56 protein-coding genes and 1 tRNA gene (1 of these 57 running past the window's edge) are annotated in these 53,058 nt (G+C 67.2%); 18 read left to right on the top strand and 39 right to left on the bottom strand.

Translation table 11 applies throughout. The features are described from left to right. The 3 genes from sucD to RBT54_RS09530 form a co-directional block, all read right to left on the bottom strand. A partial coding sequence (gene sucD / locus RBT54_RS09540; protein WP_320366532.1) for a succinate--CoA ligase subunit alpha occupies positions 1 to 838 on the bottom strand: 838 nt, incomplete at its 3' end. A 12-nt stretch (positions 839 to 850) separates the two neighbouring features. Beyond that, positions 851 to 2,011, bottom strand: a complete 1,161-nt coding sequence (sucC, locus tag RBT54_RS09535) for an ADP-forming succinate--CoA ligase subunit beta (protein ID WP_320366530.1) — start codon at positions 2,009 to 2,011, stop codon at positions 851 to 853. 252 nt (positions 2,012 to 2,263) lie between these two features. Beyond that, positions 2,264 to 2,818 carry a DUF2889 domain-containing protein gene (locus RBT54_RS09530; protein WP_320366528.1) on the bottom strand — a complete coding sequence of 185 codons (555 nt, stop codon included), beginning with the start codon at positions 2,816 to 2,818 and terminating at the stop codon, positions 2,264 to 2,266. 217 nt (positions 2,819 to 3,035) lie between these two features. Between RBT54_RS09530 and RBT54_RS09525 the strand changes: the two genes are divergently transcribed. Then, on the top strand, positions 3,036 to 4,940 hold the full coding sequence (locus tag RBT54_RS09525) for a hypothetical protein (RefSeq protein WP_320366526.1): 1,905 nt from the start codon (positions 3,036 to 3,038) through the stop codon (positions 4,938 to 4,940). Here RBT54_RS09525 and RBT54_RS09520 read toward each other — a convergent pair. After that, positions 4,937 to 5,686, bottom strand: coding sequence for a Nif3-like dinuclear metal center hexameric protein (locus RBT54_RS09520; RefSeq protein WP_320366524.1), 750 nt, complete (start codon positions 5,684 to 5,686; stop codon positions 4,937 to 4,939). The genes RBT54_RS09525 and RBT54_RS09520 overlap by 4 nt on opposite strands. Positions 5,687 to 5,776: 90 nt before the next feature. Between RBT54_RS09520 and RBT54_RS09515 the strand changes: the two genes are divergently transcribed. After that, positions 5,777 to 6,934 (top strand): Do family serine endopeptidase, encoded by a 1,158-nt coding sequence (locus RBT54_RS09515; RefSeq protein WP_320366543.1) that lies wholly within the window; start codon positions 5,777 to 5,779, stop codon positions 6,932 to 6,934. Positions 6,935 to 7,014: 80 nt separating this feature from the next. On the opposite strand, the gene tatC is transcribed toward RBT54_RS09515, so the two are convergent. From tatC to hisB, 10 genes are all read right to left on the bottom strand, one after another. Then, positions 7,015 to 7,836 (bottom strand): twin-arginine translocase subunit TatC, encoded by an 822-nt coding sequence (gene tatC, locus RBT54_RS09510; RefSeq protein WP_320366522.1) that lies wholly within the window; start codon positions 7,834 to 7,836, stop codon positions 7,015 to 7,017. Beyond that, a complete protein-coding gene (gene tatB, locus RBT54_RS09505; protein WP_320366520.1) occupies positions 7,833 to 8,330 on the bottom strand; it encodes a Sec-independent protein translocase protein TatB in 498 nt (165 codons plus the stop codon). Before tatB ends, tatC begins: the two co-directional genes overlap by 4 nt. Before the next feature lie 93 nt (positions 8,331 to 8,423). Then, a complete protein-coding gene (tatA, locus tag RBT54_RS09500) occupies positions 8,424 to 8,657 on the bottom strand; it encodes a Sec-independent protein translocase subunit TatA (protein ID WP_320366518.1) in 234 nt (77 codons plus the stop codon). A 10-nt stretch (positions 8,658 to 8,667) separates the two neighbouring features. After that, the gene (locus RBT54_RS09495) at positions 8,668 to 9,015 is read right to left on the bottom strand and encodes a histidine triad nucleotide-binding protein (RefSeq protein WP_320366516.1); all 348 of its coding nucleotides are present in this window, start codon (positions 9,013 to 9,015) and stop codon (positions 8,668 to 8,670) included. Further along, positions 9,012 to 9,350 carry a phosphoribosyl-ATP diphosphatase gene (locus RBT54_RS09490; RefSeq protein WP_320366514.1) on the bottom strand — a complete coding sequence of 113 codons (339 nt, stop codon included), beginning with the start codon at positions 9,348 to 9,350 and terminating at the stop codon, positions 9,012 to 9,014. The genes RBT54_RS09495 and RBT54_RS09490 overlap by 4 nt, the downstream gene beginning before the upstream one ends. Continuing rightward, complete coding sequence (gene hisI, locus RBT54_RS09485; RefSeq protein WP_320366512.1) at positions 9,347 to 9,742, bottom strand: phosphoribosyl-AMP cyclohydrolase; 396 nt, start codon at positions 9,740 to 9,742, stop codon at positions 9,347 to 9,349. The genes RBT54_RS09490 and hisI overlap by 4 nt, the downstream gene beginning before the upstream one ends. Then, positions 9,739 to 10,500: an imidazole glycerol phosphate synthase subunit HisF gene (gene hisF / locus RBT54_RS09480; RefSeq protein ID WP_413788434.1), complete on the bottom strand. Its 762-nt coding sequence runs from the start codon at positions 10,498 to 10,500 to the stop codon at positions 9,739 to 9,741. Before hisF ends, hisI begins: the two co-directional genes overlap by 4 nt. A 19-nt stretch (positions 10,501 to 10,519) precedes the next feature. Continuing rightward, positions 10,520 to 11,269 carry a 1-(5-phosphoribosyl)-5-[(5-phosphoribosylamino)methylideneamino]imidazole-4-carboxamide isomerase gene (hisA, locus tag RBT54_RS09475; RefSeq protein ID WP_320366507.1) on the bottom strand — a complete coding sequence of 250 codons (750 nt, stop codon included), beginning with the start codon at positions 11,267 to 11,269 and terminating at the stop codon, positions 10,520 to 10,522. Between the two features lie 48 nt (positions 11,270 to 11,317). Continuing rightward, positions 11,318 to 11,956, bottom strand: a complete 639-nt coding sequence (gene hisH, locus RBT54_RS09470; protein WP_320366505.1) for an imidazole glycerol phosphate synthase subunit HisH — start codon at positions 11,954 to 11,956, stop codon at positions 11,318 to 11,320. A 61-nt stretch (positions 11,957 to 12,017) separates the two neighbouring features. Further along, positions 12,018 to 12,605 (bottom strand): imidazoleglycerol-phosphate dehydratase HisB, encoded by a 588-nt coding sequence (hisB, locus tag RBT54_RS09465; protein WP_320366503.1) that lies wholly within the window; start codon positions 12,603 to 12,605, stop codon positions 12,018 to 12,020. Between the two features lie 179 nt (positions 12,606 to 12,784). On the opposite strand from hisB, the gene hisC reads away from it, so the two are divergent. Further along, the gene (gene hisC, locus RBT54_RS09460; protein ID WP_320366501.1) at positions 12,785 to 13,870 is read left to right on the top strand and encodes a histidinol-phosphate transaminase; all 1,086 of its coding nucleotides are present in this window, start codon (positions 12,785 to 12,787) and stop codon (positions 13,868 to 13,870) included. Positions 13,871 to 13,921: 51 nt separating this feature from the next. On the opposite strand, the gene hisD is transcribed toward hisC, so the two are convergent. Next, the gene (gene hisD / locus RBT54_RS09455) at positions 13,922 to 15,229 is read right to left on the bottom strand and encodes a histidinol dehydrogenase (RefSeq protein ID WP_320366499.1); all 1,308 of its coding nucleotides are present in this window, start codon (positions 15,227 to 15,229) and stop codon (positions 13,922 to 13,924) included. A 10-nt stretch (positions 15,230 to 15,239) separates the two neighbouring features. Beyond that, positions 15,240 to 15,884, bottom strand: coding sequence for an ATP phosphoribosyltransferase (hisG, locus tag RBT54_RS09450; RefSeq protein WP_320366497.1), 645 nt, complete (start codon positions 15,882 to 15,884; stop codon positions 15,240 to 15,242). Between the two features lie 152 nt (positions 15,885 to 16,036). On the opposite strand from hisG, the gene rnk reads away from it, so the two are divergent. Then, the gene (gene rnk / locus RBT54_RS09445; protein ID WP_320366495.1) at positions 16,037 to 16,444 is read left to right on the top strand and encodes a nucleoside diphosphate kinase regulator; all 408 of its coding nucleotides are present in this window, start codon (positions 16,037 to 16,039) and stop codon (positions 16,442 to 16,444) included. A gap of 176 nt (positions 16,445 to 16,620) precedes the next feature. On the opposite strand, the gene murA is transcribed toward rnk, so the two are convergent. The 10 genes from murA to RBT54_RS09395 are packed head-to-tail and all read right to left on the bottom strand — an operon-like array spanning position 16,621 to position 23,797. Further along, entirely contained in the window at positions 16,621 to 17,871 is a 1,251-nt protein-coding gene (gene murA, locus RBT54_RS09440) for a UDP-N-acetylglucosamine 1-carboxyvinyltransferase (protein ID WP_320366494.1), read from the bottom strand. A gap of 7 nt (positions 17,872 to 17,878) precedes the next feature. Continuing rightward, the gene (locus RBT54_RS09435) at positions 17,879 to 18,136 is read right to left on the bottom strand and encodes a BolA family protein (protein ID WP_320366491.1); all 258 of its coding nucleotides are present in this window, start codon (positions 18,134 to 18,136) and stop codon (positions 17,879 to 17,881) included. A gap of 10 nt (positions 18,137 to 18,146) precedes the next feature. Continuing rightward, positions 18,147 to 18,920: an ABC transporter permease gene (locus tag RBT54_RS09430; RefSeq protein WP_320366541.1), complete on the bottom strand. Its 774-nt coding sequence runs from the start codon at positions 18,918 to 18,920 to the stop codon at positions 18,147 to 18,149. Positions 18,921 to 18,978: 58 nt separating this feature from the next. Next, a complete protein-coding gene (locus tag RBT54_RS09425) occupies positions 18,979 to 19,875 on the bottom strand; it encodes an ABC transporter ATP-binding protein (RefSeq protein ID WP_320366489.1) in 897 nt (298 codons plus the stop codon). After that, the gene (locus RBT54_RS09420; protein ID WP_320366487.1) at positions 19,872 to 20,168 is read right to left on the bottom strand and encodes an STAS domain-containing protein; all 297 of its coding nucleotides are present in this window, start codon (positions 20,166 to 20,168) and stop codon (positions 19,872 to 19,874) included. The genes RBT54_RS09425 and RBT54_RS09420 overlap by 4 nt, the downstream gene beginning before the upstream one ends. Next, complete coding sequence (locus tag RBT54_RS09415) at positions 20,165 to 20,830, bottom strand: ABC transporter substrate-binding protein (protein ID WP_320366485.1); 666 nt, start codon at positions 20,828 to 20,830, stop codon at positions 20,165 to 20,167. Before RBT54_RS09415 ends, RBT54_RS09420 begins: the two co-directional genes overlap by 4 nt. Positions 20,831 to 20,839: 9 nt before the next feature. After that, on the bottom strand, positions 20,840 to 21,688 hold the full coding sequence (locus RBT54_RS09410) for a VacJ family lipoprotein (protein ID WP_320366483.1): 849 nt from the start codon (positions 21,686 to 21,688) through the stop codon (positions 20,840 to 20,842). A gap of 29 nt (positions 21,689 to 21,717) precedes the next feature. After that, positions 21,718 to 22,188, bottom strand: coding sequence for an outer membrane lipid asymmetry maintenance protein MlaD (gene mlaD, locus RBT54_RS09405; protein WP_320366540.1), 471 nt, complete (start codon positions 22,186 to 22,188; stop codon positions 21,718 to 21,720). 2 nt (positions 22,189 to 22,190) lie between these two features. After that, positions 22,191 to 22,979, bottom strand: a complete 789-nt coding sequence (mlaE, locus tag RBT54_RS09400) for a lipid asymmetry maintenance ABC transporter permease subunit MlaE (protein ID WP_320366479.1) — start codon at positions 22,977 to 22,979, stop codon at positions 22,191 to 22,193. After that, positions 22,976 to 23,797, bottom strand: coding sequence for an ABC transporter ATP-binding protein (locus RBT54_RS09395; RefSeq protein ID WP_320366477.1), 822 nt, complete (start codon positions 23,795 to 23,797; stop codon positions 22,976 to 22,978). Before RBT54_RS09395 ends, mlaE begins: the two co-directional genes overlap by 4 nt. Positions 23,798 to 24,015: 218 nt before the next feature. Between RBT54_RS09395 and RBT54_RS09390 the strand changes: the two genes are divergently transcribed. From RBT54_RS09390 to RBT54_RS09360, 7 genes are all read left to right on the top strand, one after another. Beyond that, positions 24,016 to 25,800, top strand: coding sequence for a type II secretion system protein GspD (locus RBT54_RS09390; protein WP_320366475.1), 1,785 nt, complete (start codon positions 24,016 to 24,018; stop codon positions 25,798 to 25,800). Further along, positions 25,797 to 27,509, top strand: a complete 1,713-nt coding sequence (locus RBT54_RS09385; protein ID WP_320366473.1) for a GspE/PulE family protein — start codon at positions 25,797 to 25,799, stop codon at positions 27,507 to 27,509. Before RBT54_RS09390 ends, RBT54_RS09385 begins: the two co-directional genes overlap by 4 nt. Beyond that, the gene (locus RBT54_RS09380) at positions 27,506 to 28,705 is read left to right on the top strand and encodes a type II secretion system F family protein (RefSeq protein ID WP_320366471.1); all 1,200 of its coding nucleotides are present in this window, start codon (positions 27,506 to 27,508) and stop codon (positions 28,703 to 28,705) included. Before RBT54_RS09385 ends, RBT54_RS09380 begins: the two co-directional genes overlap by 4 nt. Positions 28,706 to 28,709: 4 nt before the next feature. Next, positions 28,710 to 30,245 (top strand): hypothetical protein, encoded by a 1,536-nt coding sequence (locus RBT54_RS09375; RefSeq protein WP_320366469.1) that lies wholly within the window; start codon positions 28,710 to 28,712, stop codon positions 30,243 to 30,245. A gap of 17 nt (positions 30,246 to 30,262) precedes the next feature. Beyond that, the gene (locus RBT54_RS09370) at positions 30,263 to 31,495 is read left to right on the top strand and encodes a hypothetical protein (protein ID WP_320366468.1); all 1,233 of its coding nucleotides are present in this window, start codon (positions 30,263 to 30,265) and stop codon (positions 31,493 to 31,495) included. Beyond that, positions 31,492 to 32,256: a type II secretion system protein gene (locus tag RBT54_RS09365; protein ID WP_320366466.1), complete on the top strand. Its 765-nt coding sequence runs from the start codon at positions 31,492 to 31,494 to the stop codon at positions 32,254 to 32,256. The genes RBT54_RS09370 and RBT54_RS09365 overlap by 4 nt, the downstream gene beginning before the upstream one ends. A 78-nt stretch (positions 32,257 to 32,334) precedes the next feature. Beyond that, positions 32,335 to 32,973: a prepilin-type N-terminal cleavage/methylation domain-containing protein gene (locus RBT54_RS09360; protein ID WP_320366464.1), complete on the top strand. Its 639-nt coding sequence runs from the start codon at positions 32,335 to 32,337 to the stop codon at positions 32,971 to 32,973. 84 nt (positions 32,974 to 33,057) lie between these two features. Here the strand turns inward: RBT54_RS09360 and RBT54_RS09355 are convergent, their stop codons facing one another. Next, positions 33,058 to 35,025, bottom strand: a complete 1,968-nt coding sequence (locus RBT54_RS09355; RefSeq protein ID WP_320366462.1) for a monovalent cation:proton antiporter-2 (CPA2) family protein — start codon at positions 35,023 to 35,025, stop codon at positions 33,058 to 33,060. A 156-nt stretch (positions 35,026 to 35,181) separates the two neighbouring features. Between RBT54_RS09355 and RBT54_RS09350 the strand changes: the two genes are divergently transcribed. The 5 genes from RBT54_RS09350 (at position 35,182) to RBT54_RS09330 (ending at position 38,980) form a co-directional block, all read left to right on the top strand. After that, on the top strand, positions 35,182 to 36,171 hold the full coding sequence (locus RBT54_RS09350; protein ID WP_320366460.1) for a KpsF/GutQ family sugar-phosphate isomerase: 990 nt from the start codon (positions 35,182 to 35,184) through the stop codon (positions 36,169 to 36,171). Next, positions 36,172 to 36,753: an LPS export ABC transporter periplasmic protein LptC gene (gene lptC / locus RBT54_RS09345; protein ID WP_320366458.1), complete on the top strand. Its 582-nt coding sequence runs from the start codon at positions 36,172 to 36,174 to the stop codon at positions 36,751 to 36,753. Then, positions 36,750 to 37,283, top strand: a complete 534-nt coding sequence (lptA, locus tag RBT54_RS09340) for a lipopolysaccharide transport periplasmic protein LptA (RefSeq protein WP_320366456.1) — start codon at positions 36,750 to 36,752, stop codon at positions 37,281 to 37,283. Before lptC ends, lptA begins: the two co-directional genes overlap by 4 nt. A gap of 35 nt (positions 37,284 to 37,318) precedes the next feature. Next, positions 37,319 to 38,095: an enoyl-CoA hydratase gene (locus RBT54_RS09335; RefSeq protein ID WP_320366454.1), complete on the top strand. Its 777-nt coding sequence runs from the start codon at positions 37,319 to 37,321 to the stop codon at positions 38,093 to 38,095. Between the two features lie 318 nt (positions 38,096 to 38,413). After that, entirely contained in the window at positions 38,414 to 38,980 is a 567-nt protein-coding gene (locus RBT54_RS09330; protein ID WP_320366452.1) for a phasin family protein, read from the top strand. Between the two features lie 83 nt (positions 38,981 to 39,063). Here the strand turns inward: RBT54_RS09330 and RBT54_RS09325 are convergent, their stop codons facing one another. The 11 genes from RBT54_RS09325 to RBT54_RS09275 all read right to left on the bottom strand — a co-directional run bounded on the left by RBT54_RS09325 (position 39,064) and on the right by RBT54_RS09275 (position 50,266). After that, positions 39,064 to 39,438 carry a 4a-hydroxytetrahydrobiopterin dehydratase gene (locus RBT54_RS09325; protein WP_320366450.1) on the bottom strand — a complete coding sequence of 125 codons (375 nt, stop codon included), beginning with the start codon at positions 39,436 to 39,438 and terminating at the stop codon, positions 39,064 to 39,066. Positions 39,439 to 39,540: 102 nt separating this feature from the next. Then, positions 39,541 to 40,344, bottom strand: coding sequence for a lysophospholipid acyltransferase family protein (locus RBT54_RS09320; RefSeq protein WP_320366448.1), 804 nt, complete (start codon positions 40,342 to 40,344; stop codon positions 39,541 to 39,543). Between the two features lie 32 nt (positions 40,345 to 40,376). Then, complete coding sequence (gmhB, locus tag RBT54_RS09315; protein ID WP_320366446.1) at positions 40,377 to 40,910, bottom strand: D-glycero-beta-D-manno-heptose 1,7-bisphosphate 7-phosphatase; 534 nt, start codon at positions 40,908 to 40,910, stop codon at positions 40,377 to 40,379. Positions 40,911 to 40,974: 64 nt separating this feature from the next. Continuing rightward, positions 40,975 to 43,062 carry a glycine--tRNA ligase subunit beta gene (glyS, locus tag RBT54_RS09310; RefSeq protein WP_320366444.1) on the bottom strand — a complete coding sequence of 696 codons (2,088 nt, stop codon included), beginning with the start codon at positions 43,060 to 43,062 and terminating at the stop codon, positions 40,975 to 40,977. Further along, positions 43,062 to 43,988 (bottom strand): glycine--tRNA ligase subunit alpha, encoded by a 927-nt coding sequence (glyQ, locus tag RBT54_RS09305; protein WP_320366442.1) that lies wholly within the window; start codon positions 43,986 to 43,988, stop codon positions 43,062 to 43,064. Before glyQ ends, glyS begins: the two co-directional genes overlap by 1 nt. A 150-nt stretch (positions 43,989 to 44,138) precedes the next feature. Next, the gene (gene lnt / locus RBT54_RS09300) at positions 44,139 to 45,788 is read right to left on the bottom strand and encodes an apolipoprotein N-acyltransferase (RefSeq protein WP_320366440.1); all 1,650 of its coding nucleotides are present in this window, start codon (positions 45,786 to 45,788) and stop codon (positions 44,139 to 44,141) included. Beyond that, on the bottom strand, positions 45,788 to 46,627 hold the full coding sequence (locus RBT54_RS09295; protein WP_320366438.1) for an HlyC/CorC family transporter: 840 nt from the start codon (positions 46,625 to 46,627) through the stop codon (positions 45,788 to 45,790). The genes lnt and RBT54_RS09295 overlap by 1 nt, the downstream gene beginning before the upstream one ends. A 61-nt stretch (positions 46,628 to 46,688) precedes the next feature. Continuing rightward, positions 46,689 to 47,492, bottom strand: coding sequence for an rRNA maturation RNase YbeY (gene ybeY, locus RBT54_RS09290; protein WP_320366436.1), 804 nt, complete (start codon positions 47,490 to 47,492; stop codon positions 46,689 to 46,691). Further along, entirely contained in the window at positions 47,473 to 48,528 is a 1,056-nt protein-coding gene (locus RBT54_RS09285; protein WP_320366435.1) for a PhoH family protein, read from the bottom strand. The genes ybeY and RBT54_RS09285 overlap by 20 nt, the downstream gene beginning before the upstream one ends. Continuing rightward, a complete protein-coding gene (gene miaB, locus RBT54_RS09280; protein ID WP_320366432.1) occupies positions 48,529 to 49,881 on the bottom strand; it encodes a tRNA (N6-isopentenyl adenosine(37)-C2)-methylthiotransferase MiaB in 1,353 nt (450 codons plus the stop codon). It lies immediately after the preceding gene. A gap of 58 nt (positions 49,882 to 49,939) precedes the next feature. After that, positions 49,940 to 50,266, bottom strand: a complete 327-nt coding sequence (locus tag RBT54_RS09275) for a hypothetical protein (RefSeq protein WP_320366431.1) — start codon at positions 50,264 to 50,266, stop codon at positions 49,940 to 49,942. Positions 50,267 to 50,502: 236 nt separating this feature from the next. On the opposite strand from RBT54_RS09275, the gene RBT54_RS09270 reads away from it, so the two are divergent. After that, positions 50,503 to 50,579: transfer RNA gene (locus tag RBT54_RS09270), tRNA-Met, on the top strand. 218 nt (positions 50,580 to 50,797) lie between these two features. Here RBT54_RS09270 and RBT54_RS09265 read toward each other — a convergent pair. Beyond that, on the bottom strand, positions 50,798 to 51,751 hold the full coding sequence (locus RBT54_RS09265) for a sensor domain-containing diguanylate cyclase (RefSeq protein ID WP_320366429.1): 954 nt from the start codon (positions 51,749 to 51,751) through the stop codon (positions 50,798 to 50,800). Positions 51,752 to 51,956: 205 nt separating this feature from the next. Between RBT54_RS09265 and RBT54_RS09260 the strand changes: the two genes are divergently transcribed. Further along, positions 51,957 to 53,058 carry the 5' portion of an ABC transporter ATP-binding protein/permease gene (locus RBT54_RS09260; protein WP_320366427.1) on the top strand. It continues 686 nt past the right edge of the window, so only the first 1,102 of its 1,788 coding nucleotides appear in the window; its start codon is at positions 51,957 to 51,959; the stop codon falls past the right edge of the window.

The following is a 53,058-nucleotide window of genomic DNA, read 5'->3' as shown; positions in this document are numbered from 1 at the left end:
AGCCGCACTCTTCCATGATGGCGAGCTTGGCGTCGGCGGTGTCCGCACCACCGGAGATCAGCGCACCGGCGTGACCCATGCGCTTGCCGGCCGGGGCGGTGACGCCGGCGATGAAGCCGACGATCGGCTTCTTCATGTTGGCCTTGCACCACATCGCAGCTTCGGCTTCGTCCGGACCGCCGATCTCGCCGATCATGATCACCGCGTCGGTGTCCGGATCGTCGTTGAACATGCGCATCACGTCGATGTGCTTGAGACCGTTGATCGGGTCGCCGCCGATGCCGACCGCCGAGGACTGGCCGAGGCCGATCTCGGTGAGCTGGGCCACGGCCTCATAGGTCAGCGTGCCGGAGCGCGACACCACGCCGATGCGACCCTTGCGGTGGATGTGGCCGGGCATGATGCCGATCTTGATCTCGTCGGGCGTGATCAGGCCGGGGCAGTTGGGGCCGAGGAGCAGCGTTTCCTTGCCGCCCGCCTCGACCTTCTTCTTCATCTTGTTGCGCACCATCAGCATGTCGCGCACCGGGATGCCTTCGGTGATGCAGATCGCCAGGTCGAGGTCGGCTTCGCAAGCTTCCCAGATGGCGTCGGCCGCGCCTGCGGGCGGCACGTAGATCACCGACACGGTGGCGCCGGTTTCAGCGGCAGCTTCCTTGACCGAGGCGTAGATGGGGATGTCGAAGATCTTCTCGCCCGCCTTCTTCGGGTTTACGCCGGCAACGAAGCAGTTCTTGCCGTTGGCGTATTCCTGGCACTTCTCGGTGTGGAACTGACCCGTCTTGCCGGTGATGCCCTGGGTGATGACCTTGGTGTCTTTGTTGATCAGGATGGACATTCGAAGCTCTCCTTACTTGACCGCGGCGACGATCTTGGTCGCAGCTTCCGCCATCGTGTCGGCGGTGATGATCGGCAGACCCGACTCGGCGAGGATCTTCTTGCCGAGGTCTTCGTTGGTGCCCTTCATGCGCACCACGAGCGGGACGGAGAGATGCACTTCCTTGGCCGCGGCGACCACGCCGGCGGCGATGGTGTCGCAGCGCATGATGCCGCCGAAGATGTTGACCAGGATGCCCTTGACCTTGGGGTTCTTGAGCATGATCTTGAAGGCTTCGGTGACCTTCTCGGTGGTCGCGCCGCCGCCGACGTCGAGGAAGTTGGCCGGCTCGGCGCCGAACAGCTTGATCGTGTCCATGGTGGCCATCGCGAGACCGGCGCCGTTCACCAGGCAGCCGATGTTGCCGTCGAGGCTGATGTAGGCGAGGTCGAACTTGGAGGCCTCGATCTCGTCGGCGTCTTCTTCGTCGAAGTCACGGAAATCGACGATTTCCGGGTGACGGTAGAGGGCGTTGGAGTCGAAGTTGAACTTGGCGTCCAGGGCCTTGATGTTGCCGTTGCCTTCGAGGATCAGCGGGTTGATTTCCGCCAGCGAGGCATCGGTTTCCATGTAGCAGGTGTACAGGCGCTTGAGCGCATCGACCGCCTTGGCGACCGAAGCCTCGGGCACGCCGATGCCGCGGGCCAGGTTCTCGGCCTGGGCGTCGGTGAGGCCGACGAGCGGATCGACGAACTCCTTGAGGATCTTCTCGGGGGTGCTGTGCGCGACTTCCTCGATGTCCATACCGCCTTCGGAGGAGGCCATGATGGCGACCTTCTGCGTGGCGCGGTCGGTCAGCGCGGCGACGTAGTATTCCTTCTTGATGTCGGCGCCTTCCTCGATCAGCAGGTTGCGCACCTTCTGGCCTTCGGGGCCGGTCTGGTGGGTGACCAGTTGCATGCCGAGGATGTCGCTGGCGTGCTGGCGCACTTCGTCGAGCGAGCGGGCGAGCTTGACGCCACCACCCTTGCCGCGGCCGCCGGCGTGGATCTGGGCCTTCACAACCCAGATCTTGCCGCCGAGTTCCTCGGCTGCCTTGACTGCACCATCCACGGACACGCAGTGGAAACCGCGCGGCGTGACGACGCCATACTTCCTCAGTAGTTCTTTTGCCTGATACTCATGAATCTTCATGGTTGCCCTTCGATCGAAGCCGCGACGGCGGCAGCCGCCGCGAACAGGTTGATGGCATGCTTCGGAGCGCGCGCTCCACGACGAGCGCCGTCTCCCTCGACCGTCGCCCACCGCCATGAATCGGGACCCCCCGACCCGACCCGCAGGCCGGGCTTGAACCCTCCCCGACCGCAAGACTCCATAATTATACTCAGTTTTGCGCAGTGCACAGCCGAACGGCCGCGTCGACGAGTCGCGCCGGTACGCCCCGCGTCACCCCGAGCGGCCGGCAGGGCGATGCCACCTCGGGTAATAACGCTGCACCGCCTCAGCCGAACTCTCGAGCGCATGGCAGCGGTCGAGCTGGAACGGCTTCTCCGGCGAGTCCTCGTTGTCGCGCCGGAAGGTGGCGAAAGTCTGGATCGCCGCGGTCGGCAGCGACAGCAACAGCTCGGTGAGGTGCGTGCACCCACGCACGTCGGCAAACATCTCGCCGACCGTGCGCCGGAAACCGCGCACCAGATTCAGCCCGATCAGTTTCCTGTAGGCCGGACCGATGGTGTCGCACTGCCCCGGGTAAGGCACCCCATCGGAACAGGCATGCGCATCGACGATATTGAACGCCGCATCGAGCGTCACCCGTACGCGCATCAGATGCACGGGCACCCCCGCAGGGCGCAAACCGGAAGCGAGCGGGTAGTCGACGTCCTTGACGTCATTGAGCGAAGCGTCGAGCTCGTAGAGACCATCTTCGCGCAAGAAACCTTCGATCTCGATGCGCCGGACATGAGCACGGCGTCGCGGCGAGGCGGGAGCAGGTAAGGGCATGGCGATCCTGAACGTACGTGAACGTATGGAAACGCGATCTTAGCCGATTTTCCCGGCGCCCCCGATCGTCTCCCCTGGCGCGGCCTCCGCCCCGGAGTGCGGAACCTGTCACGGCGCGCGAGATTCAATCGGCAATCTGCGGAACAGTTGCTGGAGTGGCCGTAGGGAGTCTGCTAAAAGCAAACCACCTGCCAACCCACCGCCGGACGCGCGGACAATGAATACGAGACGTATACCGCTAGCCATCGCTGTTGCCGCAGCACTGCTCACCCTCACCCCTGCCACATATGCCGCCGCACTTGGCGAGGTTACGGCCCTGTCCGCACTGGGCGAGCGCTTCCGTGCCGAGATCCGACTCATGGGCGAGGGCACCGTGCAGGCAAGCTGTTTCAGGGTGGTGATGCCGGTGGACTCCACTGCGGGCCTACCCACGCTCGCCACCGGTCGCGTGAGTATCGTCGGCAAGGGTTCCGACGCCCGCTTGGTCGTGCGCGACGATCGCACCATCCACGATCCGGTGGTTCAGCTTGCGCTCGAGAACGTGTGCGAGACGCGCCTGCGCCGCGAATACACCTTGCTGATGCCGTTCACCGCGGCAAAGCCGGTGAGCGCTCCCGTTTCCGTGGCGCCGACGCGCAAGCCCGCGGCAACGCGAGCCGCCCCCGCGACGCAGCGCAGCGCCCCCACCCGGCCGGCCAAGCCCCGCGCGCAGAAGGCGGCCGCCCGCACCTGGAGCACGGCCGCGGGCGACTCGCTGGAGTCGCTCGGGGAGGCGCTCTACCCCGACGACCCGACCGCGCGCGAACGCTTCAGCCAGGCCACGGCCGCCGCCAATCCAGGGCTGTTCGCGAATCCGGGCACCTACAACCAGCCTCTGCCAGCCGGCACCCGCGTCGTGATCCCGAATCTGCGCCAGGTCGCTGACGCCGCCACGGACAGGGCCGCGACGCCACCTGCGGCAAGCCCGCCCGCCCAGGTCGCTGCCCAGGCCGCGCAAGACACCGGGGATCGGGTGGTCGTCGACAAGTCCGTCGCGCCCGCATCGTCGGCGGCGCTGACAACGAAGGCATCCGCTGATTCAGGCGAAGGTTCGGCAGGCGACGACCGCGCCGCCAGCCTGCTCAGCCGTGAGCGCGAACTGGCCGCAGCCATCGACCGCAGCATCATCGCCGAGATGGAGCTGCTCGCGCGCATCAAGGAGCTGGAGGAACTGCAGGCCGGACTCGAGGCCCGTCTGCGCAATACGCTCGCTGCCGCCCCCCAGGCCCCCGCACTGCAGGCAAGCGCAATCACACCGGCGGCTGCGGGGACTCCGATGCCGCCGGCCGCGCCCGATGTCTCGACCTCGTCGGCTTCGCCGGCGAATGACCTCTATCTGTTCTCCGGCCTCGGGATCGCCGCCCTGTTGCTGGCGGCCGTGCTGCTGCGGCGCCGCCGTGGCGACCACCCGAGCGCCGACATCCGCACGGCGAGCACCGCCGCACGGACGGCGCAGCCGGCCGCGCCCACATCCGAACGCGGGGCGCCACCCCATACGGCCACGAATGCGCGCGTCGCCGATGATGCGATCAATTCCGCGACAGGCCACCGCGCCGTGCCTGCACCCACGCACAATCAGGCGTCGCGCGACGCCGCGGTGGTGGAGGAGCATAAATCGGCCATCGAACTCGCCGACATCATGATCAGCTTCGGCCGCGTGCAGGGTGCAGCCGAAACCCTCGCCGAATTCATTCGCGGCAACCCACGGGAAGCCGTGACCCCCTGGTTGAAGCTGCTGGAGGTTTACCGCAGCGCAGGGCTGCGGGCGGAATTCGAGACCATCGCTGGCGAGTTGAACAAGACCTTCAACGTGAGCGCAGTCAACTGGGACAACTATCAGGACTTGCGCGCCGCACGCACCAGCCTCGAGGACCTGCCGCACATCACCGCGGCACTGCAGAAGAGCTGGCGCACCACGGCATGCCAGCGTTACCTTCAGCAGCTCCTGCGCGACAACCGGGGCGGTACGCGTGCCGGCTTCCCGTTCACGGTGATCGACGAGATCCTGACCCTGTCGGCAATCCTCGAGGAAGACCTCGGCCCCTGCCCTCGCCCTGACGACAAGCTGCAGACGGGGCGCTAGACCGGATTGTCGAGATCGACGAACTCCGCCTGCAGGCCGAGTTCGTCGACAAGGTAGGCCGCGATGGCCTGCGCGCCGTAGCGCTCGGTCGCATGGTGGCCGGCCGCGATGTAGGGCACACCCGATTCGCGCGCCAGATGCACCGTCTGCTCGGAGATCTCGCCCGACACGTATAGATCGGCGCCGGCCAGGATGGCCTGCTCGAAGTAGCCCTGGGCGCCACCGGTGCACCACGCCACCCGATGGACCGCGCGCTGGCCGTCGCCGACCAGCAGCGGTGCACGCCCGAGCGTCTGCGCCAGCGCGCCTGCAATGGCTTGCGCGCACTGGCCCGGATCGCGCGGGCGGCCGATCCAGCCCAGGTCCTGATCGGCGAAGCGCCCCTCTCCCTGCCAGCCCATGCGCCTGCCCAACTGGGCGTTGTTGCCGAGTTCCGGATGCACGTCCAGCGGCAGGTGATAGGCGAACAGGTTGATGTCGTTGACCAGCAGGGCGCGCAGGCGCCGCCGCCGGAAGCCGGTGACACGGCCATCCTCACCCTTCCAGAACAGGCCGTGATGCACGAAGACGGCGTCATGACCACCGGCGACCGCGCGGTCGAGCAGCGCCTGGCTCGCGGTCACGCCACAGAGCACGCGAGCCACTTCTGGCCGTCCTTCCACTTGCAGACCGTTTGGGCAATAATCCTTGAACCGCGGGGCGTCGAGCAGGGTATCGAGGTGGTTCCTGAGCTCGATGAGTTGCATGCAGCCTCCTCCCATGATGCGAACGGCAGCGCTTGAGGGCCTCGGGCCCGAGCGCCGCGTTCGTGACCTTCGTCCTTGAAGCCCCACATTATGCGCCGCTTGTGGCTCATCTTCGCGCAGGCCGTGACCGTCAGCGTCGCGGTACTGTTCGTGCTCAACACGCTGAAACCCGAATGGCTGCGCAACGCCTCGCCTGCGGCCGTCGTTGCCATCCTCGAGGCACCGGCTGGTGCCGAGCGCAGCCCGGCGGCGGGGTCGTATGCGCCAGCGGCACAACAATCGATGCCCGCGGTGGTGCACATCTTCACCAGCAAGGCCGGCCGCAGCCAGCGTCATCCGCTATTCGACGACCCGGTGTTCCGCCACTTCTTCGGCGAGCGTCCGGAGAATGACCCCAGCCAGCGCGAATCGGGCCTGGGCTCCGGCGTCATCGTCAGCCCGGACGGCTACGTGCTGACCAACAACCACGTCATCGAGACCGCCGACTCGATCGAGATCGCGCTCAACGACGGGCGCAAGTTCCCGGCCAAGCTGATCGGCCGCGACCCGGAAACAGACCTCGCCGTGCTGCGCATCGAGAGCGGCGCCGTGCTGCCGGCGATCACCTTCTCGGGAAGCGACAGCCTCGCGGTCGGCGACGTCGTGCTGGCGATCGGCAATCCCTTCGGTGTAGGGCAGACGGTGACGATGGGCATCGTCTCGGCGCTCGGCCGCAGCCAGCTCGGCATCAACACCTTCGAAAACTACATCCAGACCGACGCCGCGATCAACCCGGGCAACTCGGGCGGGGCGCTGGTCGACAGCGCCGGGCATCTGGTCGGCATCAACACCGCGATCTACTCGCGCTCGGGCGGTTCGCTCGGCATCGGATTCGCAATTCCGGTGTCGATCGCGCGCAACGTGCTCGAACAGATCGTCGCCACCGGCGAAGTCGTGCGCGGCTGGGTTGGGGTGGAGATCCAGGATCTGACGCCTGAACTGGCCGAATCCTTCGGCTACCGCGATACCGTCGGCGCACTCATCGCCGGCGTGCTGCGCGGGAGTCCGGCAGATCGCGGCGGGGTGCGTCCGGGCGACGTGCTGATTGCACTCGACGGCCAGTCCGTGCGCGACCCGCGGGCAATGCTCGACATGGTCGCCGCATTGCCGCCGGGAAAAAGTGCCCTGTTCAGGGTGCGGCGTGGCATCGAAGAACTCGACCTGATCGTCGATGTCGGCAGGCGCCCGATTCCGGCGGCAAACCGCTGAGACGTAACGAAATTTCCGTACGGAACCGGCCGATGGCCGATCAACGTGCGATTACACGGCGAATTGTCTGCGTCCGCGCCTCAACCCTTGCCGCCCCCCTGCTCGTCGGCCTCGATGCGGTCGAGCTCCTTGTCCATGTCCTCGATCGACGGCGGCACATATTCGGCAGCAGCTTCCTGCTGCGGCGACGGTTTGCTCAACATGTTCGCGAGCACGATGCCCAGTTCGTAAAGCAGGCACATCGGGACCGCAAGCATGAACTGCGAGATCACGTCGGGCGGCGTGATGATCGCTGCGATCACGAAGGCGCCCACAATCACGTAGGGCCGCGCCTCCTTGAGCTTCGCCACATCCACGATGCCGGCCTTGACCATGACGATCACCACCACCGGCACCTCGAAGGTGATGCCGAAAGCCATGAACATCGACATCACGAAGGACAGGTACTGCTCGATGTCTGGCGCCGGCACGATGCTCTTGGGCGCAAACTCGGCGATGAACTTGAACACCGTTCCGAACACGAAGAAGTAGCAGAAAGCCATGCCGAGAAGGAACAGCAGGGTGCTGCCGAGGACCAGCGGCAACGCCAGGCGCTTTTCGTGCGCATACAGGCCGGGGGCGATGAAGGCCCAGGCCTGGTAAAGCACCCAGGGCAGCGCCAGCACGAAAGCGACCATCATCGTGACCTTGACCGGCACGAAGAACGGCGTCACGACGCCGGTGGCGATCATGTTCGTGCCTGCAGGCAGCGTGTCCATCATCGGCTTGGCGAGGATGTCGTAGATATCTCCCGCCCACGGCATCAGGCACACGAATATGACGACGAGTGCAAGCAGCGCGCGGATCAGGCGGTCGCGCAACTCGATGAGATGCGCGATGAAGGTTTCCTGTTGTGCCGTCATACCTTGTTCTTGTCTGCGCTGACGTCGGGGCGAGCGGACGCATCGAGTCCGAGCTCAAGCTGCGGGCGGGCGTCACCCGCAACCGGGCGATCGTGAGCGAGCAGCTGGCTGCCGCTGGCCGAACCCGGCTGCGTCGTGACCGCGGGCGCTGCCTCGGCAGATGCGGGCGCAGCAGCTTGCGCACCGCCGCCATCGGGCAACATCGAGCGCACCTCCCCTGCCGTACGACCGACTTCCGATTCCACGTTTGCCATGCTGGAACGAACCGAAGATTCGAGCTCCTGCGCCTGGTGCTTGACCTGCTCCTGCAGCTTCTTCAGTTCTTCGAGTTGCATCTCGCGCTGGATGTCGGACTTCACGTCCGACACGTAGCGCTGAACACGCCCGAGCAGATGCCCGGCAGTGCGCGCGACCTTGGGCAGGCGCTCGGGCCCGACCACGATCAGCAGCACGACGCCGATCACCATGAGTTCAGATAAACCGAAGTCGAACATGTGTGCTCGCTCGAGACACGGACCGGTGAAGATCCGCGTGAAAACGAAGGGGCGCTCCGGTCAGGGCGCCCCTCGGGTGTCGAGACGCGTGATTCAGGACCGGTTCTGGTCGACCTTTTCGCGCGCCTCGCCTTCGATGGTCTGGTCCTGAGCGATCTTGTTGCTTGCATCGCTGGACGCGCCCGCGTCACCCTCCTTGACGCCTTCCTTGAAGCCCTTGACCGCGCCACCCAGATCGGAGCCGATGTTGCGCAGTTTCTTGGTGCCGAACACCAAGAGGACGATGACCAGCACGATGAGCCAGTGCCAGATGCTGAAAGAACCCATACCGCTCTCCTTAACGCTTCAACATGGGCGGCAGGGGATTGGGGCCGCCCAGAATGTGAAGGTGCAGATGATACACCTCCTGCAATCCGACTCTTCCTGTGTTCACGATCGTGCGAAAGCCGTCGGTACAACCCTGCTCACGTGCAATCCTGCCCGCAGCAACCATCAGACGCCCCATCACCGCCTCGTGTTCCTCACCAAGGTGCGCCATCGAGTCGACGTGCGCCTTCGGGATCACCAGCACATGCACCGGCGCAACCGGGTTGATGTCGTGGAAGGCGAAGACATGCTCGTCCTCATAGACCTTCTTCGACGGAATCTCGCCACGTGCGATACGGCAGAAGATGCAGTCGCTCATGTGCCGGCCTTCTGCGCGGTGCGCGACTTCTTCTCGTCGATACCCGACACGCCCTCGCGGCGGCGGAACTCGGCGAGCACGTCGTCCACCGACAGGCCGTGATGCGTAAGCAGCACCATCGAGTGGAACCACAGGTCGGTGACCTCCCACACCAGGTGCAGCCTGTCCTTGTCCTTGGCCGCCATGATGGTCTCGGCAGCTTCTTCGACGACCTTCTTGCAGATCGCGTCGTTACCCTTCTGGTACAGGCTGGATACGTAGGAGGAATCCGGATCGGCCTTCTTGCGCGCAGCCAGAGTGTCGGACACGCGATGCAGCACTTCGATATCGATCATTTGTAGATCTCCTGCGGGTCTTTCAAAACCGGTTCGACGGCCTCCCAGCGGCCATCGGCGAAATACTTCTGGAAGAAGCAGCTATGCCGCCCGGTGTGGCAGGCGATGCCGCCAATCTGCTCGACCTTGAGCAACACCACGTCATTGTCGCAGTCGATGCGGATATCGAGCACCTTCTGTACGTGGCCGGACTCTTCACCCTTGTGCCAAAGCTTACGGCGTGAACGTGACCAGTAGATGGCTTCGCCGGTCTCCGCGGTACGCTGCAGCGCATCGCGATTCATCCAGGCGAACATCAGCACGTCGCCAGTCGATGCTTCCTGCGCAATCACCGGCACCAGACCGTGCTCGTCCCACTTGACCTCATTGAGCCAACGCGTGTTCGTACTCACAGTCGTACCTCGATGCCGCGTGCGCGCATCAGTTCCTTGGCTTCGCGCACGGTGTGCTGTCCGAAATGGAAGATGCTCGCCGCCAGCACCGCGTCGGCGCGGCCTTCGGATACACCCTCTGCCAGGTGTTCGAGCGTGCCCACGCCGCCGCTGGCGATCACCGGGATGCGTACTGCCTCCGATACCGCACGCGTCAGCGCAAGGTCGAAGCCGCTCTTGGTGCCGTCACGGTCCATGCTGGTGAGCAGGATTTCGCCCGCGCCGAGCGCTGCGACCTTGCGCGCCCAATCGATGGCATCGAGCCCGGTGTTGTTGCGACCACCGTGGGTGAAGACCTCCCACTTGCCGGGCGCGGTCTGCTTGGCATCGATCGCCACCACGATGCACTGGCTGCCGACCTTGCTCGAGGCGTCATGCACCAACTGCGGGTTGTTCACCGCAGCGGTGTTCATGCTGACCTTGTCGGCGCCGGCGTTGAGCAGCCGGCGCACATCCTCGACCACTCGCACACCACCACCGACAGTAAGCGGGATGAAGACCTGCTCGGCAACCTGCTCCACCACGTGCAGAATGATGTCGCGATCATCCGAACTGGCGGTGATGTCGAGGAAGGTGATCTCGTCAGCGCCCTGCTCGTCGTAGCGGCGGGCAATCTCGACCGGATCACCCGCATCGCGCAACTCGACGAAATTGACGCCCTTGACCACGCGCCCGGACTTTACGTCCAGGCAGGGAATGATGCGCTTGGCAAGCATCAACGGCACTCGGCGGAGAGCGTCATTCCGTCACACCGTTCAGTTCGTCAGCGCGCGCCTGGGCAGCAGCGAAATCCAGCGTGCCCTCGTAAATCGCACGCCCGGTGATGGCACCCATGATGCCCTCGTCCTCGACCGCACAGAGCGCATCAATATCACGCAGATCGGTGATGCCGCCACTGGCAATGACCGGGATGCGCAGCGCCCGCGCCAGGCGTACAGTGGCTTCAATGTTCACGCCCGAAAGCATGCCGTCGCGGCCGATGTCGGTGTAGATCACGCCCTCGACGCCGTAGTCTTCGAACTTCTTCGCCAGGTCGACCACATCGTGCCCGGTGAGCTTTGACCAGCCATCGACCGCCACCTTACCGTCCTTGGCATCGAGCCCGACGATGATGTGACCGGGGAAGGCACTGCAGGCGTCGTGCAGGAAGCCGGGGTTCTTGACCGCGGCGGTACCGATGATGACGTAGCTGATGCCGTTGTCGAGGTAGTGCTCGATGGTGTCGAGGTCACGGATACCACCACCGAGTTGTACCGGGATGTCCTCGCCGACCACGTCGGTGATGGCGCGGATCGCTGCGCCATTCTTGGGCTTGCCGGCGAAGGCACCGTTGAGATCGACCAGGTGCAGACGGCGGGCGCCGGCGTCGAGCCAGTGGCGCGCCATGGCACCCGGCGCCTCGGAGAACACGGTGGCGTCGTCCATTTCGCCCTGTTTCAGGCGAACACATTGACCGTCCTTGAGGTCGATGGCGGGGATCAGCAGCATACGGGGATCAGTTCAGTGGGACAGAGTCTAGAGACGGGCCGCCGACGCTCAGGGCTGCCAGCGGATGAAATTTGCAAGGAGCCTAAGCCCTGCTGCGGCGCTCTTTTCCGGGTGGAACTGGGCCGCGAAGATATTAGCCCGCGCTACCGCACTGGTAAAGCGCAGACCATAGTCAGTCTCGGCGGCAGTCAGCGCGTCATCGGCGGGCACGACGAAATAGCTGTGCACGAAGTAGAAGCGCTCGCCGTCCGGAATGCCGTCCCACATCGGGTGAGGACCGGACTGCCAGACCTCGTTCCAGCCCATGTGCGGCACCTTCAGCCGGCTGCCGTCCGCGACCTGCATGCGGTCCTCGGGAAAGCGCACCACCTCGCCCGACAGGATGCCGAGCCCGGGTACGTCGCCCTCGGCGCTGTGCGCAAACAACATCTGCTGGCCGATGCAGATGCCGAGGAAGGGTTTGCTCGCCGCGGCGGCCAGCACGGCCGGGCGCAGGCCGCGCGCATCGAGCTCGCGCATGCAGTCGGGCATCGCGCCCTGGCCAGGAAACACCACGCGCTCGGCAGCGGCAACCCGTGCCGGATCCGAGGTGACGAACACGTCATGGCCGGGCGCCACGTGCTCGATTGCCTTGGCGACCGAGCGCAGGTTGCCCATGCCGTAATCGATGATGGCCACGGTGGTCATCGGCTTGACTCGCTATTGAACGGGAGGGCGGCCGCGTGACGCAGCCGCGAAAAGGAAGAAATCAGAGCGCGCCCTTGGTCGAGGGGATGGTGCCCGCGGCGCGTTCGTCGCGCTCGGCGGCCACGCGCAGCGCACGCGCAAAGGCCTTGAACACCGTCTCGCACTGATGGTGGGCGTTGTCGCCGCGCAGGTTGTCGATGTGCACCGTGACCCCCGCGTGATTGACGAAGCCCTGGAAGAATTCGCGCGCCAGATCGACGTCGAAGTTGCCGATGCGGGCACGGGTGTAGTTGACGAAGTAGTGCAGCCCGGGGCGGCCGGAGAAATCCACCACCACGCGCGACAGCGCCTCGTCGAGCGGCACATAGGCGTGGCCGTAGCGGCGCAGGCCCTTCTTGTCGCCCACGGCCTTGGCGAAGGCCTGGCCGAGCGTGATGCCGACGTCTTCCACCGTGTGGTGATCGTCGATCTGGGTGTCGCCGTCGCAGTGGATGTCGAGATCGATGAGCCCGTGACGCACGATCTGGTCGAGCATGTGATCGAGGAAGGGCACGCCGGTATCGAGCTTGCCCTGGCCGGTGCCGTCGAGGTCGATGCGCACCGTGATCTTCGTTTCGAGGGTGTTGCGAGTGACTTCTGCTTGCCGCATGGGAGACTTCTGGCCAAAGGATGAAGGTCGCGGCCATGATAACATCGCGCAGCAAACTCGCCGCAAAGCGCAGCCTATGGCGTGCGATCGGTCGCGCTATCGCGTTGCCGATTCGCCCCGTAAAGCGGCCGCGCGAGGCGTGCGCGTCAATCCGTTCCACCTCAACCGCAGATATCCGCATGAGCCGCTTCTGGAGCGCCGTCGTCCACGGCCTGACCCCCTACGTTCCGGGCGAGCAGCCCAAACTCGACAACCTGGTCAAGCTCAACACCAACGAGCATCCCTACGGCCCTTCTCCCAGGGCGCTGGACGCGGTCCGTGCCGCCACCGGCGACGGCCTGCGCCTTTACCCCGACCCCAACGCCGACGCACTCAAGGCCGCACTCGCGAAGCGCCACGGCGTGCAGCCGCAGCAGATCTTCGTTGGCAACGGTTCGGACGAGGTGCTTGCGCACGCCTTCATGGCACTGCTCAAGCACGACCGCGCGCTGTGGTTTCCGGATATCAGCTACAGCTTTTACCCGGTTTATTGCGGGCTGTACGGCATCGCCGGGCGCACGATCCCGCTCGCCGAGGATTTCTCGATCCGCGTGGAAGACTACCTGCCGCAGGAGGGCCAGGCCGGCGCCGAGCGCCCCGGCGCGATCGTTTTCCCCAACCCCAACGCCCCCACCGGGCGCGTGCTGGCGCTGGCCCAGGTCGAGCGCATCGTCGCCGGCAATCCGGACGTGGTGGTGCTGGTGGATGAGGCCTATGTGGACTTCGGCGGCGAGAGCGCGATCGCGCTGGTCGACCGCCACCCCAACCTGCTCGTCACCCACACTTTCTCCAAGAGCCGCTCGCTCGCGGGGCTGCGGGTGGGTTACGCGGTCGGTCATGCAGACCTGATCGAGGGCCTGGAGCGGGTGAAGAACAGCTTCAACTCCTACCCGCTCGATCGCCTGGCGATTGCCGGCGCAGTGGCCTCGGTCGAAGACGAGGACTTCTTTCAGGCGAGCTGCCGCAAGGTCGTCGCCACACGCGACAAGCTGGTCGCTGACATGCGGGCGCTCGGATTCGAGGTGCTGCCCTCGGCCGCCAACTTCATCTTCGCCCGTCATCCACAGCGCGACGGCGCCGAGCTGACCGCCGAGTTGCGCAAGCGCGCGATCATCGTGCGCCACTTCAAGGCGCCGCGCATCGATCAGTTCATGCGCATCACCGTGGGCACGGATGCGCAGTGCAATGCCCTGATCGAAGCGTTCAAGGGCATTCTCGGCCGCTGAGCGTGCTCCCAGCCTGGCCGGCGGAACGGCTCCGATCCGCCGGCAGCAAGATCAAACCTTCAGCCGCATCTCCGCCGAGCGCGCGTGCGCCTGCAGACCCTCGCCATGCGCGAGGATCGACGCAACCTTGCCCAGATGCTGGGCGCCAGCCTGCGAGATGTTGACGATGCTGGTGCGCTTCTGGAAATCGTAGGTACCCAGCGGCGACGAGAAGCGGGCGCTGCGCATGGTCGGCAGCACGTGATTGGGGCCGGCGCAGTAGTCGCCGAGCGCCTCCACCGCCCAGTGGCCGACGAAGATCGCGCCGGCGTGGCGGATGTGGTCGATCCAGGCCTCGGCGTCGTCCAGCGACAACTCGAGGTGCTCGGGCGCGATGCGGTTGGCGATCGCGCAGGCCTGCTCGAGGCTGTCCACGTGGATCAGCGCGCCACGATTGGCGAGCGACTTTGCGATCGTGTCGCGGCGCGGCATGGTGGGCAGCAGGCGGTCGATCGCGTCATGCACCGCGTCGATGAAGCCGGCGTCGGTGCACAGCAGGATCGACTGCGCGAGCTCGTCGTGCTCGGCCTGAGCGAAGAGGTCCATCGCCACCCAGTCGGCGTGCCCCGAACCGTCGGAGATGATCAGCACCTCCGAGGGGCCGGCGACCATGTCGATGCCGACCGTGCCGAACACCCGGCGCTTGGCTTCGGCCACATAGGCGTTGCCCGGACCGACGATCTTGTCCACCTGGGGGATGGTCTGCGTGCCGTAGGCGAGCGCCGCCACCGCCTGCGCGCCGCCGATGGTGAACACGCGGTCCACCCCGGTGATCGCCGCCGCCGCCAGCACCAGCGCGTTCTTCTCGCCGCGCGGGGTGGGCACCACCATGATCAGTTCGCCGACACCGGCGACCTTGGCCGGAATCGCATTCATCAGCACCGAGCTCGGGTAGGACGCGCGCCCGCCCGGCACGTAGAGGCCGACACGGTCGAGCGGGGTCACCTTCTGCCCCAGGCGGGTACCGTCGGCCTCGGTGAGCTCCCAGGATTCGAGCTTCTGGCGCTCGTGATAGACGCGCACGCGGTCGGCGGCGATGGTCAGCGCCTCGCGTTGATCGGACGGCAGGCTGTCGAGCGCGGCATGCAGCTCGGCCCTCGGCAGTTCCAGCGCCGCCATCGAATGCACGTCCAGGCCGTCGAAGCGGCGGGTGAATTCGACCACCGCGGCGTCGCCGGTGGTACGCACCGCACGCAGAATCTCGGTGACCGCGGTATTGATGCGCTCGTCGGCTTCGGACTCGAAGGCGAGCAGCGCATCCAGCGTGGACAGGAACTCAGGTTCGCGCGCGTCGAGGCGGCGGATCGGGGTCTGGCTCATGAACGGGTCCTTACGATTTGATCGCGCCGGCAAAAGCGTCGAGCACCGGCTGCAGCAGTTCGCGCTTGAGCTTGAGCGAGGCCTGGTTGACGATCAGCCGCGAGCTGATCGGCATGATGTCCTCGACCTCCTCCAGGTTGTTGGCACGCAAGGTGCCGCCGGTGGACACCAGGTCGACGATGGCGTCGGCCAGGCCGACCAGGGGTGCAAGCTCCATCGAGCCGTAGAGTTTGATCAGGTCGACATGCATGCCCTTGCCGGCGAAATGCGCCTTGGCGGCGTTCATGTACTTGGTGGCAACGCGGATGCGACCGCCCGGACGGGTGGCCGCGGCGTAGTCGAAGCCCTTCTGCACCGCGACGCACAGGCGACACTGGGCGATCTCGAGGTCCAACGGTTGGTAAAGGCCCGCGCCGCCATGCTCGACCAGCACGTCCTTGCCGGCGATGCCGAGGTCGGCCGCGCCGTACTGCACATAGGTCGGCGTGTCGGTGGCGCGCACGATGACCAGGCGCACATCCGGCCGGTTGGTGCCGATGATGAGCTTGCGCGAAGATTCGGGATTGTCGGTGGGCACGATGCCCGCAGCGGCGAGCAGCGGCAGCGTCTCTTCGAAGATGCGCCCCTTGGAAAGGGCGAGCGTGATGCTGGACACGTGAAAAGCCTCGATCGTGGGGACCGCGCATTGTAACCCGGCGCCGCTTCTGTTAACCTCTGCGGCAACTGGCTGAACCGCACGTGGCGGTTCGGCCTTTTCTTTTGTTTCGCCGCACAGCCGGCGCGCGCATCGAGCAGGAAGCCTCCAACATGAAACCGTCGATCATCGTCTCCAGCAACGACCTCGAGCGCCTCGAGGGTCTGCTGACCCTCCCCGCATTCCGCAGCCGCAGCGACCTCGACGGCCTGCGCGCGGAACTCGAACGCGCCGACGTGCGCGAGCCGCAGGACATGCCCGCCGACGTCATCACGATGAACAGCCGCGCGCGCTTTCTCGAGGAAGGCACCGGCCGCGAGTACGAACTGACGCTGGCCTACCCCAAGGACGCCAACGCTGAAGCCCATCGCGTGTCGATCTTCTCGCCCGCCGGCAGCGCGCTGCTCGGCCTGTCGGCCGGGCAGTCGATCGACTGGAAGGCCACTGACGGCAAGGAAATCCATCTGAAGGTGATTGAAGTCACCTGGCAGCCCGAGGCCAACGGCCAGTTCGAGCTCTGATAGGGCGCTCGCGCTTTCAGTCCGCAGCCTGGCCGGCGCACGCGCAGGTATTGGCCTGACACTGTGGGAGCGGGCTTGCCCGCGAACGGGGACTCGTCAGGCGCTGCATTCGCGGGCAAGCCCGCTCCCACGGGGCCTGCTCATGCAGTCGTTCGCCGTTTCGGCGGGACTGGCGCTCAGGCCAGGCGCCGCACCTTGGCGCCGAGCGCGGCGAGCTTTTCTTCCAGACGCTCGTAACCACGATCGAGGTGGTAGATGCGCTCGATCACGGTCTCGCCCTCGGCCACCAGACCGGCCACCACCAGACTTGCCGAGGCACGCAGGTCGGTGGCCATCACGGTCGCACCCTCGAGCTTCGCCACCCCCTGCACCACCGCAGTATTGCCGTCGATGCGGATGTCGGCACCCAGGCGCTGCAGCTCGACCGCGTGCATGAAACGGTTCTCGAAGATGGTCTCGCGCATCATCGCCACGCCCTTGGCAACGCAGTTGATCGCCATGAACTGCGCCTGCATGTCGGTCGGGAAGGCCGGATAGGGCGCGGTGCGCAGGCTCACCGCGTTGAGCCGGACGGGCGCCGACAGGCGGATCGCGTCGCGCTCGGACACCACCTCGCAGCCGGCATCCATGAGCTTGTCGATCACCGCGTCGAGATAACTCGAGCTCGTGCCGGTGAGGCGCACCGAACCGCCAGTGACCGCCGCCGCGCACAGGTAGGTGCCGGTCTCGATGCGGTCGGGCATGATGCGGTGGGTCGCACCGTGCAGGCGCTCGACGCCGCGGATGCGGATCACGTCGCTGCCGGCCCCCGAGATCTGCGCGCCCATCGCCACCAGGCAGTTGGCCAGGTCGACCACCTCGGGCTCGCGTGCGGCGTTCTCGATCACGGTCTCGCCGTCGGCGAGCGCCGCGGCCATCATCAGGTTCTCGGTACCGGTCACCGTCACCATGTCGGTGAACAGGCGCGCGCCCTTCAGGCGCGGCACGGTCGCATGCACGTAGCCGTGCTCGACGCGCACCTCGGCACCCATCGCCTGCAGGCCCTTGATGTGCTGGTCCACCGGTCGCGCACCGATCGCGCAACCACCGGGCAGGGACACCCGCGCCTCGCCGCAGCGCGCCACCAGCGGGCCGAGCACGAGGATGGACGCACGCATGGTCTTGACCATCTCGTAAGGCGCGACCGGGTTGTTCAGGCCCGAGGCATCGAGCGTGACGGTGTTGCCCTCGCGCTCGATCTTCACGCCCATCTGCCCGAGCAGGTCGAGCAAGGTGCCGATGTCGTTCAACTGCGGCACGTTGGTGAAGGTCACCGGCTCGGCGGTCAGCAGGGCCGAGCACAGGATGGGCAACGCGGCGTTCTTGGCGCCGGAAATGGCGATCTCGCCCGTCAGGCGGGCGCCGCCTTCGATCAACAACTTGTCCATTCAGCGCTCACATCCCCAGTTCGCCGCGACCTTCTTCCCACTGCGCGGGGGTGAAGGTCTGCAGCTGCAGGGCGTGGATCTCGTTGCCCATCAGGCGGCCGAGGGTGGAATACACGGCCTGATGCTGGCGCACCTTCATCTTGCCCTCGAAGGTCGCGCTGACGACGATGCCGCGAAAATGCACGCCATCCTCGCCTTCGATGAAGACATATTCGCAGGGCAGACCCTGCTCGATCAGACGCTTGATCTCGCTTGCTTCAAACATTTGGAATCCTTTACGAACGCAGCTTGTAGCCCCGGGCGAGCATCGCCAGGGTGAGCGCCGCGAGTACCACGAAACACAGGCTCACCACGCCGAGCGACAGCCAGGGCGAGGTGTCCGATTGACCGAAGAAACCGTAGCGGAACCCGTCGATCATGAAGAAGAACGGGTTGAAATGCGACACGTCCTGCCAGAACTGCGGCAGGGAGTGGATCGAGTAGAACACGCCCGACAGCATCGTGAGCGGCATGATCAGGAAGTTCTGGAAAGCAGCCAACTGATCGAACTTGTCCGCCCAGATGCCGGCGATCACGCCGAACGACCCGAGGATGACGCCGCCCAGCACCGCGAAGGTGAGCACCCACAGCGGATTGGCCATCGGTACCTCGACGAAGGCCGCCGACACCGCCAGCACGCCGGCACCCACCATGAGGCCGCGCAGGGTCGAGGCGATCACGTAGGCGGCGTAGAACTCGCGGTAGGACAACGGCGGCAGCAGCACGAAGATGATGTTGCCGGTGATCTTGCTCTGGATCAGCGAGGACGAGCTGTTGGCGAAGGCGTTCTGCAGCACCGACATCATCACCAGGCCGGGCACCAGGAAGCTGGTATAGGCGACTTCACCATACACGGTGACGTGGCGGTCGAGCACGTGCGAGAAGATGAGCAGGAACAGCAGCGCGTTCAACACCGGCGCACCGACGGTCTGGAAGCTGACCTTCCAGAAGCGCAAGGTCTCCTTGTAGAGCAGGGTGCGAAAACCGGTGAACGGCGACTCCGGCGCCATCGGTTCGATACGCGGCGCGGACGGGTACATCGGTGCAGACATGGACGTGGGCGAACGATCAGGCACGGTGCATCACCTCGACGAAGACGCGCTCGAGGTCGGGCTCGCCGAGCTGCATCTCGGTCATGCCCGCCCCCGCTTCACGCAGGCGGGCGAGCAAGGTTTCGACATCCGCATAGCTGTCGAACGCGAAATCCACCCAGCCGCCGTCGCCGGCGAGACCGCCGAGTTCGATGGCACACGCCGGATTCGCCAGGCGCACGCGCAGGCTGTGGGTCGCAAAACGCTGCAGCAGGTTTGCGGTGGTGTCGAGCGCCACCACCTTGCCCGACTTGAGCATGGCGATGCGCCCGCACAGGGTCTCGGCCTCCTCCAGGTAGTGCGTGGTGAGCACGATGGTGTGGCCGTCGTGGTTGAGCTTGCGGATGAACTGCCACAGGCCCTGGCGCAGCTCGACGTCCACGCCGGCGGTAGGCTCGTCGAGCACGATCACCGGCGGCCGGTGCACCAGCGCCTGCGCCACCAGCACGCGCCGCTTCATGCCGCCCGATAGCGCGCGCATGTTGGCGTTGGCCTTGTGGGTGAGATCGAGGCTGGCGAGGATCTCGTCGATCCAGTCGTCGTTGCTGCGGATGCCGAAATAGCCCGACTGGATGCGCAGCAGCTCGCGCACCGAGAAGAAGGGGTCGAACACCAGCTCCTGCGGCACCACGCCGAGATTGCGGCGTGCGTTGCGGTAGTCGGCGACAACGTCGTGACCCATGACTGCGATCGAGCCGCTGTCCGGCCGCACGAGCCCCGACAGCGCCGAGATCAGCGTAGTCTTGCCCGCGCCATTGGGCCCGAGCAAGCCGAAGAACTCGCCCTGAGCAATCTCCAGGTCGACGCCGCCGAGCGCTTTCAGCGCCCCATAGTGCTTGACGACACCGTGAATGCGGATCGCAGCCACGGTCATTGCGGCGGCTCCAGCGGCAGCAGCGAATCGATGTCGTAGAGCGCCGCCAGGCTCGCCATGCCCGCAGGCAGACTACGAACGGCCAGACGGTTTCCCGCCGCACGGGCGCAGCGCATCCAGTCGAGCAGCAGCGCCAGCGCCGCCGAATCCGCAACCGTGACGCCCGCGAAATCCACCACCAGGTCGCCAGCGCGCGCCAGCCGCCGGCCGTCCTCGAGCACCGCCGGCGCCGACGCCATGGTCAGTTCACCCGCCGGGGCAAATACCGTCACCGCGCCGCCTTGTGCGCTCATGCGCCGCGGCTGCCTTCGACCTGATGCAGGCCATGCTGTTCGGCGAGGCTGCGGTTGCGATCTTCCAGCGACTTGATCAGGCCGTCGATGCCACCACGGCTGATCTCCTGCCCGAAGGTGCTGCGGTAGTTGGTGACCAGGCTCACGCCGGCGACGATGACGTCGAACACCTTCCAGCCCTGCTCGCTCTTCTCGAGCATGTAGTCGATGCCGACCGGCTGCGCACCGGCCTGGATGACTTCGGAACGGATCTGCACCCGGGTGTCGGCCGCGGCGAAACGCGAGGGCGGGAAGACGATGCGCTGGTCGCGATACTGGGTCAGTGCGTTCGAGTAGGTGCGCACGAGCAGGGTGCGGAAGGCGTCGGTGAGCTTGATCTGCTGGTCGGGCGAAGCCTGGCGCCAGTCGCGACCGACGGCGAGCATGGTCATGCGACGGAAGTCGAAATGCGGCAGCACCTTGGCGTCGACAAGCTCGATCACGCGTTTGGTGTCGCCGGCCTGGATGGCCTTGTCGGCACGCACGATCTCGAGCACTTCGTTGGTGACGTCCTTGACCAGTGCGTCGGGCGCCCTGGTGTCGCTTGCCGCGGCCGCCGGCAGGATGCCGACGAACAGCAGGCACAGCAGCGGAAAGAGGAAACGGTTCAGCAGCTTATTCATGTCTTGCTCTTAATTCCTGTGAGTTGACGATGCGGTCTCGCGATCGAAGGCCAGTTCGCCGATACCGACGAGTTCCAGGCGTTCGACTGCGGCGGCCGCAGCCGTGTCCACTTCGTCGCCGAGCGGCGCAGCGGACTGGTCGTCGAAATCTTCGTACACACGCGCCTGCTGGCCATCATTGACCTTGTAACGGCGTTGTTCGAGATAGAAGTCGCGCACGAAGGCGTAGCGGTCGAGCGCGGCCTCGTCCAGCGTGCGCTCGGTGCCGAGCAATACCGAACGGCCATGCACGATGCGCGTACCCAGCACGGTGTTGCGCGTCGGCACGTGGTCGATGCTGAAAGGCTCGTTGCCCATCATGTCAGCCGGTAGCGCGACCGCGTCGCGCACCGTGCGCGGCCCGAAGAAGGGCAGCACGATGTAGGCGCCCTCGCCCACGCCCCAGCGCCCGAGCGTCTGACCAAGGTCCTCGTCGTGCTTGGGCAGCCCGGCTTCGCTGGCGATGTCGAGCAGGCCGAGCAGACCCCAGGTCGAGTTGAGCGCAAAGCGCATCAGGTCGCTCATGCCCTCGGCAAACTTGCCCTGCAGCATGTTGTTGAGCCCGATCCAGGGATCGCCAAGGTTACCGAGCACATTGCCGATCCCGGTGCGCATCAGGGACGGCAGCACGGCCTCGTACACCTGCGCAGCGGGCTTGATGGCGACCTTGTCGACCTGGTCGTTGAAACTGAACATTGCCCGGTTGTAGCCCTCGAGCGGGTCGTCCGGGTTGCCGGTGGTGGCGCAGCCGGCCAGCAGCGTGAACGAGAGCGCGGTGACGGCGAGGCCGGCACGGGAAGTGCGGAAGACGTTTGGCATTGTTGTTTTCTCCGGAAATCCTGATGGCCTTACTGCGCCGGGGGCGCGTCGGCGGCGCGATCGAACATGAATTGACCGATCAGCTTCTCGAGCACCACTGCCGACTGCGTGATCAGCACGCGGTCGCCGTTCTTCAGCATCTCGACGTCGGCACCAGCCTCGAGCCCCACGTACTGCTCGCCGAGCAGACCCGAGGTCAGGATCGACGCCGCGGTGTCGGCCGGGAAGGCGTAGCGCTTGTCGACCTCGAGTTCGACCACGGCGCGATAGATCTCGGTGTCGAAGCGGATGCTGGCTACCCGCCCCACCAGCACGCCCGAACTCTTCACCGGTGCTCGCACCTTGAGTCCGCCGATGTTGTCGAAGGGGGCCTCGACGCGATAAGTCGCGCTGCCGTCCAGCCCCGAGAAATTGCCCACCTTCATCGCCAGGAACACCAGCGCGGCGAAACCGATCGCAACAAAAATGCCGACCCACAGGTCAAGCGCGGTACGACTCATCATCAACCCCGGAACATGAAAGAGGTAAGCACGAAATCGATCGCCAGGATGGCCAGCGCCGAGGTCACCACGGTGCGGGTGATCGCGCGCGACACGCCCTCGGCGGTCGGCTGGCAATCGTAGCCTTCGAACACCGCGATCAGCGAAACCACTGCACCGAAGACCGCGGACTTGATCACACCGTTCATCACGTCGTACTCGAATTCCACCGCCGCCTGCATCTGCGACCAGAAGGCGCCGTCATCGACGCCGATCACCACCACGGTGATCAGCCAGCCGCCGAAGATGCCCATCGCCGAGAACAGCGCCGCCAGCAGCGGCATCGACAGCACGCCGCCCCAGAAGCGCGGCGCCACAACCCGCGCGATCGGGTTGACCGCCATCATGTCCATCGCCTTCAACTGCTCGGTGGCCTTCATCAGGCCGATCTCGGCGGTGATCGCAGAGCCCGCGCGGCTGGCGAACAGCAGCCCGGCGATCACCGGCCCGAGCTCGCGCAGCAGCGACAGCGCCACCATCACCCCCACCGCATCGGCCGAACCGTAGCGCTGCAGGATGTCGTAGCCCTGCAGGCCGAGCACCAGGCCGACGAAGAGCCCCGACACCACGATGATCAGCAGCGACAACACGCCGCTGAAATAGAGCTCGCGGATGGTGAGGTGGATGCGGCGCAGCGACTGCCCGGAGTGCATCAGCACCGCGAACAGGAAACGGGTGATGAAACCCAGCCGCCAGATGCCGTCGATGGTCAGCGCGCCGATGTGCCGCAGCGCGGACAGGATTGCGTTCATGCGCCCTCCGCGCCGAGCAGGCTGTCGATCGGCGGCGCCGGATAATGGAAAGGCACCGGCCCGTCGGCCTCGGCATTGACGAACTGGTGCACGAACGGATCGGTCGAGGCACGGATCTCGGCGGGCGTACCCTGCGCGACGATGCGCCCATCGGACACGAAGTAGATGTAATCCACGATCTCCAGGGACTCGTGCACATCGTGGGTAACCATCACCGAGCTCGCCCCGAGCGCGTCGTTCAGGCGCCGGATCAACTTCCCGATGATGCCGAGCGAGATCGGGTCGAGACCGGCGAAGGGCTCGTCGTACAGGATCAGCATCGGATCGAGCGCCACCGCGCGCGCCAGCGCCACGCGCCGCGCCATGCCGCCGGAGAGTTCGCCCGGGTTGAGCTTCGCGGCCCCGCGCAGACCCACCGCCTGCAGCTTCATCAGCACCAGGTCGTGGATGATGTCGGCCGGCAGATCGGTGTGTTCGCGCAGCGCAAAGGCGACGTTGTCGTGGACGCTCATGTCGGTGAACAGGGCGCCGAACTGGAACAGCATGCCCATGCGCCGGCGCAGGGCGTAGAGATCCTTGCCCGACAGGCGCGCGACATTGCGCCCCTCGACCTCGACCGTGCCGCCCGACGCACGCAACTGTCCGCCGATCAGCCGCAGCAGCGTGGTCTTGCCGCAGCCGCTGCCGCCCATGATGGCGACGACCTGGCCGCGATGCACGCTCAGATCGATGCCGCGCAGGATCTCGCGCTCGCCGTAGGCGAAGCGCACGTCGCGCAGTGAAACCAGCGGGGAAGTCTGTTCGGCAGACGTGGACACGGGAAATAGACGACCGGAAAAACCCTGAACTATATCAGAGACGCGCTTCAATTGTCCCGCCGTTGCTGCAACGCAACAATTCATGCGATGGAGACCACCTGCTACGAGATGCGTTCTGCTCCAGATACTTGCAGCCCTGGCGCCGCAGCGCGCGGAACCCACCCGAACAATGCGAAACGGATATTCACTTTTCATCTAAATCCATTTAGCATTGCATCATGCGCCGCCTCGGAAACCTTCTTGCCGTCATCTCGGCCGCCCTCGCCGCAAGCGGCTGCTCGGCCCTCATGCCCGCCCCCGCCCCACTCGGCCACCTCGATGGACGCGCCGCCACGGCCTCCCGGCAGGCGCCACCCGCCACCGGGCACAACGAGCCAGGCATCGAACATGCGCGTCCGCTCGCTATCGAGGCTGCCGCCCATGCACGCGCTGAAGCCGCAGCGCCGAACGCTCGCGCTTACGATCCAGGCCAGCAGCGGCCGGTGCGCGGTTACTCGCTCGACGTGCGCGAGACCCCGGTCGCAGAACTGCTGCTCGCCATCGGTCGCGACGCAGGCCTCGAGCTGGACCTCCATGCCGGCATCGACGGCCGCATCACGCTGCGTGCGCACGACCAGCCGCTGCGCGAGCTGCTCGCACGCATCGCGCGCCAGGCCGACATCCGCTACGAGCTCCACGGCCAACACCTCGTCGTCCGCCCCGACACCCCGGTGATCCGCAGCTATGCGCTCGACTACGTCAATATCAGCCGCGACATGCACGGCACCGTCGCCACCAGCACGCAGATCGCCACCACCGGCACGGCGGGCCAGGGCGGGGGTGGCGGCAGCAGCGGAAACACCTCGGTGACGCAGATCGAGACCCGGGCCAGCAATGATTTCTGGGCCGCGCTCGAAGCCAACCTGGTGAGCATCCTGGCCGAACCCGGCGCGGCCGCGCGCGGATGCGGCGGCGATGCATCCGCGCGCGCCTGCCGCAGCCCGGACGTCATGATCAACCGCGAAAGCGGGGTGCTGATGGTGCGCGCCACCGCGCGCCAGCACGAGAACCTGCGCGCCTTCCTCGGCAGCGTGCAGCAGGCCGCGCGCCGGCAGGTGATGATCGAGGCGACCATCGTCGAGGTCACCCTGGCCGATGGCTACCGCCAGGGCATCGACTGGACGCGCATCGGCGTGCCGGGCTGGAACATCCGCCCCCGCGGCAGCGGCGACGCGCTGTCGGGCCAGCCCACCGTGTCGTATCTTTCGGCGCGCAACGACGTTCGGCTCGAACTGCTGGAGACCTTCGGTACCGTGAAGGTGCTGTCCAGCCCGCGCCTGTCCGTGCTCAACAACCAGACCGCGATGCTCAAGGTGGTCGAGGAGGTCGTCTACTTCCTGGTCGACAGCACCACCACCGAGTACGACGACCGCAAGCAGGCGCGCATAACTGCAACCACCACACCGCAATCGGTCTCGGTCGGCATGGTGATGTCCGTGACGCCGCAGATCAGCGCCGAGGGCGAGATCACGCTCAATGTGCGGCCGACGATCTCCGGCATCTCCGGCTTCAAGGACGACCCCAACCCATCGCTGGGCAACATCCCCAACCGCGTGCCGCAGATCCGCACGCGCGAGATCGAATCCATGCTGCGCCTGCGCAGCGGCGAGATCGCCGTCCTCGGCGGGCTGATGGAGGACCGCGTCGATCACGACACCGGTCGCATCCCGCTGCTCGGCGACCTCCCGGTGGTCGGTGAACTGTTCACCCGCCGCGACAACGCGGTGCGGCGCACCGAGCTGCTGATCTTCCTGCGCCCGCTGCTGATCGACGAACCGACCCTGCAGGCCGGCTACGCCGACTACGCGGCGCACCTGCCAGACGACGATTTCCTCACCGGCACCCCTTCACCCGGGCAGCGCAACTTTCCACACATGCCGCTACGCCCACTGCTCGTACCGGCCGCCACCGCAGCAGCCACACCACCCGACACACCCTCCGCCTCGACCGGAAACCTGCCATGAACGCGCCCCTGCCCATCGGCCAGACCCTGCTCGCCGCCGGCCTCGTCAGCGAGGACCAGTTGCGGATCGCTCTCCACGAACAGCAGGACTGCCGCCAGCCCCTCGGCCACGTGCTTGTCCAGCTCGGCTTCGTCAGCGAGGCCGCGCTGCGCGAAGTGCTCGCCGCACGCAGCGGCATGCCCTGTGTGGACCTGGCTGCCGCGCTCGCCGACCCGGATGCCATCGCGCGCGTCCCGCACGCCCTGGCGCGCCGCCACCGCCTGTTGCCGTTGCAATACGACGCCACCCATCACCGGCTGATCGTGGCCATGGCCGACGCACACGACATCGTCGCCCTCGACCGCCTGCGTGCCGAACTCGGCCCCGACATCCACATCGAACTGCGGCTGGCCGGCGAGGGCGAACTCGGGCGCGCGATCGATCAGCACTACGGCCAGGCCAGTTCGATCGAAGAGCTCGTGCGCGCACTTGAGCAGCGCAATGGTGGCGCCGCTTCATCGGCGCACGACCCGCAGCTCGTCATGCGTCTGGTCGATGCACTGCTCGCCGATGCCGCTTCGCGCGGCGCCTCCGACCTCCACTTCGAGCCCGAGGCCGGCTTCCTGCGCATCCGTCATCGCATCGACGGCGCCCTGCGCCAGGTGCGCGCGCTGCATCGCGCGTGCTGGCCTGAACTCGCCGTCCGCCTCAAGGTGCTCGCCGGGATGGACATCGCGGAGTCGCGCAGTCCGCAGGACGGGCGCATCAGCGTCGCGATCGGCGGACGTCCGATCGACTTCCGCGTCGCCACCCAGCCCACGCTGCACGGCGAGAACATCGTGTTGCGCATCCTCGACCGCGACAAGGGCATCGTGCCGCTCGAGGCGCTCGGCCTGACCCCCGCGCAGTCCGACGACCTCGCACGCATCCTCGCCCGCCCGGAGGGTCTGGTGCTGGTGGTCGGGCCAACCGGTAGCGGCAAGACCACCACGCTGTATTCGATCCTCAATCACCTCAGCACCGAGGCGGTGAACGTGATGACGCTCGAGGACCCGGTCGAGTATCCGCTCGCGATGATCCGCCAGACCCAGGTCGGCGAGGCCTCGCGCCTCGACTTTGCCGACGGCGTACGCGCGCTGCTGCGCCAGGACCCGGACGTGATACTGATCGGCGAGATCCGCGACGCCGACACCGCGACCATGGCGCTGCGCGCCGCGCTCACCGGCCATCAGGTGTTCGCCACCCTGCACGCCAACTCGGTGTTCGGCGCCATCCCGCGCCTGGTGGAGATCGGCCTCACCCCCGAGCTGCTCGCGGGCAACCTGAGCGGCCTCCTCTCGCAGCGCCTCGTGCGCCGGCTGTGCCCGGCCTGCCGCACGCCAAGCCCGGCCACCGCCGCGGAAATGGCCCGTCTCGGCCTGCCCGCCGACACCACGCCCGCCGAGCTGTACCAGGCCGTCGGCTGCCCGGCCTGCGACTTCCGTGGCTATCGGGGCCGGCTGGCGATCACCGAGATCCTTCCCATCGACGCCGAGCTCGACGAGCTCGTTGCGTGCCGTGCGCACACTGCCGAACTGCGGGCCGTGGCGCGGCGCAAGGGCTTTTGCAGCCTCGCCGAAGACGGCGTACGCCGCGTGCTCGACGGCAGTACGAGCGTCCGCGAACTCGCGCGCGTGGTCGATCTGTCGCCCCTGGCCCCGACATCGGGCACGGCGACCGCACTCGCATGAGCAGCTATCGCTACCGCGCCCTCGCCGAGGACGGCCGTCGCGTGCGCGGCGAGCTCGATGCGGCCGACCTGGTCGAACTCGAGCATCGCCTGCATGCGCAGGGCCTGCTGCTGATCACCGGCCACCCACGCCGCCCCGGCGTGCTGGGTGCGCCCCGCATCCCCCGCCGCGAACTGATCAACTTCTGCTTCCATCTCGAACAACTGCTGGAAGCGGGCGTACCGCCGTTCGAGGGCCTCACCGCCCTGCGCGACGCGATCACCGAGCCGCGCCTGCAGCGCACGATCGCCGCGCTCCTCGCCGACATCGAGCGCGGCCGCCCTCTGTCCGAAGCAGCCGCACGCCAGCCGCAGGCGTTCTCGCCGGTGGCGGTGAGCCTGTTGCGCGCAGGCGAGACCGCCGGTCGCCTGCCGATGGCCGTGCGCGACATCGGCGCGACCCTGGTGCAGGAAGATGCGCTCGCCACCCATGCGCGCCGCATCAGCGTGTATCCCGCAATCGTCGCCGCCATCCTGCTGCTGGCGATCGTTGTCGCGCTGACCCAGGTCGTCCCCGAGGTGGAAAAACTGCTGCGCAGCACCGGCCAGTCCCTGCCGCTGCAGACCCGCCTGCTGGTCGGCGTGTCGCAGGCGGTGCGCAACTGGGGCTGGGCGATGCTGCTCGCACTCGGCGCCGGGCTGGCGATCGGCGCGCAAGCCCTGGCGCGTTCCGAGCCGTTGCGCATCCGTGCCCACGCGCTGCGCCTGCGCGTGCCGCTGATCGGCGAGATCCTGCGCAAGCTGGCCCTGGCACGCTTCGCCGCCCTGTTCGCCACCCTCTACGCGGCCGGCATCAACATCATCGACGCCCTGCGCGCCAGCGAGGACGCCGTGGGCAATCTCGCCTTGCGCGAGGGCCTGCGTGCCGCCCGCCAGGGCATCGAGCAGGGCCAGCCGATGTCCGCGGCCTTCGAGGCCGCGCAAGTTTTCCCGCCGCTGGTCACGCGCATGCTCCGCCTTGGCGAGCACACCGGCGGCCTCGACCAGGCGCTGAACAAGGTGGCGAGCCTTTACCAGCGCGACGTGGCCGACGGCATCGCCCGCCTGCAGGCCGCCGCCGAACCGGCGCTGACCGTGCTGATGGGCGGCATGCTGCTGTGGATCGCAAGCGCGGTCCTCGGCCCGATCTACGACATCATCACCCGCCTGCCGGTGTAGGCCCATGCTGCGCAAACCGCTCCTGCTGGCAATCGACGCGCTCGGCCTCGAAACATGGCAAATGCATGGCGACACGCTCGTCCGGCTGGCGGGTTTCTCCCCTGGCGAGGCGACCGCGCTGCACACCTGGCTGGCCGGACGCGGGCATCACGAGCCATGCCGGATCGTGGTCAACCTGGCCGACGAGGCGTACGAGACCGAGGACCTGCCGCGCGTGCGCGGCGCCGACCGCAAGGCGCTGATCGAGCGCCGCACGGCGGCCTGGCTTCCGCACCCAGAGTTCGCCCGGGCGTGCTCGCTTGGCCCCACACCTGATGGCCGCAAGGGTTTCGAGCGCCTCCTGTTCTCCGGTCTGGAGCGGGCGGAAGAGCTGCGCCCGTGGCTGGACGCGGTGCGCGCGAGCGGAGCCCGCATCACACACCTGATACCGGCGGCCAAGCTTGTCCCTGCCGTACTCGCCGCCACCCCGGACAGCCCCGGAGCCACTGCGGGACCGCAACTGGTCGCCGGCTTCGGTCGCACCGGGCTGCGCATCACCCTGGTCGCCGACGGCCGCGTGCACTTCTCGCGCCTGGTCGGGCGCTGCACGCTGGCCGACGCGGCGCAATCGCCGGCGTGGCTGCAGGAGATCGAGCGCACGCGCGACTATCTGCTCGCCCAGCATCGCCTGCCGGGCGACGGCTCGGTGCCAGTGTCGGTGCGAGTGCTTGAGACCGTGGATTCGGTGCACCTGCCGCCGGAATCCGCTGCCCGTGCGGCGGGGGAGACGGGCGGCGCGCTGAGCTTGCTGCCGACTTTCGTCCGCGCCGTCACCGCGCACGACCGCGAGGTGCAGGCCGCGCGCCCATCCTTCGACAAGCTCCTTGTGCTCGCCTTGCGGCATGCGCCTGCCGACCTCGGCTGGCGGCCGGCGATCATGCGCGGCGGCAGGCTGCCTCTCAGTCCGCGCATGCTGGCACTCGCCAGCCTGATCGCGTCCGCGATGCTCGGAGGCGGCGCCTGGTATGTCGAGCGCGAGGCGGTCGCTGCCGAAGCGGCTGCCCGTGCCGCCCGGCACCAACTCGTCGTCGAACCTGTCCCGCAGGCCCCGCCTCCATCCCCCACGCCCGAGATCGCTGAGACGTCCGTCACTGCCACCACCCTGCCGCCGACCGAACCGAGCCCGTCTGACGCAGCACCGCCGCCACCCTGCCCCGCACCCGAATTGCCGACGCCCTCCCTCGCCCTGCCTCCCGCGCCCACGCCACGGCGTATCGACGGCATCCTGCTGCGCCCTGACGGCGAAGCCATGGTCTGGCTCGACGGCACCCTGATGCACGCAAGCGAAGCCGGCCTGCAGCCGGCCATCGGCAGCGAACCAGCGCTGTCGCCCGCGCACGCTCAGCGCAAGCGTCTGCGCACGGGGGACCAGTGGGCGGGGCCAGCGCGGTCCGCGGCAGCGCCATCGGCATCCGCACGCGAAGCGGCCGTCGGCGCACAGCTCTCTCCGGCGGTCTCCGCACACGTGTCGCAAGGCCCCGCTCCGGAAGCGCATCCATGAACCCGCACAGGTCCTCAATGTCACGTGCGCGCGGCCAGGCGCTGATCGCCGCGTTGCTGCTGGTCACCGTACTGGCCGCCGGTGCGCTGCTCGCGAATGGCGACCTGCGCGCCCACGCCGAGGCCCTCGCCCACGCCCGCAGCCTCGAAGCGCTCGCCCAGGCGCGCAGCGCGCTGATCGGCTACGCCATCAGCTACGAGGAGCGCCACCCCGGCGAAGGCTACGGCTTCCTGCCCTGCCCCGACAGCGGCAACGACGGCTCGACCCCGATCGGCGCGTGCGGTGCGCGCGGCGTGGCCGCGATCGGCCGGCTACCGTGGCGCACGCTCGGCCTGCCGGATCTGCGCGACGGCTGGGGCGAATGCCTGTGGTACGCGGTCGCCGGCAGCGCCAAGCACAACCCGAAGCCACTCACGCTGAACTGGGACAGTCCCGGACAGTTCGAACTCCTGACGGCCAGTGCCGACAGGCTGCCGGTGGCGGCGCCCGACGGCCGCGCAATCGCGGTCGTGTTCGCGCCCGGCCGTGCGCTCGACGGACAGGTACGCCCGCCCGGACGCCCCTTCGGCTGTAGCGGCAGCGACTCCGCGCCGGCCGACCTCGCGCAGTATCTCGACGAAAGCTATCCACCCGGCGCTACCGGGCCAGTCCAGATCACTCAGGCTGCATTGCGGCCGGGCGAAGAATCAGCCGCCAACGACCTGACGGCCTGGCTCGGGACTGACGATGTGTTCGACGCCCTGCGCCAGCGCCACGACCACGCGGCCTATGTCGATGCGCTCATCGACCGGGCGGCGGCGGCACTGTCCGCGCGTCTGAACAGCGGGGGCGAGGACTGGCTGGCCATACACGCGGCGAGGACCGGCAGCCTCGCCATCGGCATGCTGCCCGCCGCCGAGGCGCTCGGCATCCCTGCCGGCGAGCGCATGCAGATCGACCTCTGGCGCGACCAGATGCGCTTCGCCGCCTGTCCCGACGGCGACACCTGCATCACGGTCAGCCGCAACGACCCACCGCTCGTCGAACACTGCCGCGCAGCCCTCGCCTTCGGCGGTGAGCGCCAGCGCAGCGGACCAGCGCGGCAGGATCGCGTCACGCCGGCGCAGCGGGCCGAGCTCACGCAGTTCTTCGAAGGCATCAATGCCACAAACCTGATCACGGGAGAGCCTGCGTTCGCGGGTACGGCCCGGTTCGCCACCCCCGACCGCGATCAGCCCGCGACCGCCGACGTCATCCGCTGCCTGCCATGAACACCCCCATCGCCACCATGGCCCGCCCCATGTCCGCCCCTGCTCGCCAACGCGCAAGTGTGTCGAGGGGCTGTCTACGCGCTCGCGCCTGGCGCCGCATCCACGCCCACGCTGCCGGCTTCACGCTGGTCGAACTGGCCATGGTGCTGGTCATTCTGGCGCTCCTCGGCGGCAGCCTGCTGGTGCCGCTCGCCAGCCGCATCGAGGCCCGCGACCGCCAGGTCGCGCTCGAGCGCCTGCGGGACATCCAGAGCGCGCTCACCGGCTTCGCGATCATCCACGGCCGCCTGCCGTGCCCGAGCACAGAAACCGACCCTGCCGATCCGCGCTACGGGGTCGAAGACGCCGCGCCGTGCAACTTCGCCGTCGAGGGCCGCCTGCCGTGGCGCAGCCTCGCCCTGCCCGCCACCGATCCCTGGGGCAGCACGCGCCTTGCGCCCGCCGATGGCTGGGCTGGGTACTGGCGCTACCGCGTCGACCCGGCCTTCACCAGCGCGCCGGTCGGGGCCGCGACTGCCCCGACAGGCAATCTGCAGATCCGCAGCCATGACGGCAGCCGGATCACGACCACCGACTCGCAGGCGGTGGCGATCGTGTACTCGACCGGCCCCAACCGTCAGGCCGATGGCCTCAACGCAAGCTATTCGGCGGCCGCGCCGAGCTACCAGGCCGGCGAATCCACGGCCGACTTCGACGATCTGCTCGCCTGGCTCGGCCGCCCGCTGCTGATCGCCCGCGTCGCGCAGGCCGGGCGCCTTTAATCGCGCCCTTGACGCGCCTTCTTCAGCCCACTCGCACACCCATCACCCACCGCCACGCCAACCCAAGGAGACCCACACATGAAAAAGCCCCAGAGCGGCTTCACCCTCGTCGAGATCGCCATCGTCCTGCTCATCGTCGGCCTGCTGCTCGGCGGCGTGCTCAAGGGCCAGGAGCTGATCGACAGCGCCAAGGCCAAGAACCTGGCCCAGGAACTGCGCAGCATCCCGGCGATGGTGCATGCCTATCAGGACAAGTTCCGCGCGCTACCCGGGGACGACGTAGCCGCGATCCGCCACCTGTGCAGCGGGGGCGACACCTGCACGACGGTAGGTGACGGCAACGGCTTGATCGACGGCGACTGGGACGCCACCAGCGGCTTCGAGACCGTGCGCTTCTGGCAGCACCTGCGCCTGGCCAACCTCATGACCGGCAGCACCGACACCGACGACGCCGGCTTCCTGCCGCGCAATGCCTTGGGCGGACGCCTCGGCGTCCAGCGCGGCAACAGCGTGCTCGGCGTCCCGGGCAGCGTGGTGGTGTGCTCCGACGCAATCCCCGGCAAGATCGTGCGCCAGCTCGACATCGCCCTCGATGATGGCGACCCCGCGCGCGGCTCGTTGCGCGCGGGTACCACCGGCGCCACCGGCCTGGTGGCGATCTCGGCGGCCAACCCGCTGGAGGACGCGAACAGCCATACGGTGTGCGCAAGCCTCTGATCACCCGGCAAATAGCCGATCGCCCGCCGTCCCGAACAGCAAAGCGCCCGCCCGCCAGGCTGCGGATTCGCGCAGGCGCCCCGCTCAGCCGCCCAGCAACCGCTGCTCGGCCACCTCCAGGCCGCTCGGACCTCCGAGCAGCACGACCACATCGCCGGCCTCGATCCGCGTCTCCACCCCCGGTGACAGCGCGCGAATCCCGCGCCGGCGTACGGCCGACACCGTCACCCCGCACTCATCGAGCTTCATCTCGCCGAGTGCCCGCCCGACCACGGCTGCGCCCGGCGGCACGCTCACCGAGCGCAGGCGGGCCTCGTTCGCGTCCATGCCTTCGCCACTGTCGCTGCTGCCCTGGAAGAAGCCGCGCATCAGCGCATAGCGCTGGCTGCGGATCTCGCGGATGCGCCGCACCACGCGCTTCAAGGGCACACCGATCAGCGCCAGTGCGTGCGAGGCGAGCATGATGCTGGCCTCGAAGGCCTCCGGCACCACCTCGGCGGCACCGGCCTGGGCGAGCTTCTCCATGTCGGCCTCGTCACCGGCTCGCGCCACCACTGGCAGGTCAGGGCGTAGCGCATGCGCGTGATGGATCACGCGCAGCGCCGCCTCGACCTCGCCGAAGGACACCACCAGCGCGCTCGCGCGCATGATGCCCGCCGCCATCAGGGTCTCGCGCCGGGCGGCGTCGCCATAGACCACCGTGTCGCCGGCGGCGCCGGCCTCGCGCACACGCTCTGGATCGAGGTCGAGCGCGACGTAGCTGACGTTCTCCTGCTCGAGGAAGCGCGCCATGTACTGGCCGCTGCGTCCGTAGCCACAGACGATGATGTGCTTCTCGGTATTGAGCGACTGCGCCGCCACCCGGGTCAGCTCCATCGAGCGCATCAGCCACTCCGAGGCCACGAAGCGCATCACCAGGCGATCGCTGATCTGTACGATCAACGGCGCCATCAGCATCGACAACACCAGCGCCGCCACCGCCACCTGGGCGAGCCCGTGCGGCATCAGATCCAGCCCGAGGATCTGCGACAGCAGCACGAAACCGAACTCCCCGCCCGCGCACAACCACAAGCCCGAGCGCATCGACGTGCCCGGCGGTGAGCCGAACAGCCGCGAGGCCGCGAACACGATACCGAACTTGACCACCAGCAGGCCGAGCAGCAGGCCGAGCACCGCCGGCAGGTTGCGCAGGATCTCCATGACGTCGAGCAGCATGCCGACGGTGACGAAGAACAGCCCGAGCAGCACGTCGCGGAAGGGCTTGATGTCCTCCTCGACCTGATAGCGGTACTCGGTCTCCGAGATCAGCATGCCGGCGAGGAAGGCGCCGAGTGCCAGCGACAACCCCACGCGCTCGGACAGCCACGCCAGCCCGAGGGTGATCAACAGCACATTGAGCATGAAGAGCTCGGTCGAGCGGCGCTTGGCCACCAGCGTGAACCACCAGCGCATCAGGCGCTGACCGAACACCAGCACCAGCAACAGCAACAGCACCGCCTTGAGCGCCGCCAGGCCGAGCGTGAACAGCAACTCGTCCGCGGGGCGCGACAGCGCCGGCAGCAGGATCAGCAGCGGCACCACCGCGATGTCCTGGAACAGCAGCACGCCGATCACCTCGCGCCCGTGGCGGCTGTCGAGCTCCATGCGGTCGGCGAGCAGCTTGGACAGGATCGCGGTCGAGGACATCGCCAGCGTGCCGCCGAGGGCGAAGCTGGCGATCCACCCGAGGCCGAACAGCCGCCCGAGTACGGTGACCAGCGCGATGCTGGCCAGCACCTGCACCAGGCCGAGGCCGAACACGATGCGCTTCATCGCCATCAGGCGCCCGAGCGAGAACTCGAGACCGATGGAGAACATCAGGAACACCACGCCGAATTCGGCCAGATGGCTTGCGCCCGCCGACTCCTGCATCAGGTTCAGCGCATGTGGCCCGCCGATTGCCCCGACCAGCAGATACCCCAGCACCGGCGGCAGGTTCATGCTGCGGAACAGGGCGACCATGACCACCGCTGCCGCCAGCAGCAAGACCACGAATTCGAGCGTATTGAGCATGGTGGCGAGCGTCGCAGGGCCACAGGCGCGCCGGGCGGCGCCCTGGATGTTTGTTATACAATCCGGCGATCGGGTCGAGCGCAGCACGCATCACATCTGCATCCGGCCGCCGGCCGCGCCGCCATCCCTTTTCTGCCAGTGTAAAGCATCGATTCCATGGACCCAATTTCCGCTTCCGCCGACAGTCGCGCCGTCGCCCTCGCGCGTCGCGTGCTGCGCATCGAGGCCGCGGCCGTCGCCGCGCTGGCCGACCGCATCGGTGAAGAATTCGAGCGCGCGGTCGACATCATCCTCAAGCGCCATGGCCGCGTCATCGTCACCGGCATCGGCAAGTCGGGCCACATCGCGCGCAAGATCGCCGCCACGCTGGCGAGCACGGGCACGCCGGCGTATTTCGTGCACGCGGCCGAAGCCGCGCACGGCGACCTCGGCATGATCACCCCCGAAGACGTGGTCCTCGCGCTGTCGAACTCGGGCTCGAGCGAAGAACTGCTGATGATCGTGCCGCTGGTCAAGCGCCAGGGCGCGCGCCTGATCGCGATGACGGGCAAGGCCGATTCGCCGCTCGCCCGCCAGGCCGACGCCCACCTGGAAGCCGCGGTGGCCGAAGAGGCCTGCCCGCTCAACCTCGCCCCCACCGCCAGCACAACCGCGGCGCTGGCGCTGGGCGATGCGCTCGCGGTTGCCCTGCTCGACGCGCGCGGCTTTGCCGCCGATGATTTCGCGCGCTCGCACCCCGGCGGCGCGCTCGGCCGCCGTCTGCTCACCCACGTCGGCGACGTCATGCGCCCGGCGGCTGCGGTGCCGCAGGTGGGCGCCGACGTCCCGCTCACCCAGGCCCTGCTGGCGATGACCGCCGGCGGCATGGGCATGACCGCGATCATGGACGCCGCCGGCGTGCCGCAAGGCATCTTCACCGACGGCGACCTGCGCCGCGCACTCGAGAAGGGTGCGGACGTGCGCGCCGCGTGCGTCAGCGAAGTCATGACCCGCAATCCGCGCACCATCGGCCCGGGCGCGCTCGCCGTCGAGGCTGCCGAGATCATGGAGCGGATGCGCATCAGCCAGTTGCTGGTCATCGGTGACGACGGGCGGCTCGCCGGCGCGCTCACCACGCACGACCTGATGCTCGCCAAGGTCATCTGAATGCTTATCGACACCTGGCGCCTCTATCCCATCCTCGCCCTGGCCGCGCTGGCCGGTGGTTCGGTGTGGCTCGAGCGCGTCACCCGTGCCGACGACCCGGTGATCCAGGGCGAGCAGACCGGACCGGACTTCATTGCCCAGAACACGCGCGTGGTCGGTTTCGGCGCCGATGGCCGCCAGCGCTACGAACTGCTCGCCGACCGCCTGGAGCATTTTCCTGTGGGCGACATCACCCGTCTGCACCTGCCGCGCCTGCGCATGCAGGGCGAGGACAACGAGACCCTGATCACCGCGCGCAGCGCCGACGTGTCGCCCGGTGGCGAGCAGGTCGACCTGGCGGGCGAGGTCAAGGTGCGCCGCCCGGGCACGGCCGACGCCCTGCCGCTCACCCTCGACTCCGAAACCCTGACCGTCTGGCCCGACGCGCACCGCGCACAGACCGACTCGGCGGTACTGCTCACCCGCGGCAGCGGCCATGCATCGGCGCAGGGCATGCGCGCTGACAACCTGTTCGGCACGCTCGAACTCATCGGCGAGGTCAAGACCCTGATGCCGCCCCGCCGCCAAGGATCACCCTCATGAAACGCCTGCTTCTGACCTCCCTGCTCACCGCAGCCCTCACCGGCGCCAGCCTGCCCGCGCTCGCCGAGAAGGCCGACCGCGACCAGCCGGTCAACATCGAGGCCGACCGCCTCACCGTCGACGACCGCAACAAGGTGCACATCTTCGAGGGCAGCGTCGTCCTCACCCAGGGCACGCTGACGATTCGCGGCGACAAGCTGGTCGTGACCCAGGACGCCGCCGGCTTCCAGAACGGCGTCGCCACCGCCGCGGGCAAGGGTCTCGCCACCTTCCGCCAGCGTCGTGATGGCACCTCCGAATACGTCGAGGGCGAAGCCGAGCGCATCGAGTACGACAGCCGCAGCGAGAAGGCCAAGCTCTTCGTCCGCGCCAAGGTCACCAGCGGCGGCGACCAGGTCACCGGCCACTACATCGAATACGATGCCATCACCGAGAACTACCTCGCCACCAACGCCCCCGGCAGCAAGGCGGGCACCCCGCCCAGCAGGGTGCGCGCGGTCATCCAGCCGAAGTCCGACGGCGGGCAGTAACCCCCACTGACACGAACAACCAGCAAGGAGACAGCATGAGTTTCGAGATGATCATTGCCGAAAAGCGCGGCCGCGTCGGCCTCATCACCCTCAACCGGCCCAAGGCGCTCAACGCGCTCAACGACCAGGTGGTGAATGAAATCACCGCTGCACTGAACGACTTCGAATCCGACGAGGGCATCGGCGCCATCGTCATCACGGGCTCCGAGAAAGCCTTCGCCGCCGGCGCCGACATTGGCGCGATGGCGAGCTTCTCCTATATGGATGCCTACAAGAGCGAATACATCACGCGCAACTGGGAGCGCGTGAAGACCTGCCGCAAACCGGTGATTGCCGCGGTGGCGGGCTTCGCGCTCGGCGGCGGCAGCGAGCTGGCGATGATGTGCGACATCATCATCGCCGCCGACACCGCCAAGTTCGGTCAGCCCGAGGTCAAGCTCGGCACCCTGCCCGGCGCCGGCGGCACGCAGCGACTGCCGCGCGCGGTGGGCAAGTCGAAGGCGATGGAGCTGTGCCTGACCGGCCGCATGATGGACGCGGTCGAAGCCGAACGCGCCGGTCTGGTCGCGCGCGTGGTGCCGGCCGACAAGCTGCTCGAGGACGCGCTCGCCACCGCGGAAACCATCGCCGGCTATTCCCTGCCGGTAGTCATGATGATCAAGGAGTCGATCAACCGCGCTTTCGAGAGCAGCCTCAACGAGGGCCTGCTGTTCGAGCGTCGCGTGTTCCACTCGGCCTTTGCCCTCAATGACCAGAAGGAAGGCATGGCCGCCTTCGTCGAGAAGCGCAAGGCCCAGTTCCGCCACGACTGAGCGCGAACGATCTCCCAGGATGGATGCGACCGGCGCAATGCCGGCCGCATTGTTGCAGCGCGGTCACAAGTCCGCAATCAAGGGGCTGCAAACTGCCGTCTCCCACGCGCATAGTTGCATTGCAGCGAAACCATGCGAAGGACGCGGACGGCACACGCAAGCGATTGATTAAATCAATCAAGTCAACATTGTGCGATGCACAATTTTTAGCTTGACACCCCGGATCGGGTACGTATAATCCGAACCATGCTGCAACGCAACATCGCAGCTAAGCAAGCGATGTTGAAGCAACCCCACACTTTCATCCTGGAGATTCAAATGAGCAATTTCGTCGCCCCCGAGCAGTTCGCCGCCGCCAACAAGGCCAACATCGAAACCCTGCTGACCCTGGCCAACACCGCCTTCGCCAGCGCCGAGCGCCTGGCCGCCCTGAACCTGAACACCGCCCGTTCGCTGCTGGAAGACGGCGTGGCCAACACCAAGGCCCTGCTGGCTGTCAAGGACGTTCAGGAACTGGTCAACCTGCAGGCTTCGCTGGCCCAGCCGATCGTCGAGAAGGCCGTCGCCTACGCCCGTAGCGTCTACGAGATCAGCTCGCAGAGCCAGGAAGAAATGGGCAAGGTCTTCGAAGGCCAGGTCGCCGAAATGAACAAGGGCGTGGCTTCCGCGCTCGACAAGGCTGCCAAGTCGGCGCCCGCCGGTTCGGACGTTGCCGTCGCCGCCGTCAAGTCGGCCATCGCCGCCGCCAACAGCGCCTACGACAGCATGAGCAAGGCTGCCAAGCAGGTCGCCGAGATCGCCGAAGCCAACGTGGCTGCCGCGACCAACGCCACCGTCAAGGCCGTCAGCACCAGCTCCAAGGCCGCTGCCAAGAAAGCTGCCTAAGCTTTCTCAGCCTGGCTGAACGAAAAAGCCCTGCAGTAATGCAGGGCTTTTTTGCGTCTACGCGCGACGTCCGATCGATGGCATCAGTCGTACTTGATGTAGCGGAACCGGGCGTCGTCGTTGGGCGTCCCCTCGAGCACACCGCCTTCTTGCCCAGGCTGCCACTGCACCACCTCCTCGATCTTCCGAGCCAGTGCAAAATCGCGCTCGGTCACGCCCTTGGATGAATGGGTGCACAACTTCACGATCACGAAGGCGTAGGACACCGCCAGATCCGGGTGATGCCAGGCCGCCTCGGCAAGGTGGCCGACGACATTGACCACCATCAGCGTGCCCTTCCAGCCACCGGTGCGGTACTTGCGCCGGATCCAGCCGTTTTCGTAGTACCAGTGCGGCAGCTCGCGCGCCAGGCGCACGCCGATCTCCGTCTCGGAAAGGGGTATCAGTTCGTCGCTCATCGCGGTCTCCTCAGGATGGGGAGCGATCAATGTAGCGAACGCATGCAGGCAGGTCCACACCATGAGCACGCAGCGCGCACACGATGGCGGGAGACAAGATGCTCAGGCGCGCTCTTGCTCGTCTGCGGTCGTGACCGGCACCTCGGCAGCCTCCGCCTCGGTCTTGTCCGCAGGCGGCACGACCTCGTCCGCATAGTGATGCGGAAACAGCCGGCGCATCTCGGCTTCGATCCACGCCTCGGCGCGCGCACTGACTGCTTCGGCCTTTTCGCCCTTGACCGGGATGAGCGGGCCTATGCTGACGACGATCTCGCCCGGGCGCTTGATGAAGGCGTTGCGCCGCCAGAACTCGCCCGCATTGTGTGCGATCGGCACCACCGGCACACCGGCGCGCTTGGCGAGGATGGCGCCGCCGGGCTTGTAGCGACGGGTCGTGCCGGGCGCCACGCGCGTGCCCTCGGGAAACACCACGACCCACAGGCCTTCCTTCAAGCGCGCCCGGCCCTGCTCCACCACCTGCGACATCGCGTCCTTGCCGGCCGCGCGGTCGATCGCGATGCCCGGAATGCTCGCCAGGCCCCAGCCGAAGAAGGGCACGCGCAGCAGTTCGCGCTTGAGCACGTAGCACAGCGGCGGCAGGATCTGCTGCAGGGCGATCGTCTCCCACGCCGACTGGTGCTTGGACAGCACCACCGAAGCCGTGGCCGGCAGATTCTCGCGGCCGATCACGCGGTAGCGGATACCGAGCACATGGCGGATGACCCACATCATGATCGGCACCCAGGTGGTGATCAGCCGGTGACGCGTCATCGGCGGTGCCCAGAAGATCAGGATGCCGAACAGGGCGTAGGGAATCGTGACGATCGCGAGGATGATGGCGAACAGGAAGGAGCGGATCAGGTGCACGGCAGGGCTCGGGTAAGGTCGCGCGTGAGACGTCAGGCCGTCAGCTCGACCGCGACGGCATCGAGGTCGGGATAGATCAGCGTACCGGCGGGCAGGTCGGGGCTGGCGCGGGTGATCTCGCCCTTGCCGGTGAGAACCAGATAGGGCTTCGCACCCGCGGCCACCGCTGCCTGCAGGTCACGCAGGCTGTCGCCCACCACCGGCACCCCGGCCAGATCGACGTTGAAGCGCTCGCCAATCTGCAGCAGCAGACCCGGCTTGGGCTTGCGGCAATCGCAGGTGGAGTCGGCCGCATGCGGGCAGAAGAAGATCGCGTCCAGACGACCGCCGACCTGCGCCAGACTTCGCACCATCTTGTCGTTGATGGCGTTGAGCGTATCCATGCCGAACAGGCCGCGGCCCACGCCCGACTGGTTGGAGGCGACCACCACCCGCCAGCCCCACTGGTTGAGGCGGGCGATGGCCTCGAGCGAACCCGGGATGGGCTTCCACTCATCGGGCGACTTGATGAACTGGTCCGAGTCGACGTTGATGACGCCGTCACGGTCGAGAATGATGAGCTTCATCGGCATGGTCGTTTACCCCGGGTTCTAGTGCAGGCGCGCCGTCACGCGACGGCGCGCCGTCAGCTCAGGCCGACAGGCGCGAGATGTCGGCCACCTGGTTCATCAGGCCGGCAAGCTGCGCCAGCAGCGCGATGCGGTTGGCTCGGGTCAGTGGCTCTTCGGCCATCACCATGACGTCCTCGAAGAACTGGTCCACCGCCGCACGCAGGCCGGCGAGCGCACACAGCGCGTCGGTATAGTCCTCGTTGGCGACGTGTGAGCGCACCAGCGGCGCGACCTCGACCACCTGGCGGAACAGCGCCTTCTCGGCGTCCTCCTGGAGCAGCGCGATGTCGGGCTCACCGGGCGTGCCTTCCGCCTTCTTGAGGATGTTGACGATGCGCTTGTTGGCAGCGGCAAGCGCCGCGGCCTCGGGCAGCGCGCGGAAGGCTTCGACCGCGGCGAGCTTGGCCGGCACCAGGTCGATGCGCGCGGGCTTCAACGCCAGCACGGCGTCGATCACCGCGCCGTCGCGGCCCGTCTCCCGGAGCAGGTTCTTCAGGCGCTCGAGCATGAAGTCCTGCAGTTGCGCGGCGAAGCCTTCTGCGCTGAGCAGGCCGGGCTTGAAGCCGGCGGCGGCGACTTCGATCAGCTTGGGCAGCTCGAGCGGCAGCGGCGCTTCCATCAGGATGCGTAGCACGCCAAGCGCGGCGCGACGCAGCGCGAACGGGTCCTTGTCGCCGGTCGGCACCATGCCGATGCCGAAGAAACCGACCAGCGCGTCGAGCTTGTCGGCCAGCGCCACGGCGGCGGCGACGTTGCCCGCGGGCAGCGCGTCGCCGGCGAAGCGCGGCTGATAGTGGGCCTGGATGGCGTCGGCCACCACCTCGCCTTCGCCGTCGGCGAGCGCGTAGTAGCGGCCCATGATGCCCTGCAGCTCGGGGAACTCGCCCACCATGTCGGTGACGAGGTCGGCCTTGGCCAGGCGTGCGGCGCGCTTCGCCGCAGCGACGTCGGCGTGCAGCAGGGCGGCGATCGCACCGGCCAGCGCCTCGACGCGCTCGACGCGCTCGAGCTGGCTGCCGAGCTTGTTGTGATACACGACGGGCGCCAGGCGCGGCAGGCGAGCCTCGAGCGTCTGCTTCTTGTCCTGCTCGAAGAAGAAGCGCGCGTCCGACAGGCGCGGGCGCACCACGCGGGCGTTGCCGGCGATGATGTTGCCTGGATCCGCCACCCGCATGTTGGAGACAATGAGGAAGCGGTTGAGCAGCGTGCCGGTACCGTCGAAGAGCGGGAAATACTTCTGGTTGGCGCGCATGGTGAGGATCAGGCATTCCTGCGGCACGGCAAGGAATTCGGCCTCGAACTCGCCGACGTACACCGTCGGATGCTCGACCAGCGCGGCGACCTCGTCGAGAAGGTCGGCATATTCATTGAGCAGCGCGCCCTGCTTCGCCGCCTCGGCGAGCAGTTGCGCTTCGATGTTGGCGCGACGCTCGGCGAAGTTGGGGATGACCTTGCCTTCGGCGAGCAGCGTCGGCTCGTAGGCGTCGGCGGTGGCGATGTCGATGTCACCGCGGCTCATGAAGCGGTGGCCGCGCGTCGTGCGACCGGAATCGAGGTCGAGCACGCGGCCCGGCACCACGTCGGCGCCGTGCAGGAAGGTGAGCTTGTGCACCGGGCGCACGAAGGTGGCATCGCCGTCGCCCCAGTGCATCACCTTGGGGATCGGCAGCGCCTTGATCGCGTCCTGCACGATGCCAGCCAACACGTCGGCGAGCCTGGCACCGGGCACCATGGCAGTGTGGAACAGCGCCTCGGCCTTGCCGTCCATGCGGCGCTCGAAGCCGGAAACGGCGTCTGCGGGGATGCCCTTGGCTTCCATCTTCTTGAGCAGCGCCTGGGTCGGCTTGCCCTCGGCATCGAGCGCGACCGACACCGGCATCAGCTTCTCGGTGACTTCCTTCGCGGCGGCTTCAGCAGCCACCTGTGCCACCGTCACCGCCAGCCGGCGCGGGCTGGCGAAGGTGCGGAAAGGCGCGTCCGCCGGTGCCAGGCCCTTGGCCTTCAAGCCTTCGGCGATCTTGGTGGCGAAGGTTTCGCCCAGGCGCGGCAGGGCCTTGGGCGGCAGCTCTTCGGTGAGCAGTTCAACGAGCAGGGTCGCGCTGGTCATCACGCGGCCTCCTTGGTGGTGTTCAGCATCGGGAAGCCGAGGGCTTCGCGGGATTCGAAATAGGCCTGCGCCACCGCGCGCGACAGGTTGCGGATGCGGCCGATGTAGGCGGCGCGCTCGGTCACCGAGATGGCGCCGCGGGCGTCGAGCAGGTTGAAGGTGTGCGCGGCCTTGAGCACCATCTCGTAGGCCGGCAGCGGCAGGCCGACCTCCATCACGCGCCTGGCTTCGGACTCGTAGTTGGTGAACAGCGAGAACAGGAAGTCGACGTTGCTGTGCTCGAAGTTGAAGGTCGATTGCTCGACCTCGTTCTGATGATAGACATCGCCGTAGGTGACCTTGCGCCCGTCCGGCGCGATCGACCACACCAGGTCATAGACGTTTTCCACCCCCTGCAGGTACATCGCCAGGCGCTCGATGCCGTAGGTAATCTCGCCCAGCACCGGCTTGCAGTCCAGCCCCCCGACCTGCTGGAAGTAGGTGAACTGGGTGACCTCCATACCGTCCAGCCAGATCTCCCAGCCCAGACCCCAGGCGCCGAGGGTGGGGTTCTCCCAGTCGTCCTCGACGAAGCGGATGTCGTGCACCATCGGATCGATGCCGAGCGCACGCAGGCTGTCGAGGTAGAGCTCCTGGATGTTGAGCGGCGAGGGCTTCAACACCACCTGGAACTGGTAGTAGTGCTGCAGGCGGTTGGGGTTTTCGCCGTAGCGGCCGTCCTTGGGGCGGCGCGAGGGCTGCACGTAGGCGGCGTTCCATGGCTCGGGACCGATCGCGCGCAGGAAGGTGGCAGTGTGGCTGGTGCCGGCGCCCACCTCGAGGTCGTAGGGCTGCAGCAGCACGCAGCCGCGCTCGCCCCAGAAGTGCTGGAGCGTGAGGATGACTTGCTGGAAGGTCGGTTTCACGAGTCGGTTTTCAGTGGTCATGGTCTCGGGCAGCCTCCGGGCCGCGCAGCGCACGCAAAAGGAGTGATTTTAACGGGCTTCGCGGTGCAAGGGGCAGCAAGCTCGCCGGCGGACACCGTCATGAGGGAGCGGCTGGCTGTTGGAGCGGGCTTGCCCGCGAACATCGCGCGCTCAAGTGCCGCTTTCGCGGGCAAGCCCGCTCCCACGGACCCTGCGCAGGAAGACCGCCATCAGAATCAGCAGCGCCAGGCCCAGCGCCAACCAGTCGCCCCAGCGCGCATAGGGCGTCAGCCCGGAGTAACCCTGCGCTTCGACCCGCAGCACCCCGCGCTCGAATTCCGCCAGCACGCCTGTCACGCTGCCATCAGGCTGCACCAGCGCGGTCATGCCAGTGTTGGTCGAGCGCAGCATCGGCCGCCCGGTCTCGAGCGCACGCACGCGGGCGATCTGCAGGTGCTGGGGCTGGGCGAGCGAATCACCGTACCAGGCAAGGTTCGAGATGTTGAGCAACAGCGTCGCCGCGGGCAGCACACGGATCAGCTCGGCGCCGAACAAGTCCTCGTAGCAGATGTTGAGCGCGACCTGCTGGTCGCCGAAGCGCATCGGCGGCTGCTCGGGTGCACCGCGCGTCTGGTCCGACATCGGGATCTGTGCCAGTTTGTAGAACCAGCCGAACAGCGGCGGCGAATACTCACCGAAGGGCACCAGATGCTGCTTGGCATAATGCTGCGCCGGCGCGCTGCCGAGGCTGACTGCCGCGTTGTAGATGTGCCCCGCCTCGTCACGCCGGAACACGCCCATCACCAGGTCGCCGCGCACGCCGCCCGCCAGCCAGGCCAGCCAGTCGAGATAGCCCTCCGGCAGCCGCTCGAGCAGCGTGGGCAAGGTGGTTTCGGGCAGCACCACGAGGGTTGGGGGCTTGGGCGCGGAAAAAGCTTCCAGCACCAGATCCCTGTTGACCTGCAGCACCTCGGCGAAGCGCTCCGGATCCCACTTCAGGCCCTGCTCGAAGTTGGTCTGCACCAGCGCGACCTGCAGGGGCTGGCCGGTCGGTCCGGTCCACGCCCTGCCGAGCAGCCCCGCGCCGCCGGCGAACAGTACCGCCACCGCCAGCGCCGGCCGCCACGCCCGACGCGGGCGCAGCCAGTCGGCGCGCGGCGTGAACGCGAGCAGCGCGGCGACGAAAGCCACCACGCCGCCTACGCCATACACACCGATCACCGCCAGCAGGCCGCCGAGCGGACTCGGCGGCGTCTGCGAGTAGCCGATCGCGAGCCAGGGGAAGCCGGTGAACACCACCCCGCGCAGCCATTCGGACAGCAACCAGAGCGCAGCGAAGAGCGCGGCGGAACGTATCGGCATCGCCGGAGACGCCGGCCCCGTGGGAGCGGGCTTGCCCGCGAACATCGCCCGCCTGGACGCTGCTTTCGCGGGCAAGCCCGCTCCCTCGGCGCCACCACCCGCCCCGCCAGCCGCCGACCGCGCGCCGATGCGGCGCTGCAGGCTTACGAAGGCGGCCCCGACAAGCCCCGGATAGAGGGCGAGATAGGCGCAGAACAGCGCGATCGCCAGCGCGGCGAGCGGTGCCGGCATGCCGCCGTAGCGCTCGAGGGCGACGTATAGCCAGGACACGCCGCCGAGGAAGGCGCCGAGTCCCCACGCGAAGCCGAGCGCAAAGGCGTCGCGCACGCGAACCGCACGGCCAAGCACCCAGGCCAGCACACCCAGGCCAAGGAAGGCGAGCGGGAACAGGTCGAAGGGCGCGAACGCGAACACCGACGCGCCGCCCGCGAGCAGCGCGGCCAACAGCCGGCGCGCCATCACTCCTCGACGACTACGGGCTTGGGCAGGCGCTCGACCACCAGGGTATGCACCCGCCGACTGTCGGCGCGCAGCACCTGGATCTTCAGGCCTTCGAGTTCCACCGCTTCGCCGCGCTTGGGCAGGCGGCCGAAGTGGCGGATGACAAGGCCGCCGACGGTGTCGAATTCATCGTCGCTGAAGTGGGTGGCGAAGGCCTCGTTGAAGTCCTCGATCTCGGTCGTGGCCTTCACCCGGTAGCGGCCGTTCTGGTCGAGGCGGATGCTGTCGCCGACCTCGTCGAAGTCGTATTCGTCCTCGATGTCGCCGACGATCTGCTCGAGCACGTCCTCGATGGTGACCAGGCCGGCGACGCCGCCGTACTCGTCGACCACGATCGCCATATGGTTGCGCGACACGCGGAACTCGCGCAGCAGCACGTTGAGGCGCTTGGATTCGGGCACGAACACTGCTGGGCGCAGCATGTCGCGCAGGTCGAACTCGCGCCCGGCGAAGTAGCGCAGCAGGTCCTTGGCGAGCAGGATGCCGGCGACGTCGTCCTTGCCGTCGCCGATCGCGGGGAAGCGCGAGTGCGCGGTGTCGATCGCGAAGTTGGCGATCACGTCGATCGGATCATCCAGATGCACGCAGTCCATCTGTGCGCGCGGAATCATCACGTCGCGCACCTGCATGTCGGACATCTGCAGGGCGCCTTCGATGATGGAGAGGGCGTCGGCGTCGATCAGGTTGCGTTCGAACGCCGAGTGCAGCAGCGCGAGGAGTTCATCGCGATCTTCCGGCTCGCGCGAAAGAAGGGCCGAAAGTCGCTCGAGTAAGGAAGGTTTAGGGGAACTGTCCATTTGGGGGTCGGAGTCTCCGCATCAGGCAGTGGCGCCGGCGGGTGCGGCGTCACGCGGTCGTTCAGGCATAGGGGTCGGCGTAGCCGAGGGCACGCAGGATCGAGGTTTCCAGCGCTTCCATTTCGGCGGCCTCGACCTCGTTCTCGTGATCGAGACCTTGCAGGTGCAGCATGCCATGCACGACGAGGTGGGCGAAGTGCGCCTCAAGGGTCTTGCCCTGGGCCACCGCCTCGCGCACCACCACCGGCACGCACAGCACGAGGTCGCCGGCGAGCGGGCCGTCGTTCGCCTGCGGGATGCCGGGCACATCCTCGCCTTCGGCATAGGCGAAGGTGAGCACGTTGGTGGCGTAGTCCTTGCCGCGATAGTCGCGGTTCAGGCTGCGCCCCTCGTCCTCGCCGACGAGGCGGACCGTGACCTGGGCATCCTGCTGCAGCGCGGCCTGGGCCCAGCGCCGGATGTGGTTCTTCTTGGGCGCGTTCGCCTTGTCGTCACCCTCCACCGCCTTCTGCACCGAGAGCTTGAGCACTGGCGAATGGGCGGCCTGCGGCAGATCGAGCGGCTCGAGAAAGGCCATGTCGTGATGCACGTCCACGCGCAGGGTCAGCAGGTTGCAGGCGCCGGGCTGCAGCGACAGCATCGGCACCGCGGCCTCGTCGTCGGCATCGGCCTCGATCTCGAGGTCGCCCCAGGCGCGCTCGGGAAAGGCGAGCAGCAGCTTGCGGCCGTCGCCGAAGTCGATCTCGAGGCGCTCGGCCTTGAGCCGGGTGGCCTTGCCGTCGGCATCGATGGCGACGATCTTCGGCAGCTTCGCGCTCGAATCTGCGGCGGGTCTGGCGGCCTGCTTATTCCCCATCTTCGGCATCCTGAAAGTCCTTGTCCTTTCCTTCCGCGTTCTTCGCGTCCTTCTCCTGCTGGTGCTGGGCGCGGGCCGCGGCCTTGGCGCGCTCCACGCGCGCGGCCTCGAGGTCGTAAGCTTCGACGATGCGCGCGACAAGCGGATGACGCACCACGTCTTCCTTGTTGAACTCGGTAATGGCGATGCCGCGCACGTCGGCCAGCACCGCGCGCGCTTCCTTGAGGCCGCTGCGCTGGCCGCGCGCCAGATCGACCTGGGTCAGGTCGCCGGTGACCACCGCCTTGGCGCCGAAGCCGATGCGGGTGAGGAACATCTTCATCTGCTCGGGCGTGGTGTTCTGCGCCTCGTCGAGGATGATGAAGGCGTTGTTGAGCGTGCGCCCGCGCATGAAGGCGAGCGGCGCGATCTCGATCAGGCTGCGTTCGAAGAGCTTGCCGACGCGATCGAAGCCCATCAGGTCGTAGAGCGCGTCGTAGAGCGGGCGCAGGTAAGGGTCGACCTTCTGCGCCAGGTCGCCGGGCAGGAAACCGAGGCGCTCGCCGGCCTCGACCGCCGGGCGGGTGAGGATGATGCGCTCGACCAGGTCGCGCTCGAAGGCGTCCACCGCGCTCGCCACCGCGAGGTAGGTCTTGCCGGTGCCGGCCGGGCCGATGCCGAAGGTGATGTCGAATTCCTGGATGTTGCGCAGGTACTCGACCTGGCGCGGCGTGCGCCCGTGCAGTTCGCTGCGCCGGGTCATCAGCACCGGCGCGGGCTGGGCCGGGTCGGCGTTACTGCCGCGGCTGCCGATCTCGATGAGGCCGAGCTGCACGTCGTCGAGCGACAGGTCCTTGTCGCTGCGCGCGTAGAAGTGCTTGAGCGCCATCTCGCCGCGCAGCACCTGCGCCGGGTGGCCGGTGAGCGTGAAGTGCTCGCCGCGCCGGCTCACGGTGATGTCGAAGGCGTTCTCGATCTGGCGCAGGTTCTCGTCGAGCACGCCGCACAGCCGCGACAGCCGGGCGTTGTCCACGGGTTCGAAGAAGACTTCCAGGGTTTTCGCCATTCAGGATTCCCGGGTGATGATTTCGCCGCGCAAGCTGTGCGGCAACGCGGCGGTGATGCGCACGTCCACGAACTGGCCGATCAGGCGGTCACGGTGGGGCGAGTCGGACGGGAAGTTGACCACGCGGTTGTTGTCGCTGCGGCCCATCATCTCGACCTCGGCGTTCTTCTTCGCCGCGCCTTCCACCAGGATGCGCTGCACCGTGCCGACCATGGCCTCGCTGTTGGCCTGGTACTGCGCGTCGATGCGCTTCTGCAGGCGGGAAAGCCAGGCGAGCTTGGTCTCCTGTGGCACCGGGTCTTCCAGATCGGCGGCCGGGGTGCCGGGGCGCGCGCTGTATACAAAGCTGAACGAGCCGTCGAAGCCGACGTCCTCGATCAGCTTCATCGTCTTGTCGAAGTCGTCCTCGGTCTCGCCCGGGAAGCCGATGATGAAGTCCGAGGTCAGCGCCAGGTCGGGCCGCGCCGCACGCAGCTTGCGCACGACGGACTTGAATTCAAGCACCGAGTAGCCGCGCTTCATCGCCGCCAGCACGCGGTCCGAACCCGACTGCACCGGCAGATGAAGCTGCGACACCAGCTTGGGGATCTTGGCGTAGCAGTCGATCAGGCGCTGCGTCATCTCGCGCGGGTGCGAGGTGGTGTAGCGGATGCGCTCGATGCCGGGAATCTCGGCCACGCACTCGAGCAGGAAGGCAAAGTCGCCCTGCTCGCCGTCCTCGCGCACCAGCTCGCCGCGCCAGGCATTCACGTTCTGGCCGAGCAGCGTCACTTCCTTCACGCCTTGCGCGGCGAGACCCGCGACTTCCGCGAGCACGTCCTCGAGCGGGCGCGACACCTCTTCGCCGCGGGTGTAGGGCACGACGCAGAAGGTGCAGTACTTGGAGCAGCCTTCCATGATCGACACGAAGGCGCTCGCGCCCTCGACGCGCGCCGGCGGCATGGCGTCGAACTTCTCGATCTCGGGGAAGGAGATGTCCACCTGCGAGCGCCCACTCTGCTTGCGCGCCTCGATCAGGCTGGGCAGGCGGTGCAGGGTCTGCGGGCCGAACACCACGTCTACATAGGGCGCGCGCTTGATGATCGCCTCGCCCTCCTGGCTGGCGACGCAGCCACCGACGCCGATGATCAGCCCCGGTTTGGCCTGCTTGAGCAGGCGCACCCGGCCGAGGTCGTGGAACACCCGCTCCTGCGCCTTCTCACGCACCGAACAGGTGTTGAAGAGGATCACGTCGGCCTCTTCCGGGTTGTCGGTCTTGACCAGTTCTTCGTGGGCACCGAGAACGTCCGCCATCTTGTCGGAGTCGTACTCGTTCATCTGGCACCCGAAGGTGCGGATGTAGAGTTTCTTCATCTTGAAAGGAAATTCCGGCTGGGCCTTGCGGCGGGTCGGGCGGGCATCGCGGCGCCCATCAGCGCTTGGGCTCGGGCATCGCCGCCTCTTCGGGGGTGAGGATCCACACCCGATGCACCTGGCCGCCCTTGTCGAGCAACATGCGCACTGTGTACTCGCCGCTGATGTGCGACGGCAGGACGATGCGATTGGACGTATCGCGGATCTGTGCGCCAGGGCTCAGGCGCAGCGTGTCGCCCTTCACCTGCACCAAGCCGGCCGGCGAAATCTGCACCTTCGCCTTCACCGCGTCGTCGGGAATCGGCCGCGGCAGGGCCGCGATCGCCAGCGACGACGCCAGCCCAAGAACGCTGGCCACCAGAACGGAGAGGGAATGCGGGCGCAAGGACGAGCCGGACAGATCCGGAACGGTAGGGAACAGGGGTCGGATGATCCCCGATCGCCCCGTTCCTGTCAATGCAAAAGCCTTATAAATCAAGACTTCCGAACTTCACGCCGAGACCGCCACGGCACTGATGAAGCCGCGCCGACGCACCCTGCAATTGCCGCGCACGGCCAACTCGCCAGCGAAGAGGCTATTGACGCGAACGGAACATACCCGCTATATTCGCGCGCTCTGTTGGTGATGTAGCTCAGACGGTTAGAGCGATGGATTCATAACCCATAGGTCGGCGGTTCGATTCCGCCCATCACCACCACCAAATTCGAGGGCCTGCAGCGATGCAGGCCCTTTTGCTTTGGTGCCGGGCCAGCACTGGGCTAGCCGCGTAAATCCAGCTGCACCAACACCCCCAGCCGTTGCCGTCGGCAACCGGATGCTGGCCGCCGATCATGCCATCACGACGTTCGCGGCTGACGTTCACGCTCACGCTCACGCTCCGCAGCCAGGGTGCCGCGGCGAACACCGGCTACGCCCCTACTGCACGTCCTGCGTTGCAACGCGGTTGCGGCCCGCGGTCTTGGCCCGGTAGAGCGCGACATCGACGCGCTTGAGCAGTACATCGAAGCGCTCGCCGGGCGCGAGCGTGACCACACCGAAACTTGCAGTCACCCGGTCCGCTGGCGCGAAGTGGTGCGCTTCGATGCCCTGGCGAACGCGCTCCGCTGCGCGCTGCGCCTTTGCAAGATCGGCGTTTGGCAGCAGCAGCATGAACTCTTCGCCGCCCCAGCGGCCGATGAGGTCGCCCTCACGGGTGCATTCGCGGACCACCTCCATGACGCCCTTGAGCACTGCATCATCGATGTCGTGGCCGTAGGTGTCGTTGATGCGCTTGAAGTGGTCGAGGTCGAACATCACCAGCCCAAGCCCGTCGCCCGAAGCGTGGGCGTGAGCGATCGCCTCGTTGAGCAGCCGCGAGAATTCTGCGCGATTGGCCGCGCACGTCAGCGTGTCGGTGGTCGCGAGATAGCGGATGCGACCCTCGGCCGCCTTGCGCTCGGTGATGTCGCGACAGATGCAGAAAATCAGCTTCTGCCCGCCGAACATGGTGCAACTGTTGCTGAGCTCGATGTCGATCAGGCTCCCGTCCTTGCGCATCTGTTGCGTCTCGAAATGGTGCCCGGCTTCGTCGATCGCGCGGAGCATGCCGCGCAACTCATCCGCGTCGAGTCCATACGCCCAGTCCCAGACGTGAAGGTTGTAGACCTCCTCCAGGCAATAGCCGAGCGTGTCGGCAAAACGCTGATTGGCGTCGTAGACCTTTCCGTTCTGGTCAAGCACCACGACGCCGTCGCGCGATTGCGCGAACAGGGTATGCCAGAGCGATCGACTGTCACGCAGCAGTTGCTCGACGTAGCAGCGATCGACAAGGACACTGCTCGCGCCTGGCGACGGAATCTCCCGCAGAGCGGGCTCACTGTAGGGTTTCATCCGGGTTCAAACTCGTCGATACGATCGGCAGGGCCACTGCCACAGCCGGCCATCGGAATGAAGTATCGCGCTGCACCGTGGTGTCGTCCGTAAGCTTTGTCACAAATCACGAATTTTTGTTTTTAGATGATTTTTCCCTATTCTCTGGCTCGCGATCAACCCGCGCCCTCCGCACGATCGGTCCGCAACGCGGCATGATTCACCCATGCCTGCCGCCTCCCACACCTCGACTCCACCCTGCCCGCCCGGCAGCGCCCCGCCCACTCGCGGCGGGCGGCGCTTCATGACCCTGGCGGGGGCGTACTGGCGTTGCGAGCGCAAGTGGCAGGTGCGCGGTGCGGTGCTGCTGCTGGTGTTGCTGACCATCGGCCAGGTCGCCCTGGCGATCTGGATCAGCTACTGGAACCGCGACCTCTTCGATGCCCTCGAGGCGCGCTCGGGTGCCGACCTGCTGCGCCTGATCGCCGTCTTTGCGCTGATCTTCGCGCTCACGATGGGAGTGACCGCGCTGCACATGCACGTCAAGCGCTGGATCCAGCTCGACTGGCGACGATGGCTGACCGCGCTGCTGCTTGACCACTGGCTGGCGCACGGCCATCTGTACCGGCTGCAGCTCGCCGCCGGCGACCACGACAACCCCGACGGGCGCATCGCCGAGGACATCAGGATTGCCGTCGAGGTAGCGGTGGCGCAGGCGCATTCGCTGCTGTACTCGCTGCTCATCCTCGGCAGCTTCATCGACATCCTGCTCAGCGTGTCGGGCAGCGCGCTGCTGCCGGGCACGTCGATCGCAGTGCCCGGCTATCTGGTGGTGGCCGCGTTCCTGTATGCCGGCGCAGGCACCGTGCTCGGCCTGTTGTTCGGACGTCCGCTGATCCGCAGCACCAATCGCCTGCAGGCGGTCGAGGCCAACCTGCGCTTCGGTCTCGCCCAGGCACGCGAGCACGCAGAATCGATCACCCTGCTGCGCGGCGAACCGATGGCGCGGGGCGAGGCTAGCCGGCTGTTCGATGACGTCAGCCAGGGCTGGAACCGGCAGACGCTGGCCTACCTCGGCATCGTGGCGTTCTCGACCGGCTACGGCACGCTGCTACCCGTGTTCCCGATCCTGATCGCCGCGCCGCAGTACATCGCCGGAGCGATGAGCCTCGGCCTGCTGATGCAGGCGGCGCAGGCCTTCCAGCGCCTGACCTCGGCGCTGTCGTGGCCGATCGACAACCTGGGTGAGCTCGCGCGCTGGCGCGCCTCGGCCGATCGCATCACCACCCTCTACGAGGACATGCTGGCGCTCGAGCAGCGCGACGCCG

Source organism: Thauera sp. (assembly GCF_034003485.1).
In the GTDB taxonomy this organism is placed as follows: domain Bacteria; phylum Pseudomonadota; class Gammaproteobacteria; order Burkholderiales; family Rhodocyclaceae; genus Thauera.
This window is presented reverse-complemented; position numbering and strand designations above follow the sequence as displayed.

Coding starts and splice junctions, on each gene's coding strand:
- sucC (WP_320366530.1), bottom strand. CDS start 2,011: ATGAAGATTCATGAGTATCAGGCAAAAGAACTACTGAGGAAGTATGGC.
- RBT54_RS09530 (WP_320366528.1), bottom strand. CDS start 2,818: ATGCCCTTACCTGCTCCCGCCTCGCCGCGACGCCGTGCTCATGTCCGG.
- RBT54_RS09525 (WP_320366526.1), top strand. CDS start 3,036: ATGAATACGAGACGTATACCGCTAGCCATCGCTGTTGCCGCAGCACTG.
- RBT54_RS09520 (WP_320366524.1), bottom strand. CDS start 5,686: ATGCAACTCATCGAGCTCAGGAACCACCTCGATACCCTGCTCGACGCC.
- RBT54_RS09515 (WP_320366543.1), top strand. CDS start 5,777: ATGCGCCGCTTGTGGCTCATCTTCGCGCAGGCCGTGACCGTCAGCGTC.
- tatC (WP_320366522.1), bottom strand. CDS start 7,836: ATGACGGCACAACAGGAAACCTTCATCGCGCATCTCATCGAGTTGCGC.
- tatB (WP_320366520.1), bottom strand. CDS start 8,330: ATGTTCGACTTCGGTTTATCTGAACTCATGGTGATCGGCGTCGTGCTG.
- tatA (WP_320366518.1), bottom strand. CDS start 8,657: ATGGGTTCTTTCAGCATCTGGCACTGGCTCATCGTGCTGGTCATCGTC.
- RBT54_RS09495 (WP_320366516.1), bottom strand. CDS start 9,015: ATGAGCGACTGCATCTTCTGCCGTATCGCACGTGGCGAGATTCCGTCG.
- RBT54_RS09490 (WP_320366514.1), bottom strand. CDS start 9,350: ATGATCGATATCGAAGTGCTGCATCGCGTGTCCGACACTCTGGCTGCG.
- hisA (WP_320366507.1), bottom strand. CDS start 11,269: ATGCTGCTGATCCCCGCCATCGACCTCAAGGACGGTCAATGTGTTCGC.
- hisH (WP_320366505.1), bottom strand. CDS start 11,956: ATGACCACCGTGGCCATCATCGATTACGGCATGGGCAACCTGCGCTCG.
- hisB (WP_320366503.1), bottom strand. CDS start 12,605: ATGCGGCAAGCAGAAGTCACTCGCAACACCCTCGAAACGAAGATCACG.
- hisC (WP_320366501.1), top strand. CDS start 12,785: ATGAGCCGCTTCTGGAGCGCCGTCGTCCACGGCCTGACCCCCTACGTT.
- hisD (WP_320366499.1), bottom strand. CDS start 15,229: ATGAGCCAGACCCCGATCCGCCGCCTCGACGCGCGCGAACCTGAGTTC.
- rnk (WP_320366495.1), top strand. CDS start 16,037: ATGAAACCGTCGATCATCGTCTCCAGCAACGACCTCGAGCGCCTCGAG.
- murA (WP_320366494.1), bottom strand. CDS start 17,871: ATGGACAAGTTGTTGATCGAAGGCGGCGCCCGCCTGACGGGCGAGATC.
- RBT54_RS09435 (WP_320366491.1), bottom strand. CDS start 18,136: ATGTTTGAAGCAAGCGAGATCAAGCGTCTGATCGAGCAGGGTCTGCCC.
- RBT54_RS09430 (WP_320366541.1), bottom strand. CDS start 18,920: ATGGCGCCGGAGTCGCCGTTCACCGGTTTTCGCACCCTGCTCTACAAG.
- RBT54_RS09425 (WP_320366489.1), bottom strand. CDS start 19,875: ATGACCGTGGCTGCGATCCGCATTCACGGTGTCGTCAAGCACTATGGG.
- RBT54_RS09420 (WP_320366487.1), bottom strand. CDS start 20,168: ATGAGCGCACAAGGCGGCGCGGTGACGGTATTTGCCCCGGCGGGTGAA.
- RBT54_RS09415 (WP_320366485.1), bottom strand. CDS start 20,830: ATGAATAAGCTGCTGAACCGTTTCCTCTTTCCGCTGCTGTGCCTGCTG.
- RBT54_RS09410 (WP_320366483.1), bottom strand. CDS start 21,688: ATGCCAAACGTCTTCCGCACTTCCCGTGCCGGCCTCGCCGTCACCGCG.
- mlaD (WP_320366540.1), bottom strand. CDS start 22,188: ATGAGTCGTACCGCGCTTGACCTGTGGGTCGGCATTTTTGTTGCGATC.
- mlaE (WP_320366479.1), bottom strand. CDS start 22,979: ATGAACGCAATCCTGTCCGCGCTGCGGCACATCGGCGCGCTGACCATC.
- RBT54_RS09390 (WP_320366475.1), top strand. CDS start 24,016: ATGCGCCGCCTCGGAAACCTTCTTGCCGTCATCTCGGCCGCCCTCGCC.
- RBT54_RS09385 (WP_320366473.1), top strand. CDS start 25,797: ATGAACGCGCCCCTGCCCATCGGCCAGACCCTGCTCGCCGCCGGCCTC.
- RBT54_RS09380 (WP_320366471.1), top strand. CDS start 27,506: ATGAGCAGCTATCGCTACCGCGCCCTCGCCGAGGACGGCCGTCGCGTG.
- RBT54_RS09375 (WP_320366469.1), top strand. CDS start 28,710: ATGCTGCGCAAACCGCTCCTGCTGGCAATCGACGCGCTCGGCCTCGAA.
- RBT54_RS09370 (WP_320366468.1), top strand. CDS start 30,263: ATGTCACGTGCGCGCGGCCAGGCGCTGATCGCCGCGTTGCTGCTGGTC.
- RBT54_RS09365 (WP_320366466.1), top strand. CDS start 31,492: ATGAACACCCCCATCGCCACCATGGCCCGCCCCATGTCCGCCCCTGCT.
- RBT54_RS09360 (WP_320366464.1), top strand. CDS start 32,335: ATGAAAAAGCCCCAGAGCGGCTTCACCCTCGTCGAGATCGCCATCGTC.
- RBT54_RS09355 (WP_320366462.1), bottom strand. CDS start 35,025: ATGCTCAATACGCTCGAATTCGTGGTCTTGCTGCTGGCGGCAGCGGTG.
- RBT54_RS09350 (WP_320366460.1), top strand. CDS start 35,182: ATGGACCCAATTTCCGCTTCCGCCGACAGTCGCGCCGTCGCCCTCGCG.
- lptC (WP_320366458.1), top strand. CDS start 36,172: ATGCTTATCGACACCTGGCGCCTCTATCCCATCCTCGCCCTGGCCGCG.
- lptA (WP_320366456.1), top strand. CDS start 36,750: ATGAAACGCCTGCTTCTGACCTCCCTGCTCACCGCAGCCCTCACCGGC.
- RBT54_RS09335 (WP_320366454.1), top strand. CDS start 37,319: ATGAGTTTCGAGATGATCATTGCCGAAAAGCGCGGCCGCGTCGGCCTC.
- RBT54_RS09330 (WP_320366452.1), top strand. CDS start 38,414: ATGAGCAATTTCGTCGCCCCCGAGCAGTTCGCCGCCGCCAACAAGGCC.
- RBT54_RS09325 (WP_320366450.1), bottom strand. CDS start 39,438: ATGAGCGACGAACTGATACCCCTTTCCGAGACGGAGATCGGCGTGCGC.
- gmhB (WP_320366446.1), bottom strand. CDS start 40,910: ATGAAGCTCATCATTCTCGACCGTGACGGCGTCATCAACGTCGACTCG.
- glyS (WP_320366444.1), bottom strand. CDS start 43,062: ATGACCAGCGCGACCCTGCTCGTTGAACTGCTCACCGAAGAGCTGCCG.
- glyQ (WP_320366442.1), bottom strand. CDS start 43,988: ATGACCACTGAAAACCGACTCGTGAAACCGACCTTCCAGCAAGTCATC.
- lnt (WP_320366440.1), bottom strand. CDS start 45,788: ATGGCGCGCCGGCTGTTGGCCGCGCTGCTCGCGGGCGGCGCGTCGGTG.
- RBT54_RS09295 (WP_320366438.1), bottom strand. CDS start 46,627: ATGGACAGTTCCCCTAAACCTTCCTTACTCGAGCGACTTTCGGCCCTT.
- ybeY (WP_320366436.1), bottom strand. CDS start 47,492: ATGCCGAAGATGGGGAATAAGCAGGCCGCCAGACCCGCCGCAGATTCG.
- RBT54_RS09285 (WP_320366435.1), bottom strand. CDS start 48,528: ATGGCGAAAACCCTGGAAGTCTTCTTCGAACCCGTGGACAACGCCCGG.
- miaB (WP_320366432.1), bottom strand. CDS start 49,881: ATGAAGAAACTCTACATCCGCACCTTCGGGTGCCAGATGAACGAGTAC.
- RBT54_RS09265 (WP_320366429.1), bottom strand. CDS start 51,751: ATGAAACCCTACAGTGAGCCCGCTCTGCGGGAGATTCCGTCGCCAGGC.